Source organism: Burkholderia sp. BCC0044, from assembly GCF_902832955.1.
Taxonomy (GTDB): Bacteria; Pseudomonadota; Gammaproteobacteria; order Burkholderiales; family Burkholderiaceae; genus Burkholderia.
Window position 1 is genome coordinate 1 of the sequence record NZ_CADFDO010000004.1, and the last position, 57,671, is coordinate 57,671.

Below are 57,671 nucleotides of genomic sequence, written 5' to 3' on the forward strand. Positions count from 1 at the left end.
AGCTTGCCCTTGTTGAAGCGCCCGTTCGGGTCGACGCGCTGCTTGTACGCGCGGAATTCGGCGATCTCGTCGTCGGTCAGGAATTCGAGCTTCGTGATGCCGATCCCGTGTTCGCCGGAAATCACGCCGTCGAGCGAGCGCGCGAGCGTCATGATGCGGGCGACCGACGCGTGCGCGTCCTGCAGCATCTCGTAGTTGTCGGAGTTGACCGGGATGTTGGTGTGGACGTTGCCGTCGCCCGCGTGCATGTGCAGCGCGACGAACACGCGGCCGCGCAGCACGCGCTTGTGGATCGCCTGCGCTTCGTCGAGGATCGGCTTGAACGCGCCGCCGTTGAAGATCGCGCGCAGTTCCGCGCGGATCTCCTGCTTCCACGAGATCCGGACCGTGCGGTCCTGCGTGATGTGGAACACGGTCGCGCCCGGCTGCTCGTCCGCGCGATCGGCGAACTTCTCCGCGAGCGCCTCGTAACCGAGCTGCACGAGGTAGTGCTGCGCCTCGCGCAGCGGCTGGTCGAGCCGGTCGCGCACGAACTCCCAGCGCGCACGCACGCGCTTGAGCAGCTCCAGCGCCTGCTGCACGCGGTCTTCCAGCAGTTCGGCGCTCGGGATCTCGTTCGCGTCGTCGGTCTTGCCGAGCGGCAGGTTGCCGCCCCTGAAGAACGCTTCGAGCGCGTCCACCAGTTGCAGCTTGTTCTTCAGCGACAGCTCGATGTTGATCCGCTCGATGCCGTCGGTGTACTCGCCCATCCGGTTCAGCGGGATCACGACGTCCTCGTTGATCTTGAACGCGTTGGTGTGCTTCGCGATCGCGGCCGTGCGGCTGCGGTCGAGCCAGAAGCGCTTGCGCGCCTCCGCGCTGACCGCGACGAAGCCTTCGCCGCTCTTGCCGTTCGCCATCCGGATCACTTCGGACGTCGCCTGCGCGACCGCATCGGCGTCGTCGCCGACGATGTCGCCGATCAGCACCATCTTCGGGAACGCGTTGCGCTTGCTCTTGGTCGCGTAGCCGACCGCGCGCAGGTAGCGCTCGTCGAGGTGTTCGAGACCCGCGAGGATCGCGCCGCCCTGCTTCGACGTCTCGAACAGGTAGTCCTTGATCTCGACGATGCTCGGGATCGCCTCGCGCGCCTGGCCGAAGAATTCGAGGCAGACGGTGCGCGTGTGCGCGGGCATCTTGTGCAGCACCCAGCGCGCGGACGTGATGAGCCCGTCGCAGCCTTCCTTCTGCACGCCCGGCAGGCCGGCGAGGAACTTGTCGGTGACGTCCTTGCCGAGCCCTTCCTTGCGGAACCGGCGGCCTTCGATCTCGAGCATTTCAGTGCGCAGCAGCTTCTCGCCCGGCGCGTACGCGCCGTCGAACCACTTCAGCTCGAAGCGCGCGACCGCGATGTCGTGGATCTTGCCCTGGTTGTGCTCGTGGCGCGTGACTTCGAGCCAGTTGCCGTCCGGGTCGACCATTCGCCACCACGCGAGGTTGTCGAGCGCGGTGCCCCACAGCACGGCCTTCTTGCCGCCCGCGTTCATCGCGACGTTGCCGCCAATGCACGACGCGTCGAGCGAGGTCGGATCGACCGCGAACACGTAGCCGGCCGCTTCCGCCGCTTCGGTCACGCGGCGCGTGACGACGCCCGCGCCGGAGAAGATCGTCGGCACCTTGTGCGCGACGCCCGGCAGCTCGGTCAGCTCGACCGCGCCGAGCTGTTCGAGCTTCTCGGTGTTGATCACCGCGGAGAACGGCGTGAGCGGCACCGCGCCGCCCGTGTAGCCGGTGCCGCCGCCGCGCGGGATCACGGTCAGGCCGAGTTCGAAGCAGGCCTTGATCAGCGCGGCGATCTCGGCTTCGGTGTCCGGCGTCAGCACGACGAACGGGTATTCGACGCGCCAGTCGGTCGCGTCGGTCACGTGCGATACGCGCGACAGCCCGTCGAAGCGGATGTTGTCCTTCTGCGTGCAGCGGCCGAGCGCCTTGGTCGCGCGGCGGCGCAGTTCGGCCATCTTGTCGAATTCGTCGGCGAACTCGTCGACCGCGCGCTGCGCGGCGGTTTCGAGCATTTCGACGCGTGATGCGCGTTCGCGGCCGGCGTCGTCGTACCATCCGCTCACACTCACTCGACGGCGTTTCGCAATCTCGGCCAGCCGGTCATGCAGCGTGGCGATCAGGAGCGCGCGACGCCTTCGGTTATCAAGCAGGTCGTCCTGCAGATACGGGTTGCGGCGCACGACCCAGATATCGCCGAGCACTTCGCAGAGCAGCCGCGCCGAGCGGCCCGTGCGGCGCTCGGCGCGCAGTTCGCCGAGCACCGCCCACGCCTCCTCGCCGAGCAGGCGGATCACGATCTCGCGATCGGAAAACGACGTGTAGTTATACGGAATATCGCGCGACGGCTCATGTAATCCTGCTATTGCCCGAATACGCTCTAACAAATGGACGGTTGGCAGTCGGGCATTCATTGGGGTCTATGAAATGAACGATGAAGCGATCGAGAACCACGCTCGGGAAAGCGGAATCGTATTCGGCAATCAGCAGCGAAACTAAACGGCAACGACGGTCCGGATCAAATCGAATGCACCCTTCAGCAGCATCGCCGTGGCGATGCCGACCAATGGCGGCGCAAGCACACCGGTACCGCACAGCAAGACACGGCCTGGGACCGGCAAGCCCGGCCGCTTCCATGCGATATAAAGTGCCGCAGGCGGCAGAAACAGAATCGACAAAATATAGGCCTTGTACGTAAACCCATGACGCGCGACAAATGCCTTGACCTTTTCCTTGAAAGACATCCCCGAACTCTCCTAGATCAATCCCAGACGGCTCACCTTCGCCACCGCTTGCGCTCGATTCGAGACACGCAGCTTTTCATATACGTTCGTCAGATGAAACTTGACCGTTCTTTCCGACATCGACAGTATTCGGCCTATTTCCCAGGCAGTCTTGCCTTCGACCACCCATTTGATTACATCGGATTCCTTTCGCGTGAACTGAATCCTGGTCAAGCTTTCGCAAGCATCCCGCTCGACGCCCGTTGCATAGGGTTCCGCGTCTTCCCGGTTCTGCCTCGCGATCTTCTGGGTCAACGCTACGTGCAAATGCATCGCAATGAGACTGACGAGCAACGCCGAATGCAATGTCGTGTCTTCGCACTTCAGCTGCAACACGGTCCGAATGGCCGTCGAATCACCGGGGGGAGCGCCAATACAAGCGACCACGCCCTGCCCGCGCATGTATGACGCGACGTCGCTGACCTGCGCATCGCGTTGTGGCACGTCCCCGTCGAGATCGCGCCAGCGAAACGTATGATCCTGACGGTCGGACAACGCAAAACAACTCAGATATCGATCGATATCGATCCCGGCGCCGAACAAAGTCACGCCTCGCCGCGCTCCGGCGTCGCTCGCGGCCCCATAGCGATATATCAACCCGTGAGAAGCTGTATCGCCGCTTCCACCGTGCAAAATCAAACACTTGTCGAACGGAATCACGCGTCCGATTTTTTCCGCGAGTTGATCGATCCCCTCGGTCAAACCGTTGGGACGAAGAATCTCGCCGATGATGCGAGAAAAGGTCTCCAATTTTCTGGGCCCTTATTGAAAAGACAAGATTCGTATTCGTTGACATGCTCTGGCAGCCGAATATCTGCCAAAGCTTCAAGGCCTTACCGGATCAGCAATCCAACGCCACTTGCTCTCTACGCGCCAGTACCGCGACAGTATCCGATGGCAACATTCCGTCAGCCATCGTTCGAGAACCATGTTTTTGAGAACCGCCGCTCATGAGGAATACAAACGAATTACACAAAACCATTAACATCTGAATTATTTACTTGCCAATGGCTTAAACAGTTCACCACACAGGCTACCTGTCTAGACTTCGTGCTCTAAACTCGAAGCTGCGCAAGTATATCGGAGGACAGAAGACAGAAACATTACTTGTCGAAAAAAATATGTAATGAACCTTTCTTTGATATTACAGCCCGAATCGGCGATTTAATTCCACGAAAACGGCCCAGCACCACACAATATTTCAACAATCCAACGAAGTGCGGCATCTTGTCACAATCCCGACCAGGGAACATCAGAAAACTTTACAAATCGACCGACGTCAATTTCACCGGCTCACATAATGCGATTCATTATTTACATCGTCCGCATCCGTGACAATCAATTGCCGCTGCGATAATTCAAGAAAAGCGGCCGATCAAATCCAGCTTTCCGGACATAGTTATATTTGCGGCGTTCTTGCGACCATCGATCAACAGAATTAGAAAAATTTACTGACTCCGCAAACTCTCCACCGATGCGATGCCGGCTGGTATTTCGGGAATTCTGGTGCCGGGTGTACACCGGTGTGCTCGTTGGAAACTTCGTCGCCTTCACGAATGCCCGTCTTGTGTCCGTTTCGTCATCGTGCGAAGCCGGCCCTCGAACTTGTGCAGCAACATCGACGCCGTTGCCGCAAGCCCGATGGCGAGTCCGCTCCAGATACCGTAGATGCCGTATCCCAGCACCACGCCAGCCGCCCAGGCGACCGGCAGACCGATTACCCAGTATCCGACGATCGATATCCGAAACGAGCTCGTTACATCACCGAGACCCCGCAAAATGCCGACGCCGATGTTCTGGCTGCAATCGAAAACCTGCAGCAGTGCCGCGATCGTCAGCAGCCCACCCGCGAGTCGCAGAACTTCGGCACTCGCGGCCACGCTGTTATCGAGAAACGGCGCAAGCACGCGGGTCGGCGCAACGAGATACGGCAGCGCAACGACCAGCATCGTCACGACGCCCAACGCGAGCCCGGTATAGCCGAGCCGACGCGCACCGCGATAGTCGTGCTGCGCACACGCATGACTGATGCTGATCGACGACGCGTGAGACAAACCGACCGAAATCATGAACACGATGTAGATCACCTGGTTCACGATCGTCTGCGCGGCGAGCGCGTCGGCGCCGAGCGTCCCGATCACGAGCGTGAGGACGGTGAAGAACGCGGCCTCCGATCCATAGGTTGCCGCAATCGGAATGCCCATCCGCCACGTCCGCGCGAACGTATCGGCATCGGCGCGCCAGGCGGCAAGCGACAAGTGTTCGGACAGTTCCGGCCGGCGCCGTGCGATCGTCAGAAACGCGATGAAGGAAAGCAGGTACACGCTACTGGTTGCGCACGCAATACCGATCAGGCCGAGCTTCGGAAAGCCGAACCGGCCGAACATCAATGCGTAGTCGAGCGCGGCATTGACGACGATCGATACGATCGTGATCGCCAACAGCGGCCCAGGCTTGCGCAAGCCGACCGTGTATTGTCGAAGCACCTGAAACCACAGACACGGCAATATGCCCGGTGCGGCCGCCGCCAGATAGAACGATGCTTGCCGTGCAACGTCGGGATCCTGCCCGAGCCAGACGAGCGGCATCTCGATGCACAGCATCATCAATGCAAACACCAGTGCCGCAAGCGTCGACAGCGCAAAGCCGGACCGCACCAGCCGCATGATTTCCGCATGCGCGTGTTGACCGTTCGCGAACGCGACGAGGTTGCCGGTTCCCGTCACCAGCCCGGTTCCCATCGTCCGGAACTGGTTGAAGATCGTCAGCGCGAGACCACCAGCGGCGATCTCGCGCGGGCCGAGCATCCCCATCATCACGATGTCGGTGGTCGTCAGCGCCACTTGGGCGAGCTGCGTAAGAATGAGCGGAGCGGCAAGCACGCCGATTTGCGTGGCGTCGAGCCAGACTTGTCGATGAAGTTTCATGCGGCGCGGGAAAAGATCGATTCGAGCTCCTGGGCAATCGACTCGTCGAGCAGATTTCGCTCTTGCATCCAGTCGTCGTTGAACACCGTGTCGAGATATTTTTCCCCGCCGTCACAGACCAGCGCCACGAGCGTCGCCCCCGCAGGCAGCGAATCGAACATCTGCAACGCGTGCCAGATGACGCTGCCCGCCGAGCCGCCGACGAGCAGCGACTTCTTGCGTGCGATATAGCGTGCCGTATTGAAGGCGGCTGCGTCCGTCACTTTGTGGCCTTCGTCGAGCAACGCGTAGTCGACCAACGCGCCGATCTCGGCGCCAGGCGGTGTCCCGGTGCCGGACTGATAATACGATCCGCCTTCGCCGCCGAAAACGATCGAGCCGACGGGTTCGACACCCACGACGCGCGGCGCCAGGCCTGTCGCGAGCAGTTCCCGCGCAGTGCCGAACAGCGAGCCTCCGGTGCCGACCGAACCGACCAGAAAGTCGATTCGGTCGCCAAGCACGTCGCGCAGTTCATGCGCCAGCCCGCGATACCCGTTACCGTTCGCGGGATTGTTATGCTGCTCCGTCCAGATGCTGTCCGGATCGTCGGCTGCCATGCGCTTCGCAAGCGCGTCGCGGTCCGCCGTCGCGATCGCGTCGCCGTCGCTCACGCGGACGAGCTGTGCGCCGAACGCTTGCATCGCGCGCAGCTTGTCTTTCGACGCGTGGCTGTCCACGATCGCGGTAAACCGATAGCCGCGCTCGGCCGACAACAGCGCCAGCCCCATGCCCGTATTGCCGGAGGTCGATTCGATCACGTGCCCGGCCGGCCGGAGACTTCCGTCCTGTTCGGCTTCGTCGAGCATCTGCCTTGCCATTCTGATCTTGGCGCTGCCGGTCGGATTCGTCGATTCGAGTTTGAGCAGGATGCGCGCGCCGTTCGCGCCGCGAATCAATTCGAACAGCGGCGTGCGGCCGACGAGATCCGATACCTTCGACACGATCGCAGGGACGGTGATCGTGGCTTGCTCACCCAGAAAACGTACATTCATGGTCAAGCTCCCGAAAACTGAAAGAGGCGATCGACGCGCCAGCGTGGCCGCGCGCCGTCGAGTGTCAAGACAAGCTTGGGTGGAAGCGGCAGCTCGTGAAATGAAGATTCGTTCGAATCCATCTGATAGCCGGCCGTGTTCGGGTAGATCAGCAGATCGCCGGGTTCCGGGCGCTGCCCGAATGCGATCTTGCGCCAGGTCAGCATGTCCGAATCGAGGCAGCTCGCCCCGCCGACACAGGCGCGATAAGGGGCGCCTGCACGCGGCGATCGCGACGGCCCGCGCACGACGCCCAGCAATTCCGGATCGGGCAGGAATTCGCTGGCAAACCATTGTTCGGACACGCTGAAGCTCGTGCCATTGACGGTTGCGATGCCATAGTCGCCGCAGTCCTTCACGCCTTGCACGGCAAAAACCGTGAACCCTGCCTGATCCAGCAGCGCACGCCCCGGTTCCAGCATGATTTGCAGGCCGTATTCGCGGAGCAGTTCGGCGAGCGATGCGGACTCCGTGTCGGGGCGACCCTTCAGAATGGCATCGAGCATCTGCGCGCCGCTGCAAGCCGAGTGATACGGATAGAATCCGTCGAATGCCTTGTTCGCGTGGTAATCGTCCGCCCGATGCGCGCGCTGGAATGCACGCCAGTCGCTCTCGCTCGCATACGACATCGCAAAGCCACCGCCGATATTGATCGTGTGCGGCGCAAGACCGAGCTCACGAGCGGCCAGGCACGCACGCATCGCAATCGCGGCCTGATTGCAGCGCTCCGTCGCACTGTAACCGGACAGATGAAACGAGAACCCTTCGAGGACGACCGACGCCTGCATCGCGGCACAGGTCGACAGCGCAACGCGGAGTGCGTCGGCACTCGAACCGAATCGACTATCGTTGCGCGCCGCCGGCGCCATCCGCAACAGAATGCGTGCGACCCGCTTCGCCTGTCCCGAGATCGCGATCAGACGATCGAGTTCTTCCACGCTGTCGATGGCGATCAACGCATCGTGCAAAACCGCGAGCCGCAGCAGCGCACTCGATTTCGACGGGCCGGATACGCCGATATCGGGCCCGCACACTCCCGCGGCCAACGCTTCCGAGAACTCGCCCGTGCTGGCGACGTCGACGCCGATCCCGGATGCGGCCGCCGCATGCGCAAAGCATCGCGCCTTGTTCGCTTTCTTCGCGTAGTAAAGGCGCCCGGCTACCTGGCAATCGTCGAGTACACGCTGAAATTCGGCGACATTGCGGGCGAAGCGCGCAGGAAACAGGAAATGAAGGGGCGCGTCGAAGCCATGGACAAGATCGTGGATCATCGCCTGATGTCCGTCCACGAAATCCCGCAATTGCGGGTCCCACAACGCCGGCAAGCGGGGAATATCCGTCACCATAGTTCGACTTCCCGGCCGAGCCCTTTCGCCAGCGCGGCATCGGCCAGCACGCGGCCGAGCGCGATGTCGGTCACGATCATTCCGCTGTTGAACGCGTAGACGATATCGGCATCGTTGCGCCGTGCAGGCTTGCGGCCAAGCAGTATGTCCGGCAACTCGGCATCGACGGCAGGCAGTTTTCCGGCTTCGTCCACGAGATCGGCACCGGTCACCTGCATCTGCGCCTCGCTCGTCGCGATGCGGTAATCGGCGCGGTGCAGCGCGTCGGCATGAATCCCGTATCCGACCAGCAGTGCAAGCGCGCCCGGCTTCAGCGCCGCGTGCCGCACGGTCTCCGATACACCGGCGCCGGCGACCCCGAGCACGATGTCGGCCTCGTTCGCGGACGCGACGAGATCCTTCGACACCTCGATGTCACGATCCGGATGAAAGCGCTTCAACGTCTTGCGGACGGCGTCGATTCCCGACTCATAGTGGCCGTGTACGATCACGCGCTCGATGTCCGGCAATGCGGTCAGCAGGAACGGCGCCGCCATCCGCCCCTGCGTTCCCGTGCCGATGACGAGGGCCGTTCGAGCCCGCGGCGCGGCCGCACGCGCGATCAGCGCCGACACTGCCGGCGTGCGCAGCGACCCGACCAGGCTGCCGTCCATCAGTGCGACGGGCATGCCGGTTTCGTCGTCGAACAGCAACAACGTCGTGTAGTACTTCTGTAGTTCGCGGTTATGTTCCGGATCGTACTTATATGACGTCTTGAAACCGACCGTTCTGCGTCCACCGTCTCGACCCAGCATCGAGTACGCGACGGAATGCTTGTCCGCTGGCTGGCTCATCAGCTTGCGCGGATTGTCGGATGCGCCGGTACCGAGGCCAAGGTACGCCCCTTCGACAGCGTCGAGCACCATCGACGGGTCGTAGTCGAGTTCGTCGATCGTGCGCTTGCCGAGCACAAGGAGTCTCGACGGTTGCGTTGCGAGCCGCGGTCGAACGTCCGCGTCGGGTTCAGCGCCATCTGCCATCGTGGATATCATCGTATTCACTTGTGTCTCACCGGATTTCACGTATCGAAGAGGCCTGCCACACGCTTCGTGCAGGGTGACTTGAACATCGACGTGCCGCGACCCGCACCGACGCGATCCGACTTCGCAAGCGCGACGAATCCCGCGCGGCCGGCATGCAGCCGGTCGCGAACGCGACTCGCTCGACGCTGTCGTTGAAGGCGGACGTGTCGGGGAGGCTGGCGACACGTTCAATCACTGCGGGAGCTTCATGCCCAGCAGCGTATTAATCATGGAATCTTTTCTTCCGAAGGTCGGATTACGTGACACAAAATGAAATCGACATGCGTTTCATTTTTTCGTTGAATATACATCTTTAATTTCGCAATCCGAATCAAATAGATCGAAAAAAACAGATCGGCATCAACGCGAACCACCATATGGCGCGCGACTGACACTGATCGAATAATCAGCGTCTCGATAATGAAAATACCGTGTTTCGCCTGCGATTCACCAGGCATGGCGGACGAGCTCAGCAATCTCGACGGGATTCCCCCCACGTCGGCCACGACCATGTGACGCCCCCTTCAACGTCAATGGTTGCAACTGGCAGGGGAAATACAAATCGCTCGTATTTATAAACTAACTTCCACTTTCCTTGCAAATACTTTATTCCATCATTGCAAATGCATTTACGGCCATCGTCATTGAGTCGTGAAAGTGAAAATTGAGGCCGCCAGCCGCTCGATAGCGGAAACGGAAAAGCTTGACTCGTTCATTCCACGGCGATTCGAGGTTGCTCAAAATGCCACTTGAACGACGCGCTCGTCGAGGCAGCCAAAGCACCTCGTATCAGGAACCGCCGAAATGTGCTTGCCGGATACGCTGTTCCGCTGTCGGGCGCCACGCAGTCCGCGGTTTGGGGAACCGCCTCCGGGCCGCAACCGGATGCAGACCTTGGCTCGGCATCTCCTCCGTTCTGTCCGCGCCACCTCGAAGCCGGTCACGTCCCCTTTTCGGCATCGGGTTCAGTCGATCAGCCGGCCATTATATTTGTGATCCTAAGCAATATCGACACATTCATTTTCCCGTGTTTCGACATGAGGGACCGTGAACGACGTATCGCATCCCCCAATAGAAAAACCCGGCCCGCATCGAAGCGGGCCGGGTCTTGACGGGACGTGCTGCTTGTTACAGCGCGCCGCCTTGCGCCGACGCCGAACCCTTCACGCCGACCGATGCGCCGCCCTGCACCGAGTTCGTCGCGCCTTCGAGCGCTTCGCCGGCCTTCGCCTTCGCGCCGCCCGCGACGTCGCCTGCGGTCGACACCGCGCCTTGTGCGTGGCTCTTCGCCGAGCTCGCGACGTGCTTCACGTGCGCCTTCGTCGTGTGCACGGCCGATGCTGCCGCATCCTTCGTCGCGCCGGCGGCCGAACCGACCGCCTGCGTCGCGCCGCCCACTGCCGTGCCGGCTGCCGAGCCCACGCCGCCGACCGTCTTGCCGACGCCGTTCAGCGCGCCGCCGACGACATTGCCCGCACCCGAACCCGAGCCTGCCGCATTCGCGCCTGCGCCAGCCTGCACGCCCACGCCGCCGCCGAGCAGCGGCGTCTGGACCTGGGCGCCGACGCCTGCGGAACCCTGGGCGCCGGTCTGGGCCGTCTGTGCGAATGCAGCCGACGTCGCCATCGCCGTCAGAGCGGCACCCAGCAGAATCGTACGAATCTTGTTCATGGTCATTCTCCCCAAAGACGTTGTTGCTGCGGGCCGCCTTCGTGCGGCTTGTCGCATGCCTCACCGCGACATGCGGCAGGTGGAGCTAATGTAGCTGCGCCGGCTGGCAAAACGATCGAATTGCGGGGACTGTTACTTCGGTTGCAAATGCTGACGATTGACTCACACTGTTTGACAATCGTGGGGGTGCGGCGGGGTGAATGCCGTATTTGACAACGGGCGGGCGGCAACCGTGAACCGCGACGGCAGGCTGCGTCACGCCGGCGAATCGCCCGATCCGATCGTCATGCAGCGGGACGAGCCGGCCGCTTTCATCTGCATTCCGAAGGATATGAATTGCGTGACCGCCGATGCGGCCACTTCAAAATGCAAGGCCCCGGCCGCCAGCAAGCGGACCGGGGCCGTGCGCACGCTGCCCGGTTACGGCCGGAACGTATCGCCGAGCACGACGCCTTCGCGACGCGGGTCGGTGCCGCCCTGCAACGCCGGCGACTGGCCGACCGTCACGCGCATCACCGTGTTGACGCCGCTGGCCTGCGCGGACGTCGACACCTTGTGCCCGAGCGCGAGCAGCCCGGTGATCAGCGGATCGTTCGCGCCGTTGTTCGCCGTGTTGACGTTCGGATGTTCGCCGCCGATCGTGGTCGTCGGGCTGTTGCTCGCGCCGAAGTCGACGAGCCCCGCCGACTGCTGCGCGTCGAGCCCCCAGTCGAGCGCGCCGACCAGCGTCTTGACCACGTATTGCGGAATCGTGCCGCCGCCCGGCGAACCGGTCGCCATCACGAAGTCGCCGCGCGAGCCGTCGGCGGCCAGCCCGAACACGATCGTCGGCGCCATCGAGCTGCGCGGCCGCTTGCCGGGCTGCAGGCGGTTCGCCACCGGATTGCCGGACGTGTCGAGCGGGTTCGCGGAGAAATCGGTCAGCTGGTTGTTCAGCAGGAAGCCGTTGGTCATGTGGAACGAGCCCATGCTCGACTCGACCGTCGTCGTCGCGCTCAGCACGTTGCCGTCGCCGTCCACGATCGTGAACTGGTTAGTGCCGTGCTCGATCAGCGTCGTGTCGACGCCGAGCGGCACCGCACCGAGATTGCCGGGCTGCGCGGTGCCCATGCTTTTGGTCGTGTCGATCAGCGCCGCGCGCGATTTCAGGTACGGCTTGTTCAGCAGCGTGTCCCACGTGCCGCCCGGCAGCGGCACGAAGTCGGTATCGGCCACGTACTTGTCGCGATCGGCATACGCGAGCCGTTCGGCCTCGGTGATGAGATGGACGCCCGCGACGGTCGGCTTGCCGCCTTCGAGGTCGATCGCCGTCGGCTTCAACGACTTCAGGTCGTAATTCTCGAGAATGCCGAGCGCCGACGCGACCGCGATGCCACCCGACGACGGCGGCGGCATCCCGCAGACCCAATAGCTGCGATAGGTCGTGCACACCGGTTCGCGGCGCTTCGCCTGATACGCGGCGAGATCGGCGACGGTCGTCTTGCCCGGCGTGAGCGTCGAGCCGTCCGCGCCCTTCGTCACCGCGATCTTCGCGACGATGTCCTGCGCGATCTGCCCGGTGTACAGCGCATTCGCGCCGGACTGCGCCATCAGCGACAGCGTGCGTGCGTACGCGGGATTCTTCAGTACGGTGCCGAGCGTCTTCGGCGAACCGTCGGCGTTCAGGAAATACGCGGCGGCTTCGGGGTCGCGCTTCAGGTTCGCGGCGTTCGCCGCGATCGCGTCGGCCAGCCGGCCGCCGATCGGGAAACCGTTGGTCGCCAGCGTGATCGCGTCGCCGAACAGGCTCTGCCACGGCAAGCGGCCATGATCCTGTTGCAGCGCCTCGATGAGCCGCGGCACGCCGATCGTGCCGATCGAGCGGCCGCTCGCGCGCGCGTTCGGCAGCGGCGCCGAATGATCGGTTGCATCGTCGACGTAGCGCAGGTAGTTCTCCGTCGCGGCGGCCGGCGCGGTTTCGCGGCCGTCGTAGGCCTGCAGCGTCTTGCCGCGCGCATCGTAGTAGAGCAGCACGCCGCCCGACCCGAGGCCCGTCGCCTCGGGCACCGTCAGGCCGAGCACGGCCTGTACGGCGACCGCCGCGTCGGCGGCCGTGCCGCCCTTCTTCAACACCGCGCAACCGGCCGCGCTCGCATACGCGTTCGACGTGGCCACCAGATACGTTTTCGCGTAGACGGGCTTCATCCCGGTGCGATAGCCCGACGATGCTTCCGGCAACGACGGGTCGCCCGGCTGGTTCGAGCCCACCACGACCGTCGCGCCGCTGTTGTCGACCGCGAGGCAGCTCGTGTCGGCGGAAGGTGCGGGCGTGCGGCTCGTCTCGTTCTCGACGTCGCCGCCGCACGCGGTCAACAAGGCGGCCGCGAGCAACGCGGACGCATACGGAAAAATCGCTGTTCTGTTCATTGTCTGTCGATGTTCGTGTCGGTCGTTACGATGGACATCGCGCTGCTGAGACCCCCTCGGTGCGCGGCCAGCGCGTTCGATAGTCCCATGAACACAATTTTTTCCGCAATAAGGGAATGACGTGACGCGACCGGCCGTTGTGTGTGCAACGTCACCGAACCGGCGCGGGTGCGCTTGCTGCATTGCATCGCATTGCGCCGTTGCGATATGCCCGTGCGGCTCGCGTCGCGACGTCGTTACCTTTTCGTCCGGCGACGCGTGCCGCTCGCCGGGCCGCCGCGCGCGAAACCGTGCTCCATCGCTTCGATCGCCTCGGAAAAGAACGTGAGAAACATCGTCATCGCGACCGTCGCGCTCATGTCCGCGCGCTGGTAGATGCAACTGAACGAGCGCGCGCCCGCATCGGCCAGCGGCGTCCACGCGAGCCGGCCGGCGGCCACGTCGTCCGCGACGTTTTCCGCGATCAGGAAGCCGACGCCGGCGCCTTCCGCCGCGAGGCGCCGCACCATCGATACCGATCCGGTTTCGACCAGCGGCCGCACGTTACGCGGCTGCCGCGCATCGATCTGGTCGAACATCGCGCGCAGCTCGGTGTCGGGCGTCATCAGGATCAACGGGTGAGCGAAGCAGTCGCGCATCCGCACCTTGCCGCCCGTCGACGCCAGCGGATGGCCGGGCGCCGTGACGACACCCAGCGGCTGCGCGAACGCGCGCACCTCGACGACGCCCGCCGCGGTGCGCCGGCGCAGCGCATAACCGATGTCGACCTCGCCCGTCTCGACCCAGCGCACGATGCTCTCGCCGTTTCCCGAGCGCACGCTGTACGTGACGCCGGGATAGCGCTGCATCGCGGCGAGGATCGCGTCGGGCACGAGCTTTTCCGCCGTCGACGCGGGCACCGCGAGATTCACGTGCCCGCGCCGCAGCGCGCGCAGATCCTCGACCTGCGTCAGCGCGTTGTCGAAATCGCGCTGGCCGCGACGCACGGCCGCGATCACGATTTCGCCGGCGAGCGTCAACTGCATGCCGCGCGGCAGCCGATCGAACAGCGGCACGCCGACCTGCTCCTCGAGATTGCGGATCTGCTGGTGCACCGCCGCGGCGGTCAGGTGCAGCGCATCGGCTGCCTTGCGAATCGAGCCGCGCCGCGCGACCTCGTCGAAACAGCGGAATGTCTGCGATATCGAACGCATGAAGGGTCCGTTAGATTTTTCCGAACAGGCCGTCAAGAATAATCCGATTTTACCGACCGGACGAATCGTCTAGATTGCGCTGCATCCCCGTATCCGATTCGAATGGAGACCGCAGTGACGACCGTCGACCAGATCACCCAGCGACGCCGCGGCGTCGGCCTCATCGCCCACGATCCCGCGCTGTCCGCGGGCGGCTATACGCTCATCGCGCCGCAGACGGCCGATGGCAACGTCTATCTCGTCGGCATCGACGGCGAAGTCGCCCACCAGTGGAAGATGCCCGTGCGCCCCGGCCGCCACGCGGTCATCCTGCCGAACGGCAACCTCGGCTACAACGGCAATCATCCGCACTCCGAATCGCGCTACGCGCCGTGGTCGATGTGGCACGGCGGCGACTTCTACGAAGTCACGCCGCAAGGCGAAACCGTGTGGCGCTACGAGGATCCCGCGCATCACCACGACGCGCAGTGGCTGCCGAACGGCAATCTGCTGTACGCCGCGTGCGAGCCGGTCGATGCGGCGTTCGCGCGGCGCGTGCCGGGCGGCACCGCGCACGGCGACGACGAGGTGATGTTTGCGGACGTGATCCGCGAAGTGAACCGCGCCGGCCAGATCGTCTGGGAATGGCACGCGCGCGAGCATCTGCGGCCGGAGGATTTTCCGATCGCGGCAGGCTTCGGCCGCTATCACTGGCCGCTCGTCAACGGTCTCGCGGTCGATGCGAACGGCCGCGTGCTGATGAGCCTGCGCACGACGTCGGGGATCATCGGCGTGGACCGCTCGACCGGCCGCGTCGAGCTGCACATCGGGCCCGACGTCGTGTCCCATCAGCATGCGCCGGTGCCGCTTCCCAACGGCAACATCCTCGCGTTCGACAACGGCAATTTCCGCCATGGCGCGCACGTCGTGTTCTCGCGCGTCGTGGAAATCGATCCGGCGACGCAACGCGTCGTGTGGTCGTACACGGACGACGTCGTGAACCTGTTCTACACGCCATTCATGGGCAACGCGCAGCGCTTGCCGAACGGCAACACGCACGTCACCGAATCGTCGACGGGCCGGCTGTTCGAAGTGACGCCGGCCGGCGAAGTCGTCTGGGAATACATCATTCCGTGGTTTGCCGAATACCCGGACGAAGCGGCGCGCAAGACCGGCCCCGGCCAGTTGAACAGCGTGTTCCAGACGTTCCGCTACAGCGCCGCGCAATTGCCCTGGCTACGGACCTAAGCTTTCGTTCACCGCCGGTTTCCGGCCATCGTCGCCGTTCGTTTCCGAGGAGCCTGCCGTGTCGCACGATCCGATCTCCCCGCCCGTCGATGCCCGGCTCCCCGCGTGGCAGCTCGCGTTGTTCGGGCTGCAGCACGTGCTGTCGATGGCCGCGTCGCCGATCACGGCCGTCTTCCTGATCGCGAAAGTGCTCGCGCTGCCGGCCGATCTTACTGTCCAGCTGATCGGCGCGACGTTCTTCGCGTGCGGCATCGGCACGCTGCTGCAATCGCTCGGCGCCGGCCCGATCGGCGCCCGCATGCCGTTCGTGATGGTGCCCGGCGGCGCACCGACGATGCTGTTCGCGGGCATCGCCGCGCAATCGGGCCTGCCGACCGCGGCCGGCGCGGCGCTGCTCGCCAGCGCGTTCTACTGGGTGCTGCTGCCCGTCTTCACGCGCTGCCTGCGGCTCTTTCCGCGCATCGTCGTCGGCGCGATGCTGCTGCTCGTGTCGATCAACCTGATCCGGATCTACGCGACGATCGTCGTCGGCCAGCCCGGTTCGGCCGACTTCGCGCAGCCGCGCGCACTCGGTCTCGCGCTGGCGACGATCGTCGCCACCGTCGTCGTCGCGGGCGCGTTCCACGGCACGGCCGGGCGCCTCGCGGTGCTGATCGGGCTGATGGCCGGCGCGACGCTCGGCTGGGCGCTCGGCGCGATGCCCGCGCTCGCCGACGTGTGGCACGGCCCGCTGTTCACGCATCCGGTGTGGCTGCCGTTCGGGATGCCGCGTTTCGACGTGCTGGCCGCGCTGCCGCTGCTGATTTTCACCGCGATCTCGATGGCCGAGGCCACCGCGCAGACGGTCGCCGTCGGCGAAACGTGCGGCAAGACGATCTCGCTCCAGCGCGACGTGCCGAAGACGATACGCGGCGACGCGCTCGCGTCGCTGGCCGGCGCACTGTTCGGCGCGCCGCTGATCGTGACGAGCGCCGAGAACATCGGCGTCGTGCAGACGACCGGCGTGCGCTCGCGCTACGTGACGGCCGCCGCCGGCGCGATCCTGATCGTCATCGCGCTGTTCGCGCCGCTTGCGCGGCTCGCGTACGCGATCCCGGCCGCCGTGGTCGGCGGCACCGCGCTGGTCGTGTTCGCGATGATCGGCGTGATGGGCATCCGGCTGCTCGCGAGCGTCGACCTGCACGCGCGCGCGAACCAGTACACGCTTGCCGCCGCACTGGTGGTCGGCCTCGCGCCGATCCTGGTGCCGAACCTGTATCGCCATTTCGACGCGCCCGTTCAGATCGTGCTCGGCAACGGCATGGCGGCCGGCACGCTCGCGGCCATCGCGACGCAACTGGCGTTCGCCGCGCTCGCGCGACTGGGCGGGCAAGCACACGCGGGCGCGGCTGCGGCGCCTTCGCGCGACGCGTAACGGCAGCGGCATGCGCACGCGGCCCGCGCTTGACGACGCCTGCCGTCGTGCCTGACGCTCGATTTCGTCACGTGGCTGGTCGCATTCACTTCGGTCGGCGGTGAATGGTTCGGAATGTGGATGTCGAAGCAGTGGAACGGCGTGCCGGACGCGTTCCGGCTCTTCATCCCGCTGCTGCTCGTTTCCTTGACGATGCGCAACGACGGCACCAACGACACGCGTGCCGCGGCCTGACACGCCGGTTTCGTCGCGCGCCGCCGACCGGCCATCGGGACGATTGCCGGCGTCACCGCGTCCGGCTATAAAACGGGAATGGACACGAATCGCTGGATTCACGACCCCGTCGGCGCGTTTCGCGCGTGGCAGGAAACCGCCGCGACCGGCGCCGACCGCCGGCCGTTCGCGCCGCGTTCGATCGTGCAGCATGTCGCGATGTTCGAGCGATTCCTGCGCCACCTGAGCGCGCAGCGCGTGTCGCTGGCCACGTTCGGGCCCGACCACGTCGCGGCCTTCCTCACGGAACTCGACCGCACCTGCGCGTCCGGCACATCGACGCGCGTGCGCTATGCGAAGCTGATCGACCGGCTCGGCCGGCATCTGGTCGACGCCGGCGTGCGAACGATCCATCCGGCCGGCCGGTCGACGCGCGATCTCGCCTGGCCGGACGGCGAGCCCGAGCCGTGCTATCTGCCGCCCGATGCCGACGCGGCGCTGCAGCGCCATGTGCAGCCGCGGCCGGACGACACGCCGGCCGACTGCCGGAATCGCGCGATCGTCGCGCTGCTGCTCGCGACCGGCATCACGTCGGCCGAGATTCGCGCGGCGACAAGCGACGCACTCGATCTCGACGCACGGCCAGCGATGTTGTCGGTGCCGCGCGATCGGGCGCGGCCGGCGCGCCGGATCACGCTCGCCGAATTCGCGGGGGCGCCGCTCGCCGCATGGCGCGCGCGCTCGGACGTGCCGCCGTCGGCGCGGCTGTTTCCCGCGCCGCGCGGCGGCGCAATGAACGACATGTTCCTGCTGCTCGTCGTGCGCGATGCGCTGAACGCGATCGGCTTTCATGCAGCGGACATGAGCCCGCGCGTGCTGCGCAATACGTATGCGCGCCGCCAGTTGCTCGCCGGCCACGCGCATGCCGATGTCACCGCGATGCTCGGTCTCGCCAGCATGCGAACGGTCACGCGCATTCGGCAGACGCTGCCGCCCGATGCGGCCGCGGATCGCGCCGCGCACGAGCGCTGATCGCGCGCCGCCGGCGCGGACCGTATTTCGTCCCGGTTCGCTATTCGCCCGGCTTCGACTGGACCAGCCGCAGAATCCGCGTGTCGTACGGCGATTGCATCACTTCCGCGATGCGGATGTCGGACGCGGCCGGATGCAGCGGATTCAACAGGAAATTATGGGCGTGCGGCACGACGACGCTCGGCACGCGCAGCAGCACGCTCGGCTGCGTGTGCAGCCACTCGGTGCCGGCGCTGCGGGTCCAGTCGACGTTCGTTCGCCAGTCGTCCGGCGCATCGCCTTCCGCGATTTCGGCGACGTCCACCGAATCGGGCACCTCGATACGCAGCAACTGGTATCCGCTCGGCAATTGCGCGACGGTGGCGATTTCGAAATGAACGAGCGTCTCGAGCAATGCGAGCGCCGGATGCTCGGCGAGATACACGACGGGCTGCCCGGCGAAATGCCAACGCCCGCCTGCCCGCAACCCGCCGATGCCTTTCAGGTCGGCGTAATTGCTGATCCGCCACAGCGTCGTCAAGCGAAGTACCCTTCGTCGATCTGCGTCAGGGCCTCTTCGACGAGCCGCGCGCCATGCTCGGTGCTGGCCATGTCGAGCGACGTGCGGCCGCCGAAGCGCTGGAGCCCGTTGCGCAGCCACGCCATCGCCTTGTCCTGGTCGCCGAACGTGGCCGTCGCCTGCGCGACGATGCGCGCGAGGCGGATCGCCTTGTCGGATTCCTCCGGCGACAGGCGTTCGTGCGCCTGGCGACGGTGGCTCAGCGTGCGACGCGGAATGATGAAGGCCAGTTCGTCCGATTTCAGCCCGCGCTCCGACAGCCGGTCGATTACCGACACGTCGACGCGCGCGCTCGCCAGCTCGGCCAGATCGGCGCCCGACCGGACGCGGATCGCCAGCAGCTGCTCGAGAATCGTGAATTCGGCCTGACGCGGATGGGCGACGCCCGAAGGATGAAAAGCGATGGTGCTCATGACCTCTCTCCGGCAATTTGCCCAATCATTATAGGCGTTTTGCCGGACGCATGCGGAGGGTTGAGCGAGCGTTTGCCGATCGGGGCTGGGAGACCGGTATTCGGGGGTACGCGAATCGGAGATTCGCCTCGGGGATGGGGTGTAAAAATTCAGTATATAAAGTCATCGTTCGCGACGACGTGAAGTTGTCACGTAACAATTTTCCAACGGTAATACGCGAATTGGAGGAATCGCCTCTTTTCCCTCGTCCGATTCCTCACCCCGGTAACACGCAGGGCTCTACGGATTACCCATCGACCGCTCCAGCCGCCTCCGTACACGCGAAATCGCGCCTCGCGCCGACCGGCCTACTTACTGTTCGACACAACCGGCGTCGGCGCATTGGCCAGCAGCGCGCTGAACTTCGCCGGCACGGTGATGATGGACACGGCGATCGGCTCGAGCATGACGAAATCCCAGTTCGATATCGGCTCGGTCGTCCGTCCGTGGTCAGCCACCCCACGCGGACGACCGGATCACGCTGCAGAAATTGCCCGCATGGAAATGCGGATCCTTGTCCGCGAGCACGTCGGCCTTCACGTTGCCGAACGTCGTGCCGGGCTTGTGCTTGATGCCGTCGTAGAACGCCTGAATGATGTCTTCCTTGAACTGCGGCGTGCGCGGATGCGCGCGCACGACCGCTTCCCGCTCGATGTCGCTGTATTGCGGGTAAGCGAGGCCCAGTACGTCCATCTCGACGCCCGCCGTGACCAGCGCGACGACCGGATGCATGTGCTGCGGAATACCGGGCGTGGTGTGCAGTGCGATCGAGGCCCACACGACGTCGATGTCCTGTTGCGAGATCCCCTTTCCCTTCAGAAAATCGCGGGCAGCATTGGCACCGTCCACTTCGAAGCGTTCGCATGCGCTGCTGTGCCGGTGCGTGAGCCCCATGTCATGGAACATGCAGCCGCAATAGAGCAGCTCGGGATCGTACTCGAGCCCGCGGCGCCGGCCCGCCAGCGCCGCGAAATAGAACACGCGGCTCGAGTGCTGGAACAGCAGATCGGATTCGGTATCGCGCACGAGTTCGGTGATCTCGCGCGTCAGTCGAGTATCGGGAAGGGTGATGCCGGCAACGTTCACAGTCATGATCGATCTCCATGGAAGACATGCTCGATTCTCCGGAATCCGACAGGTGTCTCAAATAGGCGGATTACGACAAATCCTGCCATTTCGCGCGACGGACGGACAGGGTGCCGGCACGGTGAAGAAAGCGCCCCTATACTGCTGCGCATCACGTTCGATACGACACGCAACCGATCATGCCGAAGGTCGTGGGTATTTTTGCCGTTCCGGGAGTTCAACTGCTCGACGTCTCCGCGCCGCTCGACGTGTTCGCGCAGGCGAACGTCGAATGCGGGAAGCCGTTCTATGCGTCGCGGATCATCGCGAGCGGGGCCGGTGCGATCCGCAGCTCGTCCGGTGCGCGGCTGCTGCCCGACTGGATCGCACCCGACATCCCCGAGCGCATCGACACGCTGCTGGTCGCCGGCGCGCCGAACGCCGGCCAGATCGCGCTGCGCACCGACGTTCTCGCGTGGTTGCGCGCGGCGGCCGTGCAAAGCAGGCGCTACGGGTCGATCTGCACCGGTGCATTCATCCTCGCCGCCACCGGCCTGCTGAAAGGGCGTCACCTGACCACGCACTGGGCCGCCGCCGATGCACTCGGCGAAGCCTATCCGTCGCTCGTCGTCGACGCCGACGCGCTGTACGTGCGCGACGGCAAGCTGCGCACCGGCGCGGGCGTCACGGCCGGGCTCGATCTCGCGCTCGCGCTGGTCGAGGAAGATCTCGGCCGCGAGATCGCGCGGCGCGTCGCCGCGCAACTGGTGATGTTCTTCAAGCGCCCGGGCGGGCAGCTCCAGTTCAGCCGCAAGGGCGAAGCACGTCCCGCCGGACGTTCGGTGCTGCAGGAAGTGCAGCGCTGGGTCGCCACCCATCCGGAGCTCGAGCATTCGGTGGCCGAGATGGCGAAACATGCGGGCATGAGCGCGCGCCATTTCGCGCGGCTGTTCAGCGCGGAAGTCGGCATGACGCCGGCCGCGTGGGTCGAGGCGACCCGCATCTCGGCCGCCCGCCAGTTGCTCGAGAACGGCCACGACACACCGAAGCAGGTCGCCGCGAAATGCGGCTTCGCGAACGTCGATACGCTCAGGCGAGCGTTCACCCGGCACGTCGGCATCACGCCGGCCGAATACCGGAAACGGCAGGCGATCCTGGCTGCGTGAGGCGGTATAGGCGGCGTCGAATCGAAGGACGCCGACGGCCTCGTAAAAATACTTCGGAATACGATGCAATGGTTCGTCCCGCTTCCTCCGCGCCGATCGATCTTGTCGCCCCCGATAGGCCAGCCCCCTGCTCCAGTTCGCCGACAATCATCAGATGAAACTGCGTGCCGCGCGAATCGTTTACCCAGTTGCAATAATGATTCGCTGCAACGCGTATTTCCGACCGGTAACGCGATCGTTACGATGCAATCAACCGCTGAACGCAACGAGCGAAGCGCGAAATCAACAGAACCGGAGGTCACCATGAAGTCGTTCATCACCGCTGTCGTCGCCGCAACCGCCTTGTCCGCGTCGTACGGCGCATTCGCCCAGTCGAACCCGGCGGGCCAGCTGACGCGTGCGCAGGTGCGTGCGGAACTCGTCCAGCTCGAACAGGCCGGCTACAAGCCGGAAGTCTCCGATCAGTATTACCCGCGTGCGCTGCAGACCGCGCAGGCCCGCGTGACCAACGCCGATGAAGCCGGCTACGGCGCGCAAGCAGCCGCTGGCGCGCGCGCCGGCCGCGCGATCGCGGTCAAGCAGGAAGGCCGCGACTCGATCTACTTCGGTCAGTAAGCCCGCTACGCGCCGGCGTATTCCGGATACGCCCACCGAACCGCAACACCCCGCTCCCGTTCATCGGGGCGGGGTGTTTGCTTGTCGACGGACCGCGCCCTTCTCCGCTCGCATGCCGCGCAGCGCCGTTCACGCAAGCGTCCAGTGTTTGCGCATAGAATGGCCCGTGGTCGGCGTCGGCCAGCACGAACGCGAGCGGTATCACGACGCCCGCTGGCCGGCCCGATGTCGTACTCGGCGCATTTTTCGAAAAGGAGCGGTTTCATGTCTCAAACATCCGGTTCCACGATTACGTTTCGCCGTCCGGACGGCCAGGAACTGCAGGGCTATCTCGCCACGCCGGCACGGACCGAAGGCGCGCCCGCGGTCGTCGTCATCCAGGAATGGTGGGGCCTGAACGACCAGATCCGCGGCGTCGCCGATCGCCTCGCGCGCTGCGGCTACTTCGCGCTCGTGCCCGACCTGTATCGCGGCAAGTCGACGGTCGAGGAGGAAGAAGCGCACCACCTGATGACCGGCCTCGATTTCGGCGACGCCGCGTCGCAGGACATTCCCGGCGCGGTCGCATACCTGAAGACGCTCGCGCCGCGTGTCGCGGTGACCGGCTACTGCATGGGCGGCGCCCTCACGCTGCTGTCGCTGCAATACGCCGAGGCGGACGCCGGCGTCACGTGGTACGGCTTTCCGCCGCTCGACTACATCGATCCGGCCAAGCTCAAGGTGCCGCTGATGGGTCACTGGGCGACGCAGGACGCGTTCTTCACGATCGACCAGGTCGACGCACTGGAAAAGAAGCTGACCGATGCGAAGGTCGGCTTCGAATTCCATCGCTATCTCGCGCACCATGCGTTCGCGAACGAAACGGCCGTCGGCCCCGGCCGCATCGCCGGCACGCAGTTCGATCCGGTGTGGTCGGAAACGGCGTGGGATCGCACGCTCACGTTCTTCGGCCGGACGCTCTGGACGGAGCACGCGTAACGTAACGCCGCTTCCCGCGCGGCGACGGTACAAACGAAAACGCCACGGATTTGCGTCCGTGGCGTTTTCGTTTTCACCCCCCTTCGGGTGGGCCGACAAGCATGGCTTACCCGTTCGCTGCCGACGCGGGCGCTAGGACCGCCGCCTTGTCGTAGTCGACCGGTGCATCCGGCGCGCGCGGCGCTTCGCCTGCACGCTGGATCCACCCACCGCCGAGTGCGCGGTACAGGTCGACCAGGTTCGTCCAGCGTGCCAGACGCGCGCTGATCAGCGACTGCTGCGCCGAGTACAGATCCGTCTGCGCGGTCAGCACCGACAGATAGCTATCCACACCGTTCTTGTAACGCAGGTCCGACAGGTCGAAGCGCCGCTGCTGCGCGTGCTCGTTGCGCTCCAGCGCCGCGATCTGCTGGTCGTACGTGCCGCGTGCGGCGAGGCCATCCGACACTTCGCGGAACGCCGACTGGATCGCCTTCTCGTAGTTCGCGATCTCGATGCGCTTCTGCACGTTCGCGAGATCGAGGTTCGCGATGTTCTGCCCGCCCTCGAAGATCGGCAATGCGATGTTCGGCGCGAACGACCACGCCGCCGTGCCGGCCTTGAACAGGCCGCCCAGCGTCGGGCTTGCGGTGCCGAACGCGGCTGTCAGCGAGATGCGCGGGAAGAACGCCGCGCGCGCCGCGCCGATGTTCGCGTTCGCGGCCAGCAGCGTCTGCTCGGCCTGCATCACGTCCGGACGACGCGTCAGCAGATCCGACGGCAGGCCAGCCGGCACGTCCGTCAGCAGGTTCTGCGCGTCGAGCGGCATGCCGGCCGGCAGATCGTCCGGCAGCGGCTCGCCGATCAGCAGCACCAGCGCGTTCAGCGCCTGTGCGCGGGCACGCGCCTGCGCCTGCTGGTTCGCGAGCGCCGTCTCGACCACCGTCTGCGCCTGACGCAGCTCGAGCTCGGAGCCCGTGCCGTTGTCGAACTGCAGCTTGGTCAGGTCGTACGACGCCTGCGCGGTCTTCAGCGTGTCCTCCGTGACCTTCAGCAGGTCATCGGTCGACAGCAGCGTCAGGTACTGATCCGCCACCTGCGACACCAGCGAGATTTCCGACGCCTGCCGCGCGTACGACGTCGACAGGTACTGCGCGAGCGCCTGATCCTTCAGGCTCTGCACGCGGCCGAACAGGTCGAGCTCCCACGACGCCGACAATCCGACGTTGTAGCTGCGCGAGATCAGGGGCTGGCCCGTCTGCGATACACCGGCCGGGAAACGCTGGATGCTGCCCGTACCCGTACCGTCGAGCGTCGGGAACAGCCCCGCACGCGTGATCTGGTACTGCGCGCGCGCCGCCTCGATGTTCAGCACCGACACGCGCAGGTCGCGGTTGTTTTTCAGCGCGATCTCGATCAGCCGCTGCAGGCGCGGATCGACGAAGAACTCGCGCCAGCCGATGGCGGTCGCCGCCTGGCCGTTCGCGCTGCGCGCGCCGGCCGCGCCCGGCTGCGTCGCGTAGACGCCGCCGGCCGGGTACGCCTGCGCGACGGGTGCATCGGGCCGCTTGTAGTGCGGCGCCATCGTGCAGCCGGCGGCAAACAGCGCGGCAGCCAGTGCGGCCGCGGTTGCGGTCAAAGCATGTTTTTGCATCGTTACTGCCCCTTCGAATCGTGTGCGTCGTCGTGACCGCGCTGCAGGTCGCCCTGCACGAGACGCCATGCGTCGTCGACATTTTCCGTCTCGCCGCTGAAGATCGCGCGAACCCGCACGAAGAACATCGGGATCATGAAAATGGCGAGGAACGTCGCCGTGATCATCCCGCCGATCACGCCCGTGCCGATCGCGTGCTGGCTGGCCGAGCCCGCGCCGTTGCTGATCGCGAGCGGCAGCACACCGAGCATGAACGCGAGCGACGTCATCAGGATCGGGCGCAGCCGCAGGCGCGCCGCCTCGATCGCCGCACGCACCGGCCCCATGTTCCCGGCCGCCTGCAGATCGCGTGCGAACTCGACGATCAGGATCGCGTTCTTCGCGGACAGGCCGACGGTGGTCAGCAGGCCGACCTGGAAGAACACGTCGTTCTCGAGGCCGCGCAGCATCGTCGCGAGCAGCGCGCCGACCACGCCGAGCGGCACGACCATGATCACGGAGAACGGGATCGACCAGCTTTCATACAGCGCCGCGAGACACAGGAACACGACGAGAATCGAGATCGCATACAGGATCGGCGCCTGCGAACCGGACTGGATTTCCTGGAACGACAGCCCCGTCCACGAGTAGCCGATGCCTTCCGGCAGCTTGCTCGCGAGCGCTTCCATCGCGGCCATCGCCTGGCCGGTCGACTTGCCTTCCGCGGCCTGCCCCTGGATCTCGATCGACGACACGCCGTTGTAACGCTCGAGCTTCGGCGACCCGTAAATCCAGTGGCCGGTCGAGAACGCGCTGAACGGCACCATCCCGCCCGCGCTGTTGCGCACGTACCAGATGTTCATGTCCTCCGGCGTCATCCGGAACGGCGCGTCCGACTGCACGTACACCTTCTTGATCCGGCCGTCGGTATCGAGGAAGTTGTTCACGTACTGCGACGCCCACGCGATCGAGAACGTCTGGTCGATCGCCGCGGCCGTCACGCCGAGCGCGTTTGCCTTCTCGCGATCGATGTCGACCTTGTACTGCGGCGTATCGTTCAGGCCGTTCGGACGCACGAGCGCGAGCGCAGGATCCTTCGCGGCCAGCCCGAGCAACTGGCCGCGCGCGGCCATCAGCGCTTCGTGACCGAGGCCGGCGTTGTCCGTCAGCTCGAAGTCGAAACCGGCAGCCGTACCGAGTTCGGGAATCGACGGCGGGTTGAACGGAATCACCATCCCGTCCTTGTACGTCGAATAGTGCGCGAAGGTCCGGCCGATCAGCGCCTGCACCTTCTGGTCCGAACGCTGGCGCTGCTCGTACGGTTTCAGCTTCACGAACACGAGGCCCGCGTTCTGGCCGCGGCCCGCGAAGCTGAAGCCGTTGACCGTGAACACCGAGTCGACCACCTCCTTCTCGGCGGTGGTCAGGTACGTGTTGATGTTGTCGAGCGTCTTGCCGGTCGTTTCCTGCGTGGAGCCCGACGGCGTCTGCACGATCATGAACATGTAGCCCTGGTCTTCATCGGGCAGGAACGACTTCGGCAACCGCGCGAACATCACGCCGACCGCGAGGAACACGGCCAGGTAGATCACGAGCCAGCGGCCCGAGCGCTTGATCACGTGGTTCACGCCGCTCGTGTAGCGATCGCGGCTGCGATCGAACGTCCGGTTGAACCAGCCGAAGAAGCCCTTCTTCTCTTCGTGATGCCCCTTCTCGATCGGCTTGAGAATCGTCGCGCACAGTGCGGGCGTCAGGATCAACGCGACCAGCACCGACAGCACCATCGCCGACACGATCGTCAGCGAGAACTGACGATAGATCGCGCCGACCGAGCCGCCGGAGAACGCGACCGGCACGAACACCGCCGACAGCACGAGCGCCACGCCGACGAGCGCGCCGGTGATCTGGCCCATCGCCTTGCGGGTCGCCTCCTTCGGCGACAGCCCCTCTTCCGCCATCACGCGCTCGACGTTCTCGACCACCACGATCGCATCGTCGACCAGCAGGCCGATCGCGAGCACGAGGCCGAACATCGACAGCGTGTTGATCGAGAAGCCGGCGAGGCCCATGATCGCGAACGTGCCAAGCAGCACGACCGGCACCGCGATCGTCGGGATGATCGTCGCGCGCAGATTCTGCAGGAACAGGTACATCACGAGGAACACGAGCACGATGCCCTCGATCAGCGTCTTGACCACTTCCTCGATCGACAGGCGCACGAATGGCGTCGTGTCGTACGGGTAGTGCACGACGAGGCCATGCGGGAAGTACTTCGACAGCTCGTCGATCTTGGCCCGCAGCGCGTTCGCGGTCGCCAGCGCGTTCGCGCCGGTCGCGAGCTGGATGCCGAGGCCGGCCGTCGGCTGCCCCATGTACTTCGTGTCGAACGTGTAGTTCTCCGAACCCAGTGCCGCGCGGCCGACGTCCTTCAGGCGAACCTGCGAGCCGTCCTGGTTGACCTTCAGCAGGATGTTGCCGAACTGCTCGGGCGTGCGCAGCAGCGTCGATTCGGTGATCGTCGCCTGCAGCACGGTGCCCGGCTTCGCCGGCGTGCCGCCGATCTGGCCGCCCGCGATCTGCACGTTCTGCTGCGTGATCGCGGCCGTCACGTCGGTCGGCGTGAGGCTGTAGTTGGTCAGCTTGATCGGGTCGAGCCAGATCCGCATCGAGAACTGCGAACCGAGCAGCAGCGTCTGGCCGACGCCGTTCACGCGGCTCAGCGGATCGAGCACGTGCGAGGCCACGTAGTTCGTCAGGTCCTCCTTCGACATCCGGCCGTCCTCGGAGTTGAACGCGAACCACATCAGCCAGTTGCTGCTCGACTTCGTCACCTGCATGCCGAGCTGCTGCACGACCTGCGGCAGGTTCGGCGTCGCGAGCGACAGCTTGTTCTGCACCTGCACCTGTGCGACGTCCGGATTCGTGCCCGGCGAGAAGGTCAGCGTGATCGTCGCGTTGCCCGAATCGTCGCTCGTCGACGACATGTACAGGAAGTTGTCGAGCCCGCTCATCTGCTGCTCGATCACCTGCGTGACCGTATCTTCCACCGTCTTCGCGGAAGCGCCCGGGTAGTTCGCCTGGATCTGGATCGTCGGCGGTGCGATCGTCGGATACTGCGCGATCGGCATCTTGAAGATCGATGCGACGCCGGCCAGCATCAGCACGATCGCGATCACCCACGCGAAGATCGGGCGATCGATAAAGAACTTGGCCATGAAACGGACTCCCTGTTATTGCGCGCTCGACGCGGCGGCCGAACTCGCTGCGGCATTGGCCGCGGTCGTCACCGGCGCGGCGCTTGCCGGCGCGGCGCCTGCCGTTGCGGCGGATGCGGCGTCCGGCGCCGGGGCGAGCTGTGCGGCGACGGTCTTCACCGTCGCGCCCGGGCGCACCTTGTCGACGCCCTGTACGATCACGTGATCGCCCGCCTGCAGACCGCCTTCGACGATCCAGTTCGGGCCGTACGTGCCAGTCGTCGTCAACGGACGCATCTCGACCTTGTTGGCCGCGGTCACGACCAGCGCGATCGCCTGCCCTTTCTGGTCGTGCGTGACACCGATCTGCGGTACCAGGAACGCGTTCTCGTTCACGCCTTCCTCGATCCGTGCACGCACGAACATCCCCGGCAGCAGCACGCGGCCCGGGTTCGGGAAGATCGCGCGGATCGTCACCGAGCCGGTGGTCTGGTCGACCGTCACATCCGAGAACTGCAGCTTGCCGGCTTCCGAATAGGTCTTGCCGTCTTCCAGGATCAGCGACACCTTCGCCGCGCCCGGGCCGCTCGTCTTCAGACGGCCGCTCTGCACGTCCTGACGCAGCTTCAGCCCTTCGAGGCTCGACTGCGTGAGGTCGACGTACACCGGATCGAGCTGCTGCACCGTCGACATCAGCGTCGCCTGGCTCGCCTGCACGTAGGCGCCCGGCGTCACTTGCGAAATGCCGACGCGACCGGAAACCGGCGACACGACGTCCGTGTAGCCGAGGTTGATCTGCGCGGTGTCGACCGCCGCCTTGCCGGCCGCGACGTCCGCCGCGGCCTGGCCTTGCGTGGCGACCGCGTTGTCGTAGTCCTGCTTGCTGACCGCGTTCGCGGCGACCAGCACCTTGTAGCGCGCGACCAGTGCGTTCTGCGTGACGAGATTCGCCTGCGCTCTCGCGAGCGTCGCCTTCGCGCTGTTCAGCGCAGCAACGTACGGCGCCGGATCGATCTTGTAGAGGCGCTGACCGGCCTTCACGTCGGAGCCTTCGATGAATTCACGGCGCAGCACGATGCCGTCGACCCGCGCACGCACTTGCGCGACGAGGAACGCGCTGGTGCGGCCCGGCAGTTCGGTCACCGCCGGCACGGCTTGCGGCTGCACGGTGACGACGCCGACTTCCGGCGTGGGCGGCGGCGGCGCCGCTTCTTTTTTCCCGCACGCAGCCAGGAAAACGGCAGCCGTTGCGGCAGTGATTAAGCGGTATGGAACCCGTTCGACGCGCATGGAGCGACCTCTCACAATTAGACGACCTTCAATGGGAATCACCAGATCTCCTCATGGCCCTGACGCGCGGCGGACCTGCAGCGTCCTGTCCGCCGCGGATGCGGACACGTGTTGCGGATGTGCGTTGCACCCTGCGGAGCGTTCGTGTGCCGAACTGCTTCCGAAAAAAGAATGGCGCGCCCGCGGCCTTGGCGGGCGCGCGTTGCCGCGAGTTCGGCCAGACTGCTAGCGCGCGGGCCGGAATGCGGCGCCGGCGAATTCGATGAACGCGCGCGCGGCGGCCGGCAGCCGCGCGGCACGCGCATGCGCGAGCTTCAGCGTGACGGGCGCGAGCGGGTGGAGCGGGGCCACGCGCACCAGCGTGCCGGCCGCCAGATCGGCATCGACGAGATACGCGGGCAGCACCGCCGCGCCCATGCCGGCCACGGCCAGCCGCCGCGCCATCTCGATATGGCCGACGCCCGTATTGCCGGGCGCTACGCCGGATCGATTCCCGGCCGCGTGGTCGTCGTCGGCCGCCGGCAGCTCCAGCCGCACGGCCGCGATGTCCGGCCAGTCGCCCGACGCAGCCGCGCCGCCGTGCGCGGCGACATAATCGGGCGCCGCGACGCGCACGGATTCGTACGCGGCCAACGTATGCAACGCGTGCGCGCCGGACACCGGCATGCCGTCGGTCAGGAACGCGACGTCGATGTCCTCGGTCGTCAGGTCGACGTGGGCATCGGTCAGCGTCACGGTCGGCCGCACGTCCGGAAACCGGTGCACGAAACGATCGAGCAGCGCGCTCAACTGGCTGAGCCCGAACGCGACCGGCGCGGCCACGCGCAATACGCCTTCCGGCTTGCTGCCCATCGCGACGAAACGGCCGTCGATCTCGTCGATCGCACCGAGAATCCGCTCGACGCGCGCGAGATACAGCTCGCCGATTTCCGTCAGCGACTGATGGCTCGTGCTGCGTTGGAGCAGGCGCGCGCCGAGGCGCGTCTCGAGCGCGTCGACCAGCCGGCTCGCCATCGCCGTCGACACGCGCAACCGCGTCGCCGCCCGGCGAAATCCGCCTTCCCTTGCCACCGTCACGAATGCCCGAATCGATTGAAGTTGGTCCATTTGTCCGGATTTCCCTGCGCGGACGACTGCCCGTCTACCTGCACCCGCCGCCGCGCCGCAGCCGGCCCGCATCGGCCCGGCCAATGCGGCGGCCCCGACACCGGCTCCGCCGGGTCGGTCGGCACGTTCACGACGGGCACGCGGCGGCTTGCAACGGACGCAAACCCGCCTCGGCAAGCCCGATGCACGATCGTTCAATAGCAGTCCTGAGTCTTTCCCGGCGATTCGCGGCGACGACGCCCGCGGCAAGGCCGGCGGCGTCCGCGCATCACGCGGACGATGCTGCCCGTCTCATCCGGGCGCGCTGAATCGCATTTCCTTCAGCAGGTGCAATGGTAGGGAAACCACCGAAAAATGGCTTGCCCGATCCTGCGATTGTTTTGCCTTAATTTCCGAATTTGTGCGCCGCACATCGCGCAACGAGCGCGACGCGGCCGCCGACCGCGCAGATCCGGATGATCGGGCTAATTTCGCACAGGTTTAGGCAATCTCGCGCGCGCAACTGGCCGTACGATGTGACCGCCGCGCCTGCATGTCGACCGCGAATCGCAGCCGCGCGCATTGCATCGCCCACTCCGCCAACCGCTCACGCAACATGGAAATCGACGCCCGAACGCCGCCGCAACCGCGCACCCCGCCGGATCACGATGCTCGGTCGCCCGCCCGGTCACCCGCGGCCCGGCTCGCGGCGCTGATCGCCGCGTACGCACCGCACGACGGCATGTTCGACCTTCCGCTGCGCGGCATGCGCGTCGCGCGCGCTTGCGCGCCGTCGCCGCAGTGGAACCACGGCGTGCACCACGCGTGCCTGAGCATCGTCGGGCAAGGGGCGAAGTCGACGCGGGTCGGCGACGATACCTACACGATCGACGCATCGCGGATGCTGGTCACCACCGCCGACCTGCCCGTGACCGGACGCGTGACCCGTGCAAACCCGGCCGAGCCGTTCCTTTACGCGCAGCTCGAACTCGATCCGCACCGCATCGCGGCGCTCACGCCGGTCGTCTTTCCGCGCGGACTGCCGAAAGCCGTCGACTACGGCGCGCTCGACACGCTCGACGCGACGCCCGAAATCGTCGACGCCGTCGCGCGGCTGATGCAACTGATCGCCCAACCGGACGACCTCGACCTGCTCGCACCGCTGATCGTCGACGAGATCCTCATCCGGCTGCTGCGCGGCCCGTCGGGCGCGCGCGTCGCGCAGATCGGCGACGCCGGTTCGACGACCCAGCGCATCTCGCGCGCCGTCGCATGGATTCGCGACCACTACCTCGATCCGATGGCCGTCGACGCGCTCGCGCGACAGGTCGAGATGAGCCCGTCGACCTTCCACCATCACTTCCGTGCGGTCACGTCGATGAGTCCGTTGCAATGCCAGAAGGTGCTGCGGCTGCAGGAGGCGCGCCGCCTGATGTGCGTGTCGGCGATGGATGCGCGGCAGGCGAGCCGCAGCGTCGGCTATGTGAGCGCGTCGCAGTTCAGCCGCGAATACGCGCGGCTGTTCGGCGACGCGCCGGGCCGCGACGTCGCGAGGCTGCGCGGCGAAGCGGTGCCGCTGTCGCGTGTCGCGCCATGAACGGGTATCGCATGAAAACGCTTTCATAAGGACGTCCCGGGGCATGGGCATCATTCTCCGGAACGGTCCATGCACATGCATTCGTCGCCTGCCTTTAACGCAGGACTGCAAATCATTTACGTCGAGCCGAAAAACCGTGTGCAGTAGTCACGACCTTGCCTGAATCAGGATTGACGGGACGCGCAGCAAGCGTTCAACGCAGCCTCGTCGGCGGCCAGCATCTCCGGCACGCATTCCCGCAGGAAATCGACGAACGTGCGGATCTTCGCATCGAGATACTGACGCGACGCATACAGCGTATAGACCGTCAGCTTCTGCAGCCGGTAATCGGGCAGCACGCGCACCAGCGCGCCGCTCGCGAGCGCGGGCAGCGCCGCCGACATCGGCAGCGAGCCGATCCCGAGCCCCGCGCGCAGCGCGGTGCCGAGCGCATCGGCGATATTCACCTGGAAATCCGGCATCGGCAATTCGACCGTTTCGCGGCCGTTCGGGCCGTCGAGATGCCAGCGGTCGCGCGGAAAGAGCGGCGTGACGAGCCGCAGGCACGCATGCCCGGCGAGATCGCTCACCGTGCGCGGCGTGCCGCGCGCCTTCAGATAGGCAGGCGATGCGCACAGCACGCTGCCCACGTCGCCGAGCCGCTGCGACACCAGCCCCGAATCGGGCAGCTCCGTCGTGCTCAACTGCAGCGACACGTCGTAGCCTTCGTCGATGATGTCGGGCACGTGCTGCGACAGCGTCAGCTCGACCGCAACCGACGGATAGCGTTCGCGGTAACGCACGACCGCGGGCATCACGTAGGACTGGCCGAAACTCGTCGTCGCGTGAACGTGCAACCGTCCGGACGGCTTCGCCTGTGCATCGGCCGCCTCGGCTTCCGCTTCGTCGATATAGCCGAGGATGCGCTGACAGCGGTCGAGATAGCGCTGTCCGGCATCGGTCAGCGCGATGCGGCGCGTGCTGCGGTTGAGCAGGCGCGTGCGCAGATGCGTTTCGAGTTGCGCGACCGAACGCGACGCATAGGCCGTCGTGATGTCCAGACGCTGGGCCGCGCTCGTGAAGCTGCCCTCCTCCGCGACCCGGACGAAAATGCGCATCATCTGTAACGTGTCCATCGACCTGTCCCCGGGGATTGTCACGTCGCGCCGCCGTGCGGCCAGGGTGCCGGCAGCGCCGGCACACGCCGGTCTGGCGCGAATTGTGCGGAACAGTACAGCAGCGTTGCAGGCGTGTCCAGTTCGCCGTATGCGGCACGATCCGGATGCCGAATCGTGCCGTGGAGCCGCTCGCCGCACGGCATCCGGGGCGGGCGTAGATGCGTATCGAAGAGGCCGACACGCCGACGGCAGCGGTCGGCAAAAAACTACCCGCCGACCATGATCGCGCTCTCGATCGACGCCCTTCGCGTCTCGCGCGTTACGCGACGCCCGCCGCATCGAACGGATTGCGCAACACGATCGTGTCGTCGCGCTCCGCGCCGGTCGTGATCATCGACACCGGCGCGCCCGCCACGGCTTCGATGCGCGCGATGAAATCCTGCGCGGCGCGCGGCAGCGCCGCATGCTCGCGCACGCCCTTCACGGAGCCTTGCCAGCCTTCGAACCGTTCGTAGAGCGGCTTCGCGCGCGACTGCGCATCGAGGCTCGCGGGCAGATGGTCGACGCGTTCGCCGTCGAATTCGTAACCGACGCACAGCGCAATCGACTCGAAGCCGTCGAGCACGTCGAGCTTGGTGAGCGCCAGCGAATCGATGCCCGAGATCCGGACGGCCTGGCGCAGTTGCGCGGCATCGAGCCAGCCGCAGCGTCGCGGCCGGCCCGTGTTGACGCCGAACTCCTGTCCGCGCGCACGCAGCGTTTCGCCGGTGGCGTCCGCCAGCTCGGTGAGGAACGGGCCGCCGCCGACCCGCGTCGCATACGCCTTCGTCACACCCAGCACGTGGCCGAGCTTCGCTGCCCCGAGACCGGTGCCGGCCGCCGCGGCCGATGCCACGGTGCCCGACGACGTCACGAACGGATAGGTGCCCCAGTCGATGTCCAGCATCACGGCCTGCGAGCCCTCGAACAGAATGCGCTCGCCGCGCTCGGTCGCGTCGTTGAGGTCGGCCCAGACGGGGCGCACGAACGGCAGGATCTTCGGCGCAAGCGCAACCAGCGTCGCCAGCATCGCGTCGCGATCGTATTCGTCGAGCCCGAGGCCGCGGAACCATGCGTTGTGATGGTCGACGAGCACGTCGAGTTTGGCCGCGAGCCCGCCCGGTTCCGCGAGATCGCCGACACGCAGCCCGCGGCGCCCGACCTTGTCCTCGTAGGCCGGCCCGATCCCGCGCAGCGTGGTGCCGATGGGTTCGCGGCGCAACCGCTCCTGCGCCTGGTCGATCGCACGATGAATCGGCAGCACCAGCGTCGCGTTCTCGGCGATCGACAGGTTGTCCGGCGTCACCGACAGCCCGAGTTCGGCCATCCGCCCGATTTCCGCGAGCAGCGCTTCCGGGTCGAGCGCCACGCCGTTGCCGATCACGCCGCGCTTGCCGCGCACGATGCCGCTCGGCAGCAGCGCGAGCTTGTACGTGCGGCCGCCGACGACCAGCGTGTGGCCCGCGTTGTGGCCACCGTTGTAGCGTGCGACGAGATCGGCCTGTGCCGCCAGCCAGTCCACGACACGCCCCTTGCCTTCGTCACCCCATTGGGCGCCCACGACCACCACGTTCGGCATGCTCCGTACTCCATGTGAGAAATTCAGACACTGGTTCGGCCAGGTCGGCCGTTTGTGTGCCATATTGTCGGAGCCGGATCACCCGATCAAACGATTAAACCTGAACCATTGTGTGAGTAAATTTCACACGAAACGATGCAATGGCCCGACGCCTCCCTCCGTTGAATTCGCTGCGCGCGTTCGAAGCCGCCGCGCGGCTCGGCAGCTTCACGCTGGCCGCCGACGAGCTGTGCGTGACGCACGGCGCGATCAGCCGGCACGTGCAGCAACTGGAAGCATGGCTCGGGCGGCCGCTGTTCGAACGTCACAACCGGCGCGTCGAACTGACCGCGGCCGGCCGCGCGTACCTCGCCGAGGTCGGTGCTTCGTTCGACCGGATCGCGCTCGCCACCGCGCAGCACTTCGGCCACGCGCAGCAGCGCGTGCTGCGCGTCAGCGCGCCCGCGACGTTCTCGCTGCGCTGGCTCGTCCCGAAGCTGTCGTCGTTCCAGGTCGCGCATCCGGCCATCGAGGTACGGCTGTCGACGTCGAACGAGCCGATCGACAAGCTGCGCGACAAGGTCGACCTGATCGTTCGCGGCGGCCCGCAGGCCATCGACGGGTACGTCGCGGAGGAATTCCTGTCCGAAGTCCGGCTGCCGGTGTGTGCGCCGAAGTTGCTGGAGGGCCGGTCGCTCGAGACGCCTGCGGATCTCGCCGGCTTCACGCTGTTGCACGCGGCAACCTATCCGGGCATGTGGCCGGAGTGGCTCGCGGCCGCCGGGCACCCGAATCTCGTACCGCGGCAGTCGCTCACGCTCGAGCATTTCTACCTGACGCTGCAAGGCGCGCTCGACGGGCTCGGCGTCGCGATGGGACCGATCGCGCTCGTCGCGGACGACATCGCCGAAGGCCGGCTCGTGCAACCGTTCAGCGAACCGGCGCTGCCGCCGTGGCGCTATTTCACATACGTGGCGTCCGTGCGGGCGGATGACGACGCCATACGCGCGTTCAAGGACTGGCTGAAGGCAACGGGAAGCGCGACTGCGTCGGGTGGACGGCGCTGACTACTTTCGCATGCCCGTCGAGCACCTTCCTTCGTGACATCAAGGATTCCGAATCAAATCGGGGAAATGTGCGGAACAGATTTGCCTTCGCGCGTCGCTCGATCGCGACGCACGCGGCAAGCCGCGGATCGAACCGTGGCTTGCCGCCGGACGACGCTTACTGGCTTGCCGCGCCGGCCTTCTTCTCCGCGTTCTGCAGGTTCTGCGGATAGTTCGGATCATTGGCCGCCGGCTTGTAACCGGCATCTTCGAGTTTCTTCAGCTCGGCGGTGTTCTTCGCACGCGCGGCCTTGTGTTCAGCCTTGCGTTTGGCCCGAGCGGCCTTGCGCGCTTCGCTCTTCGCGGCCTTGGCGTCCGCTGCAGCCGGTGCGCTGGCGGTTTCCTGCGCAAAGGCCGGAACGGCCGAGCCGAACAGGAAAGCGGCTGCGGTAGCAGCCAGCGTGAGTTTTCTGATCTGGATTCGCATCGCTGAACTCTCTTTTTTGATGACCATCACGGTTTGAAAAACCATCGAGATACCGCCCCTGCCCTGATCGGTCGTCATGCCGCGATCAGGACCTGTGCATCATAACCGTGTCGCAAGAATTGTGGCGCCAACGTGCAGACGGAATTGGGGATACACGTATGGGAGACGACGTGGTTCGTGCGCTCGATGGCGGAGTAGCTGGACGCGACACGACGCGCAGCGCCGACGATTGTTTCACTGGTGGTGATATCGACACGCTCATGCGCGACGTGAAGATCGTCGCGCTCGCATGATCACCGCAGCAGCAGTCGATTCGTGAGTCACATTATCGTTCGACGCGGCTCGAGCGACGGTTCCTCCCATAAACGACCACGATTCGGTTCTTCGGCGATCAGGACGATCACGTTGTGTCGTTGTGTCGTTGCGGTGTGCGGTGACTGATCCTGCAGGTCTTGCGGCACTGTGGTGGAGACGGTTACCTGTCTGTGGAGGCAACGCTCGTTGTCGGCTGACAGGTCTGACAAAAAAGGCGGAGGCCTGTGCGAACGGTAAAGACGTCGGCCCGATTGGTTGCACGAATGCGCTGAAACCGATCATGAACGAGCAGCGCTCGGCTGGGGAATATGCCGACGGCGATAAAGCTTGCCGGTCCGTGCAACCGGGCTTGCCGACGCGTCAGGCATCACACATGGATGCCGATCGTTTCTGGTTTGCTCCCATCGACGGTTCCTTATGTGGACGAAGCGGCGAACTGCACAGTTTGCTTATACCTGTGCGTTGCCCGTTCGGTGAGCTTTTACGGGATTCCGGTTTTTTGGAAGGTGAGCATGTTCGGGAGCGTCGTGGAATTCAATTGCAGTGAGCTTCGGCAGCGACGACATCTTCACGTTGGCTCGCAACGACGTCGATGAAACCGTCCGGATCGGTCCTAGGGGACCGGCACACTGTGCGGCGGCATCCGGTGCCCGATTCATTTTCTGGGCCGCGGCGTGGTCCGTGTCTCTCATTACCTGTGACGGGCACAGCATCACTTTTCGGGTGAGGGACTCCAAAGGTAGAAAAACGGAAGGGACGCGGGATGAAAAACAGCTCGGAGAAGATTTCTCGCGGCACAGTCCACAGGCTAAATTTGGCGGGCGGCGTCACAGGCGATCGACAAAACTTTGTCCACAGACGCGGCAGCGCGAGTACAAAAAACCATTCGCAGGCGGTCCAGGATGATTTCGAACTGCCGTGGAGGAGAGGGACGGGATCTGTGCCAGTGGTCAGTCACAGGAGCCAAGGCGTCACGAGGCAGGTTTTTGGGTCCCATAAACGGGAACCTCTGCGCCGAATTCGGGGATTTCCTCCCATAAGTTTCTACGTTTCGGTGTTTGTGAGTGGGCACTCACCTCTTCGGGAGGCCTTGTCAGGCCTGAAGCCTTGCTGCAACGGGGCGTCAAACAGGGCCGAGTCAGCCTGTATCGGAGGATCTTGACGGTGGCTGTCCCACAGACGGCTCCCATTGGTAGCGGTTTATGGGGTTCGTCTTTCTGTGCAAGCACACGTGTGTTTACATCTTTGGTAAACCACGTTTACTTCTTTAACTACTTTTAGACGGCTCACAGCCTTGTCCAGCAAGGGTTTGAGCGGTGTTCGGTACCCATTTATGGGAGCACAGGTGGAAGGGTTTGGGGCTTCAGGTCTGTGGATTTGGGGGTTGGGGTACCGTGTTGTGGGGAATCAGGGTTGTGGATATGGGGCGAACGTATCCGGTTATGGGAAATCGACCGCGAAACGCGTTGGGTAGCCGCCTATGGGAACACATGAAGGTAGCCTTTTATGGGGTACTTTTCTTGGTCGTGAGTGGGATGTGTGCACAGTGATTTTCTTCGGGTAGCCAGTTATGGGGAATCTCGAAGGTACCTGTTTATGGGAGCCGGTCTCGATCAATTTGGCAACCTTCGCTCAAGCGCCCCATGAAGCTTTCCCATAGACAGGACCGGGGCCACGGATAGGTTACCTTTTATGGGGAAACCAAATGGTTGCCATCTATGGGAGCGATTTCCACCATCAAGCCGGAAAGCAACTCGGTCGACCACGCTGACAGGTACCCTCCTATGGGAAACGCTAAAGGTAGCAAGTTATGGGAGAAAAGCGCGGTCGTGTTGCAGGGCATCACGACTCCTCCCGGCGATCTCGATTCTGCGTTTTTGCCCCCATGGATGGATACCTTCGTGTGGCAAATCTTGTGCCGGGTTTCCCCTGTCCGGACAGGAAAGGTAGCGGCTTTTGGGAGGAATTTTGATCAAAAGGTAGACGGATATGGGGTTCCTCACAAATCTCTCAACACGAACTTTTCCTTCCATATCCGATACTTAGATCAGATAGTGAAAGTGATGCTGGAGCAAGGACGTTGCTCCGTAGCGCGAAAAGGTATAAAGTCCGCTCTCAATAAGGCAACCTTACCCGGACACCACGATGCCGCGCAAGCCCGCAAGCAAAGGCTCAGACAAACAGGTTTCGCTGTTTCAGACACCCGAGCCTCCCGACTTGCTGCGCAAGGCGGTCCAGGCGATTCATATCGCACCGAAGTCGGGAAAGATCGGTCTGCAGCAGCGCAAGATGTTCAGCTCGCTGATCAAGAACGCGCTTCGGCAGGAGGCGTTCGAGCCGGGCCGGACGAGCTTCTCGATCTCGATCGCGTCGCTGTCGCACGAGAGCGGGTTGAACAGCAACAACACGAAGTACGTGAAGGACACGGTCAACTCGTTGATCAGTACCGTCGTCAACTGGGACTACCTGGCCGCGGACCGTTCGACGGTCTGGAAGGCGTCGGGCCTGCTCGCCGGCGCGGAGCTCGAGCAATCGGTGCTGAAGTACAGCTTCTCCGACCAGATTCGCAGCGAACTGCTCAATCCCGAAATCTACGCGCTGATCGATATGCGGATCGCTCGCGAGTTTCGCCGATCGCACTCGCTCGCGCTGTGGGAAAACACGGTGCGCTACGAAGGGATCGGCATCACCGCGAAGATTCCGCTGCCGAAATTCCGTGACCTCATTCTCGGCCAGGACAAGGCATCGCAGTCGTACAAGGAATACAAGCTGTTCAAGAGCAAGGTCCTGGTGCCGTGCATCCAGGAGGTGAACGAAGTATCGGACCACACGCTCGAGCTGATCGAACACAAATCCGGCCGCAGCGTGGAGGCGGTGCAGTTCAAGGTGACGCGCAAGCAGAGCACCGATACGGTCGAAGATGGCGACGTCAAGAACGAAGCGCTGGTCGAGGAAGTCGCGAAGTTCGGCATTCCGCGCTCGGAAGCGCGTCGACTGATCACGCAATACGGCGTGCAGCGCATCAAGGCGGCGATCGCCTATACGCTCAATCGGACGACGAAGAAGAATGCGGCGCCGGTCGACAACGTCGCCGCGTACTTCCGCAAGGCGCTGACGCACGGTTACACGCTGGCCGACGGGCAGGGAACCGAAGCGGCCGCGCCGGCGAAGGAATCCGCGCAGAGCAAGCAGGAACAGATCCGCGACAAGTATCTGGCGGCGAAGGTCGAGGAAGCCGGCGCGTATTTCCGCGAACTGGAGATCGACGACCAGACCAAGCTGATCGAGCGTTACAACGAGACGGTGGCGGGTTCGAAGGACCTGACGCTGTCGCCGAAGAAGAAGGCGAGCAAGCTCGCGCAGACCAGCTTCTTCCGATGGCTGGCGCTCGATACGTGGGGCGAGCCGACTTCGGACGACCTGCTGGAATTCCTGCTCAAAAGCAGTCTCGCGGGCAACTGAACGAGGCCTCGCTGTCGTGCGCGCTGCGAAGCGGACCGTGTTGCGGTCCGGCTTCGCGGCGCAGCGCGAGGGCGAGGCCTTTTGCCGGGGACGCGTTACTTTGGCGCGGCCGCCGCCAGATCGGCGACGTACGCGTCGATGACGGTCTTGAGCTTGTCGGCAAGCGCTTCCTGGTGGGATGCGTCGACGCCCTTGAGCTGCAGGTCCAGACGCCCGTCCGGATACGTCTTCAACTGGCCGATCGCGCGCGATTCGAGCGCGAAGTCATGACGAACGCTGTAGCGCGTGCGTCCGGCCTTCTTGGCGCCGTCGCTCTGCGTACGCAGGAAATTCTCGAGATCGCGGACGGATTTTTTCCGGTCGATCACGGCCGTCAGCAGCCGGTCGGCCGTCGGCTCGCCCAGGCGTTCGAAGATCAGCTTCAGGAAGTACGCGGCCTGCAGGCCGACCACGTCGTTCGCGCCGGCCATCCGCTCCAGTAGCGTGTTCGGCAACGCGTTCAGCGACAGCGTCTTGCTGATCGACGCCTTGTCCTTGCCGATTTTTTCCGCCAGCGTGTTCTGGTCGGCAAAGACCTTCTCGTCGAGGAGACGTTTCCACGCGACCGCATCGTCGAAGATCGTCTGGCGCTCGTGATCGTGGTTCGCCCGATACGCGATCGTATAGAGCTGCTCGGGCGTGTGATCCGTGCGGAACGTCGCATTGATCGTTTCGTCGCCGTTGATGCTCGTCGCACGCAGCCGGCGTTGCCCGTCGATCACGACGAGCTTGCCGGGAAACTCGGGGAGCCGCGTGACCTTGATCGGCTCGATCTGCCCTTCCCGTTTCAACGTCAGCGCGAGCTCGTGCAGGCTCGACTCCGAGTAGAACACGCGCGGGTTGAACGGGTTCGGGATGCAGTCCTTGACCAGCACCTTCTGCGGCGCACCCAGATCGGGCGTACCGGCGGGTGCGGCTGCCGCCGGGGCACTGGCCGGCGCCGCTTCGACGACGGCAGCCGGTGCGGCCGCCGGCTCGGGCAGCCGCGTTTCGAGTGCCGCGTTTTCCTGCGCGAGTCCGCGCAACAGGCCGGCTGCCAGATGCAGGTTGCCGGTCGGCTTCTTGTCTTTCGAGGTGTCCTTAGCCATGGGCGGCTCCGGTAGCGCGCGTCGACGCGATGTATTGGGCCATTTCCGTGACCAGCTTTTCGATCTCCGCGCGGGCTTCCTTCAGGCCCTTCAGGTATCGATTGTGGTGATGGATCGTGGTGCCGAGCGCGAACGTCTGACGATAGACCTCGCGTTGCGCGATCTGGCTGTCGAGCAGATGCTCCCCTATTTCTTCAGCCCTTAGAATTTTTAAAATTTCTTCACGCATTTTAGTTTTTCCATTAACGCTATTCAGCATTAATGCGGAAGAAAGTTGAGGATTTCGAACGGCGCGCATCGACTCGATCATGCGGATCATCGCGACAGTGCTGTACAGATCGGCCGGCGACGGCGAAAGCGGCACCAGGCAGAAGTCCGCCACTTCGAGGACGGATGCAATCCGCGGATCCTCGAGGTTGCCGGGGCAGTCGACGACGATCACGTCGAAGTTCGCATCCTGCTTCTTGATCTCGCCGCCGATGCCGCGGCCGGCTGGCGCCAGCGACAGGACCGTCATCGGGAGTGTGTTCTCGCCACTCGTGACCCAGCGGACGGAAGTGCCTTGAGGGTCGGCATCGATCAGTGCGACCTTGTTGCCGCCGGCTTCGAACGCAGCCGCGATGTTGACGGAAATGGTTGTCTTTCCAGTCCCACCTTTTTGATTACTGACGGCGATCTTGAAAGCCATAGAATTCCTCCAAGGAGTTTTGCGTAATATATGCAATTACTTCTAAGATGTCCAGAAAAGCGGTCGATGTCGTGGATGTTTTATTGATCGTTGTGGTTGTTACGTGACAAATAGGTCAAATGGCGAGGGCGCTATTGGCAGCTAAAGGCTAGAAAAGCCGGTTTCGATTACAAAAGAACGAGCTACAAACGCCGGCGAACCCTACTGTCTTTGAGATCGATAGCGAAATCTTCGCGCAGAGACTTGGCGTCCGGTCGGGCGCTGGTCTCATTCGAAACCCGATACGGCTCCGTGTTGTTTATGTTGTCAGTCGCGTGGAAACAGGCAGTTGTCACGTGACAAGCCGCCGAACACTGGAATCCTCTTGGGCGTACATCGCAGGGAAGTCTTCAATGCAATTACAACCGGGGCTGCGGAGGGATTGCTTTACTTCAATTGCCGATGCACGGCCCGTGACCACCTATGCTTATCTGGCAACGAGGATGAGTTGTCACGTGACAAACGCCTCCAAGCGCGCATCCCGGTAGCGACTTTGCCACCATCAAGGAATAGTCCCGGGTGGTGGCCGATGCTCAGCGCGGAAGAGGCATATTGTTCAGGACGAAAGGTGTCACCATTTGCTTTTGCTCTCTACGGCTCGTCAGTGAATCGGTGAGTTGTCACGTGACAACAGGAGCCGATGTTTTCAGTTTCGGTGGGGCTATATGAAGTGAAGGGTCCCAGCGGCATTGGAGCGCTTGGGGTAGCGAGATCCGGACGTGATTGGCGCGTTGCTTGATTGCCCGATCGCCGCGCGTACGCTCGGGTACGATCGCGATCGCGATCGCGATCGCGATGGCGCTGAGCGACTGCTGAGGTGCGCTCTGAGGGAGATATCGCGATGATTTGATGTGTCCCCATTTAGGCGGAGTGTGACCTGCGGCGTTGCTACTTGTGTCGGCCGATAGGGCAGGGGGCTGGTTTCGTGGCACGTATCGAGTAACCTCCACTGGAGATGCCCCACATGCAAGAGGTCACCGCGTATATGAGCCGCAATTGGCGCTAAATCCACGTGTCAGAGGCGCGTGACAACTCAAACGCGTTCGGTCGTGAAACATTTTCTAAAAATCGATGCTCGCCAGAAATCCTTGTGTGGCAATGGTTTGCGCCATATTCTTCATGCTGTTTCACGCAAAGTGAGCAGGGCGGCACACGGAAATGGGGGCGTATGCTTTTTCAGCGCACCGGCATTGAAAGCCGGTACAACCCCCATCGAATTTGTCGCAAATAATACGTGATTCGTGGTTTTTGATACGTTTCACAATGGGGCCTCCATGGAGGCCCTCGATGTGTCGAAAGATCAGTGCACAGCCGGGTCGCGTCGAGCCGGCAATTCAGCACAAGGCGCGCCGATATTTGGAGCCAGTTGTCACGTGACAACGCACGCGTCTGTCGCACGATTCTTGGAGTCGCCGAGCATCGCGAGAAGAAAGCTGACTCGCGGCATTTGCGGCCAGGAATCTGGAGCGCGGCCGGTACAACGTAGTCTCCGGGAGACTCCTCGGGGAGACGGAGGGAGTCCACTCGACCCCGTATGCGAGAAGCCAATCCCGCCCTGCACCTTGCGGATCCGGTCAAAGCCGGTACAACTCTATCGTCACCGATCGCGATCAATAACTCGCCACGATCGACAGGGCGACGTCCGCGCCACCTCGCAGGCTGTCGATATCCCTTCGCGGAGAATTACCGAACAGCCGACTATATTCCCGGTTGAACTGCGTCGCGCTCGCATACCCGACCCTGAACGCCGCCGATGCAGCATCAAGCCGCTCTGCCAGCATCAGCCGACGCGCCTCGTTGAGCCGTATCCATTTTTGATACTGCAGCGGACTCATGCCCGTGAGCTGACGGAAGTGGTGATGGAAGGTCGAGCTGCTCATCTGAACCTGCGCCGCGAGATCGTCGACGCGCAACGACTCGTCATAGTGAGCGCGCAGCCATCGGATTGCGCGTGACACGCGGTTGCACTGACTGCCGGTGGACGCAATCTGGCGCAGGCGGGCGCCCTGGTCGCTCGTCAGCAGCCGATAGTAGATTTCCCGCTCGACGTACGGTGCGAGAACGGCGATGGCGTTCGGGTCGTCCAACAGCGCGAGTAACCGGTTCAGCGCGTCGTACAGCGGTTCGGTCATGTCGCCGACGACGAGCCCGCGGCCTGCCGGCACATCGTCGTGATCCGGCGCAACTTGCATCATCAGTTCAGCCATGACGCGGAAATCGAGCTTGAGGCCGAGCCCGAGAAACGGTTTGTCGGGGCTGGCCTCGATGATCTGCGTCGAACCGGGCAGATCGAGAGACGTGATCAGAAAGCGGTCGGTGTCGTAGATGTAGGCATCCCCGCTCTGCATGACGCGCTTCGCGCCCTGCACGACGAGGCCGAAGCTCGGCTCGACCATGCATTCCATCGGCAGCGTCGGCGCTTCCCTTCGATGAAAGCTCAGGTTGGGAATGGCCGTGTTGAGGTGATCGACACCTTCGGTCCATCTCGCGACGCGCTCCGCGAGCGTCTGCCGCAGGTCGCTTTCGCGGCTGCCGCGCGTCGAACGGTGGCCTGCCTGGTCGAATGCCGCGACGGAGACGTCATCGTCTCGTTGGCTGGGTATGTATCGGACGGGTACCGGATGCATGACTTCTCTACTCAGGTAATCGGGTCGACAGGCACGCCGTCGACGTGCAGGGGAGGCCGGCCACGCGCGCACCACCTGGAGTCGCGGCAGCCATCTTCCCGGAAGGCGCGCCACGACTGGCGGACTACTTCGTCGCCTGCGATGCGCAGAACTGCCAGCGTCGCGATTTCGCCGCCGGCGCTGCCGCGCGCTCGTCGACCGTGCGCCACCAGCGCTCGCCGCGATGCGGCGCGTCGAGATCGAGGCGTTCGCCCATCCTCGGTGTCGACAGCTCGATGCCGCGCACGAGCGCCAGCGCCGTGACACGCTCGAACGGCTCCTGCCAGCGATGCATCGCGAGGTCGAACGTGCCGTTGTGGATCGGGATCAACCAGCGCCCGCGCAAATCGATGTGCGCCTGCACCGTTTCTTCCGGCTGCATGTGCACGTACGGCCATTGCGCATCATAGGCGCCCGTTTCGATCAGCGTGACGTCGAACGGCCCGAGGCGCTCGCCGATCTCCCGGAAGCCGTCGAAATAACCCGTATCGCCGCTGAAGAACAGGCGCAGGTCGTCGTCGACGATCACCCACGATGCCCACAGCGTGCTATTGCCGTCGAACAGGCTGCGCCCGGAGAAGTGCTGGGCAGGGGTTGCCGTCAGCGTCAGCCCGGCCACGTCCACGCTTTGCCACCAGTCGAGCTGGCGGACCTTGTTCGCGTCGATACCCCATTCGATCAGCCGATCGCCGACGCCCAGCGTCGTCACGAACACGCCGGTGGTGGCGGCAAGCGCGAGCACCGTGTCGCGATCGAGGTGATCGTAATGATCGTGCGACAGGATCACGCCGCGCAGCGGCGGGAGATCTTCCAGCGCGATCGGCGGCGCATGAAAGCGCTTGGGGCCCATGCGCCGAAACGGCGACGCACGCTCGGCAAACACCGGATCGGTCAGCCAGAATTCGCCGCGCAGCTTCAGCAGCAGCGTCGAATGGCCGAGCCGGTACAAGCTGCGATCGGGCGCCGCGTCGAGTTCCGCGCGGGTCAGCGAATCGACCGGCAACGCGCCGGCGGGCACGGTATGACGCGGCTTGTTGACGAGCATGTTCCAGGCGATTCCCAGCGTCTTGCCCAATCCTTCGGCGGGCCGCGGCGCGACATTGGCAAAGCGCTCGCCATTGTGCTGCGGCGAACTGCCGGACAGCGTGCGACCACGGCGGGCGGCCGCAAAGCCCAGAATGCGGTGAATCAAAACGAGAGGCGATGCCATGTCGGTTCGTCCGGAAAATAAAGTATACTAAACAGTGTAGTTTATTTTTGGAATAAGTAAACTGCCCGGTGTAAAATTTCTGTATGGATACCAGCACTCCCCCTCAGCGTCTGACTGACCGAAAGCGCGCGGCCATCATCGATGCGGCGATCGAGGAATTTCTCGCCGCGGGCTACGATGCGACGAGCATGGATCGTATCGCTGCGCGCGCGGACGTGTCGAAGCGCACCGTCTATAACCACTTCCCGGGTAAGGAGACGCTGTTCGCCGCGATCCTGAACAAGTTGTGGGACGCGACCCGGACCGGCAGTTCGCCGACCTATCGCGCCGACGTGCCGCTGCGCGAGCAACTGCTCGCGCTGCTCGACCGCAAATTGCGCTTGATGAACGGCGAGGCGTTTCTCGCGCTGGCGCGCGTCGCGATCGGCGCGGCCATCCATTCGCCGGAACGGGCGCGCGACATGGTCGAACGTCTCGGCGAGCGCGAGGAAGACGTCACGGTCTGGGTGCGCGCGGCTGCGGCGGCCGGCCGCCTGACCGTCACCGACCCGGTGTTCGCCGCGCATCAGTTGCATGGCGCCGTGAAGGCATTCGCGTTCTGGCCGCAGATCACGATGGGCCAGCCGCCGCTGACCGCGCAGGAGCAGCAGAAAGTTGCGGAATCGGCTGCCGACATGTTCCTCGCGTACTACGCGCGACCGGACGACGGCGCCGCATCGCATCGCACGCAAGACTGAACGCGCATCCGGAAGCATCCGGACGCGCGGGCCAATCGAAATCGTTGCGATGCGCGAAACCGGCCCATCCGCGCAAAACGAACGCGAAATGGCACCTGCCCGTGCCGACCGGCCCAAACCCGGCGAACCCGTCGGCGCACCCGAAGCCGACTGCGAGCAACGACCCATGAAAACGCTGTTGATCGTCTATCACACGATGACCGGAGGCACGCGGCAGATGGCCGAAGCGGCCGCCGGTGCGGCTCGCGAGCAGCCCGGCGTCGACGTCAGGCTGCAGCGCGCGGACGCGACGAGCGCCGACGACGTGCTGGCCGCCGACGCGTACCTGTTCGCGACGCCGGAGAATCTTGCGGCGATGTCCGGGCTGATGAAGGATTTCTTCGATCGCTGCTACTACGCGGCGCTCGATCGCGTGAACGGCCGTCCGTATGCGGCGATGATCTGCGCGGGAAGCGACGGACAGAATGCATTGCGCCAGATCGACCGGATCGCGACCGGATGGCGGCTGAAGAACGTCGCGCCCGGCCTGATCGTCTGCACGCATGCACAGACGCCGGAGCGTATTCTCGCGACGAAGACGATCGACAGCGACGAACTCGCGCGCTGCGCCGAACTGGGTGCGGGGCTTGCCGCGGGGCTGGCACTGGGCGTTTTCTGAGGACGGATACGGCGGCGCAGATCTGACGAAGCGACACAGGCAGGATCTGCGGCTGTTCGCGCAATACGGATTCCGCACACGACGCCGAACCGCCGAGTGCCGGCGCGCTAGCTGCCCTTTGCCGTTGCCGAAGGCCGGTGGTATTCGGGCCAAAGTCGTTTCACGAGATCGCGCGATGCGCCGTATGCGTAGCAACTGTCGATCTTGAGCGGCTTGCCTTCGCTGTCGCGGTAATCGAGCGACGATCGCCGCATGCCGACCATCGTCTGGTAGGCTGTCGTGGCGATCGGGCCGAGCAATTCCTTCAGGTGCGTGCACGTATCGCAGGACGGCAGGCGCTTGCGAACCTCGCTGTTCCAGCCGGCGCCGATGGTCAATCCGACGAGCGCCTGCAGCGAGTCGCCGCCGCCCGGACACTGCGCATACGGATGCGAACGGATGAACGTGGATACGGCGCGCACGACCATGTCGACGTCGAAGACCAGCGTCACGCCGAGATCGTGGAGCGGCGTCAGCGCCGCGACCGTGCGCGCGCCACCGGGCGGCGTGAAATCGCGGGTCTTGCGGTCCGCGAGGCAGGCCGTCACTTCGAACAGGCCATCGCTGCGCCGATAGCCGCGCATGTCGATCTGCCGATGGTGAAGCTCCTCGCGCGTGATGCCGTCGTGCGCGGCGTCGTCTTGGGAAACCATGCATCCGCTCCGTCTCTTGTAACCGGGTCTTTTCGCAGGCAACGGGACGCGCCCGGCGGGCCGGGCGCGCGATGAAAAGCAGGCGGGACATGCTGCCAACGAAGTCGATTCGGCCATACTACGCACTTTCCGAGATCTTCGTCCGCGACGCGATCGATGCGGACGCAACGAGTCGTGTATCGAAGCCGGAGCAAACGAGGGTCGGGCGGAGGGCGCGCGACGTCGGGGGCACGCAACACGTCGCGGATGCGATACGACGCTGTTCGATGTCCGTCGTACGGTAGATCCTGCGTCGGGCGTCCGCCGGCCCCGATTTCCGGCGTGATCGCGAATGGCGTGACATCCGGAAACGTATCCCTATAATGCGCAACACGACCGCGCGGACGTATTGTCGGCGCCGCGGATCGGGCAAATGCAGACCGGCGAGTCAACCGGCCGTCCCGCGTACCGGTATACTTCCACTCCTGCCTTGTCCGGCATCGAGGCCGGGTGCCTGAAAACAGAGTGGCGTGCGCGATGCGGCCCCGTAGTGTTCCGCACCGGCGGCAGGCCGGCCGCACGCATGGCGGCAGAGCTTTCATGCCGCGCGGCATGGCCGCACGAACCACACCTTATATTCCTGGTGGATTGAATTTATGGGTTTTGAACAACTTGCCGAATTGCGGGCGCAGCTCGCAGCGAAGGCCAAGCAGGAGCGCAACGCGAAGCGGCCGGCTGCGCCGACGGACGCAGGCGCGAAGCCGAAGTCCGGCGACCAGCCGCCCCGTGGCGCCAAGCCGGGTGCCGGCGCGAAGCCGCAGCATCGGGCGAAGCCTGCTTCGGCGAAGCCGTCGGCGCCGGTCGATCCGGTCATCGTCGCAATCGGCAAACTGCAACGGAAGTTTCCGCGCGCGTTCCCGAAGAATCCGGCCCCTAAAGTGCCGCTCAAGGTCGGCATCTGGGACGATCTCGCACGCGAAGCGCAGGCCGTCGGCCTCAACGAAGCGGAACTGCGCGAAGCGATGTCGACGTGGTGCCGCGGCAACCGCTACTGGTCCTGCCTCGTCGAGGATGCGGTGCGCGTCGACCTGCAGGGCAACGAAGCCGGGCGCGTGACGCACGACGACGCGGCGCGTGCGCGCCGCCTGAAGGCCCGCCGCCCGGGCAAGGGCGCCGGACAATCGGCGAAGGGTGCGCCGCAGCAGCCGAAGGCCGAGCAACCGACCGACGCCGCTGCCGCGCCGCAACCGGCGCAAGCCGAAGCGGAAGCGGAAACGAAGGTCCAGACCGACGCCGCGCCGCAGGTCGAGCAGCAAGCGGCCGGCAACGAGTAATCCGCACCACGCGTACCCGCATGCAAATCGCATGCGACGCATGACACGACAGACCGACCTGCCTCGACAGAGGCAGGTCGGGACTGCCTCCACCGGCGCCGAACCTGCCGGTACATCCTCTCCCTGCCCAATAGACCACAATAGACCACGCGACCGGACGACTCACATTCGTCGATCAGCCTCGGCACGCATGATATTTCGATTGTTTCGCCTGCGTTCAAATACTTCGCAGCCCTGAATAATGGGGCGAACCGACCAGAAAATTCGCGTTGCGAAGTGATGAAACGGAACGTGTCGAGAAACGTGCGAGCGATTTCGTCTGCCCGTCGCGACAAAATGGCGCGCGATAATCACGACTGGATCGTCAGGCCGCGGGCGAGCCCACCGCCGCGATACAACCAGCCTTTCGACAAGTAAGGCAAGCCCGCCTCGACCGAAAGCCCCGCTTCGTCAACATCAGTTCAACCGAGACCATGAACCCGAGACATTCCGCGATTGTCGTCGCGCTCGCCGCCGCCGCGCTGTTCGGCGCCGCGACACCGCTCGCCAAGGCGCTGATCGGCGCGATGTCGCCGTTCATGGTTGCCGGCCTCTTCTATCTCGGCAGCGGCGTCGGGCTCGGCATCGGGATTCTGCTGCGCGGCTGGCACAGCCGACGCGCGCCGGCCGCGGACGCCGCGCCGCTGCAGCGTGCGGATCTGCCGTGGCTGGCCGGTGCGATCGCGGCGGGCGGCGTGGCCGGTCCGGCCCTGCTGATGCTCGGGCTGTCGAGCACGCCGGCGGCGACGAGCGCGTTGCTGCTCAACCTCGAAGGCGTGCTGACGGCCGTGATCGCGTGGGTCGTGTTTCGCGAGAACGTGGATACGCAGGTATTCCTCGGCATGGTGGCGATCGTCGCCGGCGGCACGCTGTTGTCGTGGACGCCGGGCCGGGCCGGCGTGCCGGTCGGCGCGCTGCTGATCGTTGGCGCATGCCTGTGCTGGGCGATCGACAACAACCTGACCCGCAAGGTGGCCACGAACGACGCGATGGTGATCGCATGCGTGAAAGGGCTGATCGCGGGGCCGGTGAACATCGGCATCGCGCTCGCGACCGGCGCGACGCTACCCGCGATACCGGTCACGGCCGCGGCGATGCTGACGGGGCTCGGCGGCTACGGCATCAGTCTCGTGTTGTTCGTCGTCGCGCTGCGTCATCTCGGCAGCGCGCGTACCGGCGCGTATTTTTCCGTCGCACCGCTGTTCGGGGTCGTGCTGTCGCTGCTGATCTGGCCCGCGCTGCCGCCCGCGACGTTCTGGATCGCGGCCGCGCTGATGGCGCTCGGCATCTGGCTGCACGTGCGCGAACGGCACGAACACACGCATGCGCACGAGCAGCTCGAGCATACGCATCGGCATCGGCACGACGACCATCACCAGCACGCGCACGACTTCCCGTATCACGGCGACGAACCGCACACGCATCCGCACGTGCATCTGCCGATCACGCACAGTCACGCGCATTTTCCGGACATTCATCACCGGCATCGACACTGACCGTGTCGTGAGCGATGGGCGCGGCGCATTGCAAGGTGGCCGTTTATGGGAAACGCACTCAGCCGCTTCCTGGAACGCGGCGGGCCGCCGTCATGCCGTCGACGTGTGTGTCGGCATTCGCGCACCGGAAGTTGCCCGTCGCCGGATCGGGTTCGACGTGTGGAATGCGCTCCGGCAACCGGTCCGCGCGTTTGACGGGTATTCAGCCGTCGTTGCGTGAGAGGCAGGCGATCCGCGGTGTTTCGTCGAAGCGGAATGTGGCATCGAGAAATCGCGTAATGGCAGATTAACGGTCACCGTGCCGATCAAGATGATTTTTCCGGCTGACGATGCGACGAAACAAACATCGGCACGCACGTCGCCGCGACAATCATCACGCTCGAGGAAAGCAGAAACCGAAATCCTCGCAGCCTGGGCATCCGGGGGCGGGCCCGGGCGGCACGCCGAGCGATGCGGCTACTTCCTGCGCGAGGAATTTCTTCCAGCGCAGCTGAGCGACGTTGCGCGCGGCGAGCGCGGGGAAAAAACGCTCGAGCATCGCGGAGACCGCATCGCGCCCGTCGAGCCCGAGGTCGCGCCACAAATGGTCGGGGCGCAGGCATGCATGCGCGATGATCGACGCGAGGCAGTCGGCATCGTCGCGGGCGACGGCGGGATTCGCGTCGTTCATCAGCCGCGCGTGCAGCGTCGTGACGAATATCGAGTGGGTGGCCGGCAACGGCAGCGGTGCGGCCGTCGGGATGAACGCAGCGGTATCGACGGATCGCAGGTGCGGAAACTGCCGGGCCAGCAGGCCGGCGAACTGGCCGGCAGACAAGCCCAGCAGCGACAGTTCGTTGCGGCGCGCGCGTGCTGCAACGAGTGCGCCGAACAGCCGGGCGTCAGGCACGTCGGCGTGGGCCGCCGCGGATTGCAGTGACCGCAACGCCCGTTCACGCGTGCGCTCGGCCGGAGCGGTCACCGCGCACCTCCGGACGAGAACCGGGCCGCACACATGCGCGGCGCCCAATGAATCGCCATCGCGATCGTCACGCGTTCACTCGACGCCGACGATCACGCTCGATGCCTTGAAGATCGCGGCTGCGGCGGTGCCGCTCGCGAGGCCGAGACGATCGACGCTGTCGTTGGTGACGATCGCGACGATTTCCGCACCGCCCGCCGCCTTGATCACGACTTCCGAATTGACCGCGCCCTTCGCGACCGACGCGACGGTGCCCGCGACGCAGTTGCGGGCCGACACTTTGCTGCTGTCGACGTCGACCATCACGATGATCGACGACGCCTTGACGAGCGCGAACGCCTTCGTGCCGGCCGCGAGGCCCAGCGACGCCGCGCTGCCGTGGGTGATGACGGCGACGATCTCGAGGCCGTCCTGCGTGCGCAGCGTGATTTCGTCGTTGACGGCACCGGGTTTGACGGCGCTGATCTGGCCGGCGAATTGGTTGCGGGCGCTGGTTCGCATGATGACTCTCCGGGTGGACGCCGCGGCCGGGCCGGCCGCGGCAGCAGATGAATGGAATGCGTCGGCCAGTGTACCGTCAACGCGGGTGCGCGTTGCGCCGCGGATGCTATGGGGCGAATCAGGAAAACCCGCCGCCATAGTGCGTTGCGTCATCCGCGCGTTTCGTGCCGATGGCGACGAACCTACGGCGCTGACGGGCCGGCCGCCGGCGCCGGGGCCGCAGAGCCGGCGTCGGCCGTTGCGCCGTCGCCGTCCCATCCGCCGCCGAGCGCGAGGAAGAGCCGCACCTGGTCGGCCGCGACCTGACCTTCGGCCGCCGCGACCTGCGCCCGCACGCTCGTCAACGTGCGCGTCGCGTCGAGATCGGCGATGAACGATTCGCGGCCGGCCGCATAGAGACGATGCGTTTCGTCGGCGGAATTGCGGGCCGATTCGTACGCGGTGCGCAGCGCATCCGTGCGCTGCACGTCGGCTGCATAGGTCGCGAGGCTCGACTGCGTTTCGCGCAGCGCGTTCAGCACGACACCGTCGAAGTGCGCGAGCGCGCCGCCCGTCGCGGCTTCGGCTTCGCGCACGCGCGCCCGTTGGCCGTTGACGGGGAACGACCAGCTGATCAGCGGTCCGAACGACCAGCGGTTCGTGGTGGACGAGAACAGGTCGGCGGCGACGCCGACCGAGCCGGCCGACGCCCCGATGCTGACCGACGGGTACAGCGCGGCAGTCGCCACGCCGATCCGCGCGGTCGCGGCGGCGAGCTGCCGCTCGGCTTCGCGCACGTCGGGCCGGCGGCGCAGCAGCGCGGCGCCGTCGCCGATCGGAATCGGCTGACGCAGCTTCGGCAGGCGTTCGCATTCGGCCGCGGCTTTCGGCAGGTCGGCCGGCGCGCGCGCGAGCAGCGCGGCGAGCTGGTACTGCGCGACCTTGCGGCGGCCTTCGAAACGCGGAATGTCGGCGGACAGCGTGCGCACCTGCGTCACGCCGCGCGTCACGTCGGTCTGGTTGCCGCGCCCGGCATCGCGCAGCCGTTGCGACAGCGCGACGCGCTGGCTCTGCAGCGCGAGCGACTGCTTCGCGATCGCCAGTTCGTCGCCGGCCGAGCATGCTTCGACGTACGCGCGCACGACGTCGGCCACGACCGTGATGCGCGCGAGGTCGCCGGCCGCCTTGACGGCTTCGCTGTCCGCGCGCGCGGCTTCGACGCCGCGCCGCAGCTTGCCGAACAGGTCGATCTCGTACGACACGTTGATGCCGACCGCGCCTTCGTTGACGACCGGCAGCTTGTTTTCGAGCAGGTATTGCTCGGCCGATTCCTGCGCGCGCTGCACGGCCGCTTCCGCCTTGCCCGAGAAGCCGCCCTGTTCGTTCGCGACCACCAGCGCCGCGCGCGAACGGGCGAGGTTCGCCGCGGCGACGCGCAGGTCGGTGTTCGACTTCAGCGCATCGCGCACGAGCCCATTGAGTACCGGGTCGTCGTACAGCTGCCACCAGTTGCCGGGCACCGCGTCGCGCGACACCAGCGCGCCGTTCGCATCGTCGAGCGCGTGATTGGTGAGCGGCGCATTGACGTATGCCTGCTGCGGCAGCGTGTAGTCGGGGCCGACGGACTTGCACGCACCGAGTGCGAGCGCGAGCGGGGCGAGCGTCGCCGCGACGCGCAGACCGTGCCGCTTCATTGCGATGCTCCCGCGGTGCTGGCGGCGGTTCCGGACGTAGCCGAAATCGGCGCGGCCACCGCCGACGCGGTGCTGGCGCCGGCCGGCTTCGCGTTGTCGTTGCGGCGCGTGTCGGCGCCGCGCATCGACACGGTCGCCGTGCGGCCCGCGATCATCCGGAAATCGTCGGGCACCTCGTCGAGCACGACGCGCACCGGCACGCGCTGCGCGAGCCGCACCCAGCTGAACGCCGGGTTCACGTTCGGCAGCAGGTTCGCGCCCTGCGTGCGGTCGCGATCCTCGATCGCGGCGACGATGCTCTGCACGTGGCCGCGCAGCGTATGCGGCTCGCCCATCACGATGATGTCGACTGGCTGCCCGATATGGATGCCGCGCAGCTTGGTTTCCTCGAAGTAGCCGTCGACGCGGAACGAGTTGCGGTCGACGACCGACAGCACCGCGCGGCCGGCGGGCACGTATTCGCCGGCGCGCGGCGCGCGGTCGTTCAGGTAGCCGTCCACGGGACTGACGATCGTCGTGCGCTGCAGGTTCAGCTTCGCGGTGTCGAGTGACACCTGCGCGTCGGCGACGCTGGCTTCGCCCTGCTCGACGCGCGTGCGGCTTTCCTCGACCTGTTCGCTCGCGACCAGGTTGCCGAGCTGCAGGTTGCGCGCGTATTCGCGCTTCGCCTGCGCCAGCGTCGCGCGGCGCTGCGCGAGCGTCGCTTCGGCGAGCCGCTCCGCGAGCGCGTAGCGTGCCTGGTCGATCACGAACAGCACCTGGCCGCGCCTGACCTCCTGGTTGTCGGCGACCTGCACCGACGTGATGAGGCCCGACACGTCCGGCGCGACCTGGATCACGTCGGCGCGCACGTGCCCGTCGCGCGTCCACGGCGAGAACATGTAGTAGTTGATGATGCGCCACAGCACGAGGCCGGCCACGACGACGACGATCAGGGTGAGCAGGACTTGCCCTGCCGAGAGCCAGGTTTTTTTCACGTTAGGTAGCCACGAGTTGGTGGGACACGATCACGACGGCGGCCAGCACGAACACGTAGATGCCGAGGTCGAAGATCGAACGGTGCCAGACGAGGCGGTAGAAGCCGACGCGCTCGAGCACCGCGCGCACGACGATGTTGATCAGGTAGGCGATCAGCATCAGCACGAGCGGGGCCGGCACGAACACGCCGAAGATATCGATTTCGCCGATCATGGTCGCGGTCGGAAGGACAAGGGGGAAAGCCGGCTCATGCGTGTGCTCCGTCCGGCGCTTGCGGTGCTTGCGCGGCCGCCGCCGGATACAGCGACAGGCGCAGGCCGACGAGCGCGTGCAGTGTGTCGCGCAGCCGGCGGTGCGTGGCCGGCACCGCGGGCGCGGACACGCCGTCGGCTTGCGTGGCGCCCGGCAGGTTGCGGCCGGCCACGCGCCGAAGCGCGTCGTCGATCGTCGCGAGCAGCGCGGGCGGCACCGGCTGGCGCGCGTTCGCGGCCGCGCAACGCGCATAGTGATCGGTGACGCCGGCCAGCACGCGATCGATCGCGTCCGGCACGTCGCCCGACAGCCGGCGCCGCGAGCGGCGCAGGTCGAGCGCGTTCAGCGCGATGCGCAGGTCGCGGAAGCTCTCGATCGACGGGTGGCGGTGGTCGTCGGACGCGCCGAGGCGCGGCAGCAGTTGCGTGACGCGATCGAGCATTCGCGATGCGTGGTTGCGCTGATCGTCGAGCGGCTGCGTCGACGCGGAGCGCGCGACATCCTCCCAGCCCGAACGCAGCAGGCGCCGCACCGCGAGTTCCGCGCCGAACGGCCGCGTCGCGCGCGTCCACACGTATGCGAACAGCAGTCCGGCGACGCCCGCGAGGTTGCTGTTCAGGAACACGAAGAAATCGGCCTCGTACGCGCTCTGGATGCTGATGAAGGTGGCCGTGTTCACCGCGACGAGCATCGTCACCATGTTGAACTGCGGGCGCGGCAGCAGCGTGCCGATCAGGATGAACGGGCCCGCGAACATCAGCACGAGCATCGCGAAATCGTGCACGTGCGGCAGCACGACGAACAGGTACAGGCCGGCGAACACGACGCTCGCGGCGGTCGACAGGAAGAACTTGAACACCAGCGGCGCGGGCTCGTCGAGCGCGGCGAAGAAGCTGCACGACACTGCCACGAGCGTGACGGCGGCCGCGCCGTCGTGCCAGCCGGACGAGATCCACAGCCAGCACGCGAACACGATCGCGAACACGACGGTCAGCGTCGAGAACAGCATCATCCCGCGATCGAAGAAGCGCTCGGTGCCGCCGAGCCGCCAGTGCCGGTAGCGCGGCTGCCACACGCCCGACTCGTTCGCGATCAGCGCGCGCAGCGAGCGGCAGTCCTGCCAGATGTCGACGACCTGGCGCAGCCGCCACAGCGCGTTCGACAGCAGCGCGCCGTCCCAGCTCGCCAGCGCGCTGTCGGGCGGCTGCAGCGCGGCGATGCGCTCGCGCAGGTTGTCGGCGACCGGGTCGTGCGCCATGTCGCCGTCGGTGCCGGTCTTCACCGTCGGCAGCGGCGCGTCGAACCACTTCGCGGCGTCGGCCAGCAGCACGTCGAGCGCGGGCGGGCGCACGTGCAGGTCGCGCATCAGCGCGATCAGCGGATCGGCGAGCGACGACATCAGCGGCAGGAACAATTGCATCCGGCCCGCGAGCGCCTGTGCGCGCGCGAGGATGCGCGGATGCGCATGGTCGTAGCCCAACTGACTCAGCAGGAATTCGAGGCCGGTGATGGTCGCGGCGAGCCGCTGCCGGCACGCGGACAGCGCCTTGCCGGCCAGGTGCCCGGACAGCGTTTCGCGGCCGTAGAACGCGGCGTCCTTGAACCACGCGTCGGTGCGCTCGATCAGCGTCGGCGCAAGCCGGTTCGGGAACACCGCGCTGCCGACCACGCTCGCGCACACGATGCCGAGCACGATCTCCTCGGTGCGCGCGATCGCGACGTCGAACACGGTGGACGGATCGGTGACGGTCGGCAGCGCGATCAGCGGCATCGTATAGCCGGCGAGCATGAAGACGTAGCTGCGCGCGGTGCGGTCGGAGATCGCGAGGTACAGCAGCGTGCCGCACCAGGTCGCGACGATGATGCTGAACAGGAGCGGCGTCTCGACGAACGGCGGCACGAAGAAGATCGCGGCGGCCGCGCCGAGCGCGGTGCCGAGCGCGCGGTACAGCGCCTTCGAGCGCGTTGCGCCGACGAACGGGTTCGACACGATGTAGACGCTCGCCATCGCCCAGTACGGGCGCGGCAGCTGGAAATACAGGCCGAGGTACAGCGCGAGCATCGACGCGGCGAACGTCTTGCCCGAGAACAGCCAGTCGCGAAGGCTCGGATAGGTCATGACGCAGAATCGGCGCGGTGGGACGGCTGCGACGCCGGCGGATGCGCGTCGGCCGCGTTGAACGCGTTCAGCACGCGCAGCGTCGCTTCGAGATCGGCGCGCGACACGCCCTTGAGCACCTGGGCGCGCAGCGCGCGCAGGTCTTCCTCCATCTTCGCGGTGACCGCGCGGCCGGCAGCCGTCAGCGAGATCGTCTTCGCGCGGCGATCGTGCGGATCCTCGTCGCGGCGTGCGAGGCCGGCCGCGCACAGCTGGTCGAGCAGGCGCACGAGCGACGGCCCTTCGATGCCGACGTGTTCGGCGAGCGTGCCTTGCCGCACGCCTTCGCCGAGGCGCCCGGCGATCAGCAGCGGCGTCGCGCAGGCCTCGGATACGTTGTACGCGGTCAGCACGCCGTCGCTGGTGCGGCGCCACTTGCGCGCGGTGAGCACGAGCAGGCTGCTGACGGCGAGGCGGAGGTCGTGCAGATTGGTCATGGGCGAATGATAGGGGCAAAACAATTCGATAGCAAACTATCGT

General features: G+C 65.3%; 48 protein-coding genes and 1 pseudogene. 16 read left to right on the forward strand and 33 right to left on the reverse strand.

The genetic code is table 11. The features are described from left to right. The 11 genes from HWX14_RS22820 to HWX14_RS22870 all read right to left on the reverse strand — a co-directional run. Positions 1 to 2,441 (reverse strand): DUF3683 domain-containing protein (locus tag HWX14_RS22820; protein WP_175885539.1); only part of this gene is annotated, 2,441 nt, incomplete at its 3' end. A gap of 93 nt (positions 2,442 to 2,534) precedes the next feature. After that, positions 2,535 to 2,783 (reverse strand): hypothetical protein, encoded by a 249-nt coding sequence (locus HWX14_RS22825; protein ID WP_175884663.1) that lies wholly within the window; start codon positions 2,781 to 2,783, stop codon positions 2,535 to 2,537. A gap of 12 nt (positions 2,784 to 2,795) precedes the next feature. Then, positions 2,796 to 3,572, reverse strand: coding sequence for a helix-turn-helix domain-containing protein (locus HWX14_RS22830; RefSeq protein WP_244130306.1), 777 nt, complete (start codon positions 3,570 to 3,572; stop codon positions 2,796 to 2,798). Between the two features lie 800 nt (positions 3,573 to 4,372). Continuing rightward, positions 4,373 to 5,749 (reverse strand): MATE family efflux transporter, encoded by a 1,377-nt coding sequence (locus tag HWX14_RS22835; protein WP_175884664.1) that lies wholly within the window; start codon positions 5,747 to 5,749, stop codon positions 4,373 to 4,375. Further along, positions 5,746 to 6,783 carry a cysteine synthase family protein gene (locus HWX14_RS22840; RefSeq protein ID WP_175884665.1) on the reverse strand — a complete coding sequence of 346 codons (1,038 nt, stop codon included), beginning with the start codon at positions 6,781 to 6,783 and terminating at the stop codon, positions 5,746 to 5,748. Before HWX14_RS22840 ends, HWX14_RS22835 begins: the two co-directional genes overlap by 4 nt. A gap of 2 nt (positions 6,784 to 6,785) precedes the next feature. Next, positions 6,786 to 8,168 (reverse strand): alanine racemase, encoded by a 1,383-nt coding sequence (locus HWX14_RS22845; RefSeq protein WP_175884666.1) that lies wholly within the window; start codon positions 8,166 to 8,168, stop codon positions 6,786 to 6,788. Then, the gene (locus tag HWX14_RS22850) at positions 8,162 to 9,187 is read right to left on the reverse strand and encodes an ornithine cyclodeaminase family protein (RefSeq protein ID WP_244130308.1); all 1,026 of its coding nucleotides are present in this window, start codon (positions 9,185 to 9,187) and stop codon (positions 8,162 to 8,164) included. The genes HWX14_RS22845 and HWX14_RS22850 overlap by 7 nt, the downstream gene beginning before the upstream one ends. Before the next feature lie 269 nt (positions 9,188 to 9,456). Continuing rightward, on the reverse strand, positions 9,457 to 9,741 hold the full coding sequence (locus HWX14_RS22855) for a hypothetical protein (protein WP_175884667.1): 285 nt from the start codon (positions 9,739 to 9,741) through the stop codon (positions 9,457 to 9,459). A gap of 616 nt (positions 9,742 to 10,357) precedes the next feature. Further along, a complete protein-coding gene (locus HWX14_RS22860) occupies positions 10,358 to 10,900 on the reverse strand; it encodes a hypothetical protein (RefSeq protein ID WP_175884668.1) in 543 nt (180 codons plus the stop codon). 420 nt (positions 10,901 to 11,320) lie between these two features. Next, positions 11,321 to 13,306 carry a gamma-glutamyltransferase family protein gene (locus HWX14_RS22865; protein WP_175884669.1) on the reverse strand — a complete coding sequence of 662 codons (1,986 nt, stop codon included), beginning with the start codon at positions 13,304 to 13,306 and terminating at the stop codon, positions 11,321 to 11,323. Between the two features lie 236 nt (positions 13,307 to 13,542). Then, a complete protein-coding gene (locus tag HWX14_RS22870; RefSeq protein WP_175884670.1) occupies positions 13,543 to 14,499 on the reverse strand; it encodes a LysR family transcriptional regulator in 957 nt (318 codons plus the stop codon). A gap of 102 nt (positions 14,500 to 14,601) precedes the next feature. On the opposite strand from HWX14_RS22870, the gene HWX14_RS22875 reads away from it, so the two are divergent. The 4 genes and pseudogenes from HWX14_RS22875 (at position 14,602) to HWX14_RS22890 (ending at position 18,385) form a co-directional block, all read left to right on the forward strand. Next, on the forward strand, positions 14,602 to 15,726 hold the full coding sequence (locus tag HWX14_RS22875; protein ID WP_175884671.1) for an aryl-sulfate sulfotransferase: 1,125 nt from the start codon (positions 14,602 to 14,604) through the stop codon (positions 15,724 to 15,726). Between the two features lie 58 nt (positions 15,727 to 15,784). Continuing rightward, positions 15,785 to 17,140: a uracil-xanthine permease family protein gene (locus HWX14_RS22880; protein WP_175884672.1), complete on the forward strand. Its 1,356-nt coding sequence runs from the start codon at positions 15,785 to 15,787 to the stop codon at positions 17,138 to 17,140. Positions 17,141 to 17,191: 51 nt separating this feature from the next. Then, a pseudogene (locus HWX14_RS22885) lies at positions 17,192 to 17,374 on the forward strand (DUF2165 family protein); the annotation flags it as partial. 78 nt (positions 17,375 to 17,452) lie between these two features. Beyond that, positions 17,453 to 18,385: a tyrosine-type recombinase/integrase gene (locus HWX14_RS22890; RefSeq protein ID WP_175884673.1), complete on the forward strand. Its 933-nt coding sequence runs from the start codon at positions 17,453 to 17,455 to the stop codon at positions 18,383 to 18,385. 40 nt (positions 18,386 to 18,425) lie between these two features. Here HWX14_RS22890 and HWX14_RS22895 read toward each other — a convergent pair whose 3' ends face one another. The 3 genes from HWX14_RS22895 to HWX14_RS22910 form a co-directional block, all read right to left on the reverse strand. Then, complete coding sequence (locus HWX14_RS22895; RefSeq protein WP_126364566.1) at positions 18,426 to 18,905, reverse strand: RES family NAD+ phosphorylase; 480 nt, start codon at positions 18,903 to 18,905, stop codon at positions 18,426 to 18,428. Further along, a complete protein-coding gene (locus HWX14_RS22900; RefSeq protein ID WP_006480981.1) occupies positions 18,902 to 19,357 on the reverse strand; it encodes an antitoxin Xre/MbcA/ParS toxin-binding domain-containing protein in 456 nt (151 codons plus the stop codon). The genes HWX14_RS22895 and HWX14_RS22900 overlap by 4 nt, the downstream gene beginning before the upstream one ends. Positions 19,358 to 19,846: 489 nt before the next feature. Beyond that, complete coding sequence (locus tag HWX14_RS22910) at positions 19,847 to 20,488, reverse strand: HD domain-containing protein (RefSeq protein WP_175884674.1); 642 nt, start codon at positions 20,486 to 20,488, stop codon at positions 19,847 to 19,849. Positions 20,489 to 20,661: 173 nt separating this feature from the next. Here HWX14_RS22910 and HWX14_RS22915 point away from each other — a divergent pair, with 173 nt between their 5' ends. The 3 genes from HWX14_RS22915 to HWX14_RS22925 all read left to right on the forward strand — a co-directional run bounded on the left by HWX14_RS22915 (position 20,662) and on the right by HWX14_RS22925 (position 23,220). Further along, positions 20,662 to 21,627: a GlxA family transcriptional regulator gene (locus HWX14_RS22915; RefSeq protein WP_175884675.1), complete on the forward strand. Its 966-nt coding sequence runs from the start codon at positions 20,662 to 20,664 to the stop codon at positions 21,625 to 21,627. Between the two features lie 303 nt (positions 21,628 to 21,930). After that, entirely contained in the window at positions 21,931 to 22,242 is a 312-nt protein-coding gene (locus tag HWX14_RS22920; protein ID WP_175884676.1) for a DUF4148 domain-containing protein, read from the forward strand. 264 nt (positions 22,243 to 22,506) lie between these two features. Continuing rightward, positions 22,507 to 23,220 carry a dienelactone hydrolase family protein gene (locus HWX14_RS22925; protein WP_175884677.1) on the forward strand — a complete coding sequence of 238 codons (714 nt, stop codon included), beginning with the start codon at positions 22,507 to 22,509 and terminating at the stop codon, positions 23,218 to 23,220. Positions 23,221 to 23,326: 106 nt separating this feature from the next. Here the strand turns inward: HWX14_RS22925 and HWX14_RS22930 are convergent, their stop codons facing one another. The 4 genes from HWX14_RS22930 to HWX14_RS22945 form a co-directional block, all read right to left on the reverse strand. Then, positions 23,327 to 24,853, reverse strand: coding sequence for an efflux transporter outer membrane subunit (locus tag HWX14_RS22930; protein ID WP_175884678.1), 1,527 nt, complete (start codon positions 24,851 to 24,853; stop codon positions 23,327 to 23,329). A 2-nt stretch (positions 24,854 to 24,855) separates the two neighbouring features. Continuing rightward, positions 24,856 to 28,047 carry an efflux RND transporter permease subunit gene (locus tag HWX14_RS22935; protein WP_175884679.1) on the reverse strand — a complete coding sequence of 1,064 codons (3,192 nt, stop codon included), beginning with the start codon at positions 28,045 to 28,047 and terminating at the stop codon, positions 24,856 to 24,858. Between the two features lie 15 nt (positions 28,048 to 28,062). Then, positions 28,063 to 29,316: an efflux RND transporter periplasmic adaptor subunit gene (locus HWX14_RS22940; RefSeq protein WP_175884680.1), complete on the reverse strand. Its 1,254-nt coding sequence runs from the start codon at positions 29,314 to 29,316 to the stop codon at positions 28,063 to 28,065. Between the two features lie 225 nt (positions 29,317 to 29,541). Then, on the reverse strand, positions 29,542 to 30,423 hold the full coding sequence (locus HWX14_RS22945; protein ID WP_175884681.1) for a LysR family transcriptional regulator: 882 nt from the start codon (positions 30,421 to 30,423) through the stop codon (positions 29,542 to 29,544). A gap of 721 nt (positions 30,424 to 31,144) precedes the next feature. Here HWX14_RS22945 and HWX14_RS22950 point away from each other — a divergent pair. Further along, positions 31,145 to 31,999: an AraC family transcriptional regulator gene (locus HWX14_RS22950; RefSeq protein WP_244130309.1), complete on the forward strand. Its 855-nt coding sequence runs from the start codon at positions 31,145 to 31,147 to the stop codon at positions 31,997 to 31,999. A 164-nt stretch (positions 32,000 to 32,163) separates the two neighbouring features. On the opposite strand, the gene HWX14_RS22955 is transcribed toward HWX14_RS22950, so the two are convergent. Further along, on the reverse strand, positions 32,164 to 33,114 hold the full coding sequence (locus tag HWX14_RS22955; protein ID WP_175884683.1) for a LysR family transcriptional regulator: 951 nt from the start codon (positions 33,112 to 33,114) through the stop codon (positions 32,164 to 32,166). Positions 33,115 to 33,415: 301 nt separating this feature from the next. After that, positions 33,416 to 34,714 carry an adenylosuccinate synthase gene (locus HWX14_RS22960; protein WP_175884684.1) on the reverse strand — a complete coding sequence of 433 codons (1,299 nt, stop codon included), beginning with the start codon at positions 34,712 to 34,714 and terminating at the stop codon, positions 33,416 to 33,418. Between the two features lie 140 nt (positions 34,715 to 34,854). On the opposite strand from HWX14_RS22960, the gene gcvA reads away from it, so the two are divergent. Then, entirely contained in the window at positions 34,855 to 35,760 is a 906-nt protein-coding gene (gene gcvA / locus HWX14_RS22965) for a transcriptional regulator GcvA (protein WP_175884685.1), read from the forward strand. Positions 35,761 to 35,917: 157 nt separating this feature from the next. Here the strand turns inward: gcvA and HWX14_RS22970 are convergent, their stop codons facing one another. Beyond that, the gene (locus tag HWX14_RS22970; protein ID WP_175885542.1) at positions 35,918 to 36,226 is read right to left on the reverse strand and encodes a DUF4148 domain-containing protein; all 309 of its coding nucleotides are present in this window, start codon (positions 36,224 to 36,226) and stop codon (positions 35,918 to 35,920) included. 158 nt (positions 36,227 to 36,384) lie between these two features. On the opposite strand from HWX14_RS22970, the gene HWX14_RS36785 reads away from it, so the two are divergent. The 3 genes from HWX14_RS36785 (at position 36,385) to HWX14_RS22980 (ending at position 40,003) form a co-directional block, all read left to right on the forward strand. After that, a complete protein-coding gene (locus HWX14_RS36785; RefSeq protein ID WP_279611830.1) occupies positions 36,385 to 36,519 on the forward strand; it encodes a hypothetical protein in 135 nt (44 codons plus the stop codon). 302 nt (positions 36,520 to 36,821) lie between these two features. Continuing rightward, positions 36,822 to 37,088: a hypothetical protein gene (locus HWX14_RS22975; RefSeq protein ID WP_175884686.1), complete on the forward strand. Its 267-nt coding sequence runs from the start codon at positions 36,822 to 36,824 to the stop codon at positions 37,086 to 37,088. 1,598 nt (positions 37,089 to 38,686) lie between these two features. After that, positions 38,687 to 40,003: a replication initiation protein gene (locus HWX14_RS22980; RefSeq protein WP_069619691.1), complete on the forward strand. Its 1,317-nt coding sequence runs from the start codon at positions 38,687 to 38,689 to the stop codon at positions 40,001 to 40,003. Positions 40,004 to 40,098: 95 nt separating this feature from the next. On the opposite strand, the gene HWX14_RS22985 is transcribed toward HWX14_RS22980, so the two are convergent. The 4 genes from HWX14_RS22985 to HWX14_RS23000 form a co-directional block, all read right to left on the reverse strand. Then, positions 40,099 to 41,130: a ParB/RepB/Spo0J family partition protein gene (locus HWX14_RS22985; protein WP_175884687.1), complete on the reverse strand. Its 1,032-nt coding sequence runs from the start codon at positions 41,128 to 41,130 to the stop codon at positions 40,099 to 40,101. Beyond that, positions 41,123 to 41,818, reverse strand: a complete 696-nt coding sequence (locus tag HWX14_RS22990; protein WP_006497839.1) for a ParA family protein — start codon at positions 41,816 to 41,818, stop codon at positions 41,123 to 41,125. Before HWX14_RS22990 ends, HWX14_RS22985 begins: the two co-directional genes overlap by 8 nt. Positions 41,819 to 43,467: 1,649 nt before the next feature. Next, positions 43,468 to 44,484 carry an AraC family transcriptional regulator gene (locus tag HWX14_RS22995; RefSeq protein WP_175884688.1) on the reverse strand — a complete coding sequence of 339 codons (1,017 nt, stop codon included), beginning with the start codon at positions 44,482 to 44,484 and terminating at the stop codon, positions 43,468 to 43,470. Between the two features lie 124 nt (positions 44,485 to 44,608). Further along, entirely contained in the window at positions 44,609 to 45,733 is a 1,125-nt protein-coding gene (locus tag HWX14_RS23000) for an MBL fold metallo-hydrolase (RefSeq protein ID WP_175884689.1), read from the reverse strand. 83 nt (positions 45,734 to 45,816) lie between these two features. On the opposite strand from HWX14_RS23000, the gene HWX14_RS23005 reads away from it, so the two are divergent. After that, complete coding sequence (locus HWX14_RS23005; protein WP_175884690.1) at positions 45,817 to 46,470, forward strand: TetR/AcrR family transcriptional regulator; 654 nt, start codon at positions 45,817 to 45,819, stop codon at positions 46,468 to 46,470. Positions 46,471 to 46,636: 166 nt separating this feature from the next. Then, the gene (locus HWX14_RS23010) at positions 46,637 to 47,128 is read left to right on the forward strand and encodes an NAD(P)H-dependent oxidoreductase (RefSeq protein ID WP_175884691.1); all 492 of its coding nucleotides are present in this window, start codon (positions 46,637 to 46,639) and stop codon (positions 47,126 to 47,128) included. 107 nt (positions 47,129 to 47,235) lie between these two features. Here the strand turns inward: HWX14_RS23010 and HWX14_RS23015 are convergent, their stop codons facing one another. Beyond that, the gene (locus tag HWX14_RS23015; RefSeq protein ID WP_175884692.1) at positions 47,236 to 47,820 is read right to left on the reverse strand and encodes a DUF2889 domain-containing protein; all 585 of its coding nucleotides are present in this window, start codon (positions 47,818 to 47,820) and stop codon (positions 47,236 to 47,238) included. A 635-nt stretch (positions 47,821 to 48,455) separates the two neighbouring features. On the opposite strand from HWX14_RS23015, the gene HWX14_RS23020 reads away from it, so the two are divergent. Further along, positions 48,456 to 49,133 (forward strand): ProQ/FinO family protein, encoded by a 678-nt coding sequence (locus tag HWX14_RS23020; RefSeq protein WP_175884693.1) that lies wholly within the window; start codon positions 48,456 to 48,458, stop codon positions 49,131 to 49,133. 473 nt (positions 49,134 to 49,606) lie between these two features. Continuing rightward, a complete protein-coding gene (locus HWX14_RS23025; protein ID WP_175884694.1) occupies positions 49,607 to 50,668 on the forward strand; it encodes a DMT family transporter in 1,062 nt (353 codons plus the stop codon). A gap of 373 nt (positions 50,669 to 51,041) precedes the next feature. On the opposite strand, the gene HWX14_RS23030 is transcribed toward HWX14_RS23025, so the two are convergent. From HWX14_RS23030 to HWX14_RS23060, 7 genes are all read right to left on the reverse strand, one after another. Next, entirely contained in the window at positions 51,042 to 51,629 is a 588-nt protein-coding gene (locus HWX14_RS23030) for a nitrogen fixation protein NifQ (RefSeq protein ID WP_175884695.1), read from the reverse strand. Between the two features lie 75 nt (positions 51,630 to 51,704). Beyond that, complete coding sequence (locus HWX14_RS23035) at positions 51,705 to 52,130, reverse strand: TOBE domain-containing protein (RefSeq protein ID WP_175884696.1); 426 nt, start codon at positions 52,128 to 52,130, stop codon at positions 51,705 to 51,707. Positions 52,131 to 52,312: 182 nt separating this feature from the next. Beyond that, complete coding sequence (locus HWX14_RS23040; protein WP_175884697.1) at positions 52,313 to 53,803, reverse strand: efflux transporter outer membrane subunit; 1,491 nt, start codon at positions 53,801 to 53,803, stop codon at positions 52,313 to 52,315. Then, positions 53,800 to 54,780, reverse strand: coding sequence for an HlyD family secretion protein (locus tag HWX14_RS23045; protein WP_175884698.1), 981 nt, complete (start codon positions 54,778 to 54,780; stop codon positions 53,800 to 53,802). Before HWX14_RS23045 ends, HWX14_RS23040 begins: the two co-directional genes overlap by 4 nt. Before the next feature lies 1 nt (position 54,781). Next, on the reverse strand, positions 54,782 to 54,994 hold the full coding sequence (locus HWX14_RS23050; RefSeq protein WP_006481008.1) for a DUF1656 domain-containing protein: 213 nt from the start codon (positions 54,992 to 54,994) through the stop codon (positions 54,782 to 54,784). Positions 54,995 to 55,028: 34 nt separating this feature from the next. Further along, positions 55,029 to 57,152 carry an FUSC family protein gene (locus HWX14_RS23055; protein WP_175884699.1) on the reverse strand — a complete coding sequence of 708 codons (2,124 nt, stop codon included), beginning with the start codon at positions 57,150 to 57,152 and terminating at the stop codon, positions 55,029 to 55,031. After that, positions 57,149 to 57,628, reverse strand: a complete 480-nt coding sequence (locus tag HWX14_RS23060; RefSeq protein WP_175884700.1) for a MarR family transcriptional regulator — start codon at positions 57,626 to 57,628, stop codon at positions 57,149 to 57,151. Before HWX14_RS23060 ends, HWX14_RS23055 begins: the two co-directional genes overlap by 4 nt. Positions 57,629 to 57,671 lie beyond the last annotated feature (43 nt).

Coding starts and splice junctions, on each gene's coding strand:
- HWX14_RS22825 (WP_175884663.1), bottom strand. CDS start 2,783: ATGTCTTTCAAGGAAAAGGTCAAGGCATTTGTCGCGCGTCATGGGTTT.
- HWX14_RS22835 (WP_175884664.1), bottom strand. CDS start 5,749: ATGAAACTTCATCGACAAGTCTGGCTCGACGCCACGCAAATCGGCGTG.
- HWX14_RS22840 (WP_175884665.1), bottom strand. CDS start 6,783: ATGAATGTACGTTTTCTGGGTGAGCAAGCCACGATCACCGTCCCTGCG.
- HWX14_RS22845 (WP_175884666.1), bottom strand. CDS start 8,168: ATGGTGACGGATATTCCCCGCTTGCCGGCGTTGTGGGACCCGCAATTG.
- HWX14_RS22850 (WP_244130308.1), bottom strand. CDS start 9,187: ATGGCAGATGGCGCTGAACCCGACGCGGACGTTCGACCGCGGCTCGCA.
- HWX14_RS22855 (WP_175884667.1), bottom strand. CDS start 9,741: ATGGTCGTGGCCGACGTGGGGGGAATCCCGTCGAGATTGCTGAGCTCG.
- HWX14_RS22860 (WP_175884668.1), bottom strand. CDS start 10,900: ATGAACAAGATTCGTACGATTCTGCTGGGTGCCGCTCTGACGGCGATG.
- HWX14_RS22865 (WP_175884669.1), bottom strand. CDS start 13,306: ATGAACAGAACAGCGATTTTTCCGTATGCGTCCGCGTTGCTCGCGGCC.
- HWX14_RS22870 (WP_175884670.1), bottom strand. CDS start 14,499: ATGCGTTCGATATCGCAGACATTCCGCTGTTTCGACGAGGTCGCGCGG.
- HWX14_RS22875 (WP_175884671.1), top strand. CDS start 14,602: ATGGAGACCGCAGTGACGACCGTCGACCAGATCACCCAGCGACGCCGC.
- HWX14_RS22890 (WP_175884673.1), top strand. CDS start 17,453: ATGGACACGAATCGCTGGATTCACGACCCCGTCGGCGCGTTTCGCGCG.
- HWX14_RS22900 (WP_006480981.1), bottom strand. CDS start 19,357: ATGAGCACCATCGCTTTTCATCCTTCGGGCGTCGCCCATCCGCGTCAG.
- HWX14_RS22910 (WP_175884674.1), bottom strand. CDS start 20,488: ATGACTGTGAACGTTGCCGGCATCACCCTTCCCGATACTCGACTGACG.
- HWX14_RS22915 (WP_175884675.1), top strand. CDS start 20,662: ATGCCGAAGGTCGTGGGTATTTTTGCCGTTCCGGGAGTTCAACTGCTC.
- HWX14_RS22920 (WP_175884676.1), top strand. CDS start 21,931: ATGAAGTCGTTCATCACCGCTGTCGTCGCCGCAACCGCCTTGTCCGCG.
- HWX14_RS22925 (WP_175884677.1), top strand. CDS start 22,507: ATGTCTCAAACATCCGGTTCCACGATTACGTTTCGCCGTCCGGACGGC.
- HWX14_RS22930 (WP_175884678.1), bottom strand. CDS start 24,853: ATGCAAAAACATGCTTTGACCGCAACCGCGGCCGCACTGGCTGCCGCG.
- HWX14_RS22935 (WP_175884679.1), bottom strand. CDS start 28,047: ATGGCCAAGTTCTTTATCGATCGCCCGATCTTCGCGTGGGTGATCGCG.
- HWX14_RS22940 (WP_175884680.1), bottom strand. CDS start 29,316: ATGCGCGTCGAACGGGTTCCATACCGCTTAATCACTGCCGCAACGGCT.
- HWX14_RS22945 (WP_175884681.1), bottom strand. CDS start 30,423: ATGGACCAACTTCAATCGATTCGGGCATTCGTGACGGTGGCAAGGGAA.
- HWX14_RS22950 (WP_244130309.1), top strand. CDS start 31,145: ATGTTCGACCTTCCGCTGCGCGGCATGCGCGTCGCGCGCGCTTGCGCG.
- HWX14_RS22955 (WP_175884683.1), bottom strand. CDS start 33,114: ATGGACACGTTACAGATGATGCGCATTTTCGTCCGGGTCGCGGAGGAG.
- HWX14_RS22960 (WP_175884684.1), bottom strand. CDS start 34,714: ATGCCGAACGTGGTGGTCGTGGGCGCCCAATGGGGTGACGAAGGCAAG.
- gcvA (WP_175884685.1), top strand. CDS start 34,855: ATGGCCCGACGCCTCCCTCCGTTGAATTCGCTGCGCGCGTTCGAAGCC.
- HWX14_RS22970 (WP_175885542.1), bottom strand. CDS start 36,226: ATGCGAATCCAGATCAGAAAACTCACGCTGGCTGCTACCGCAGCCGCT.
- HWX14_RS36785 (WP_279611830.1), top strand. CDS start 36,385: ATGGGAGACGACGTGGTTCGTGCGCTCGATGGCGGAGTAGCTGGACGC.
- HWX14_RS22975 (WP_175884686.1), top strand. CDS start 36,822: ATGAACGAGCAGCGCTCGGCTGGGGAATATGCCGACGGCGATAAAGCT.
- HWX14_RS22980 (WP_069619691.1), top strand. CDS start 38,687: ATGCCGCGCAAGCCCGCAAGCAAAGGCTCAGACAAACAGGTTTCGCTG.
- HWX14_RS22985 (WP_175884687.1), bottom strand. CDS start 41,130: ATGGCTAAGGACACCTCGAAAGACAAGAAGCCGACCGGCAACCTGCAT.
- HWX14_RS22990 (WP_006497839.1), bottom strand. CDS start 41,818: ATGGCTTTCAAGATCGCCGTCAGTAATCAAAAAGGTGGGACTGGAAAG.
- HWX14_RS22995 (WP_175884688.1), bottom strand. CDS start 44,484: ATGCATCCGGTACCCGTCCGATACATACCCAGCCAACGAGACGATGAC.
- HWX14_RS23000 (WP_175884689.1), bottom strand. CDS start 45,733: ATGGCATCGCCTCTCGTTTTGATTCACCGCATTCTGGGCTTTGCGGCC.
- HWX14_RS23005 (WP_175884690.1), top strand. CDS start 45,817: ATGGATACCAGCACTCCCCCTCAGCGTCTGACTGACCGAAAGCGCGCG.
- HWX14_RS23010 (WP_175884691.1), top strand. CDS start 46,637: ATGAAAACGCTGTTGATCGTCTATCACACGATGACCGGAGGCACGCGG.
- HWX14_RS23015 (WP_175884692.1), bottom strand. CDS start 47,820: ATGGTTTCCCAAGACGACGCCGCGCACGACGGCATCACGCGCGAGGAG.
- HWX14_RS23020 (WP_175884693.1), top strand. CDS start 48,456: ATGGGTTTTGAACAACTTGCCGAATTGCGGGCGCAGCTCGCAGCGAAG.
- HWX14_RS23025 (WP_175884694.1), top strand. CDS start 49,607: ATGAACCCGAGACATTCCGCGATTGTCGTCGCGCTCGCCGCCGCCGCG.
- HWX14_RS23035 (WP_175884696.1), bottom strand. CDS start 52,130: ATGCGAACCAGCGCCCGCAACCAATTCGCCGGCCAGATCAGCGCCGTC.
- HWX14_RS23040 (WP_175884697.1), bottom strand. CDS start 53,803: ATGAAGCGGCACGGTCTGCGCGTCGCGGCGACGCTCGCCCCGCTCGCG.
- HWX14_RS23050 (WP_006481008.1), bottom strand. CDS start 54,994: ATGATCGGCGAAATCGATATCTTCGGCGTGTTCGTGCCGGCCCCGCTC.
- HWX14_RS23055 (WP_175884699.1), bottom strand. CDS start 57,152: ATGACCTATCCGAGCCTTCGCGACTGGCTGTTCTCGGGCAAGACGTTC.
- HWX14_RS23060 (WP_175884700.1), bottom strand. CDS start 57,628: ATGACCAATCTGCACGACCTCCGCCTCGCCGTCAGCAGCCTGCTCGTG.